This window comes from Sphingobacterium sp. HSC-15S19, assembly GCF_050433745.1.
Classification (GTDB): domain Bacteria; phylum Bacteroidota; class Bacteroidia; order Sphingobacteriales; family Sphingobacteriaceae; genus Sphingobacterium; species Sphingobacterium siyangense.
In genome coordinates this window covers 1-46,374 of record NZ_JBNPWQ010000041.1, presented here as the reverse complement: position 1 = coordinate 46,374, position 46,374 = coordinate 1, and the positions used below count along the sequence as shown (strand labels likewise).

General features: G+C 39.1%; 44 protein-coding genes. 12 read left to right on the top strand and 32 right to left on the bottom strand.

Annotated features, from left to right (window positions below; translation table 11 throughout):
* Positions 1 to 166: 166 nt before the first annotated feature.
* Positions 167 to 1,027, top strand: coding sequence for a hypothetical protein (locus L1283_RS24470; protein WP_429626535.1), 861 nt, complete (start codon positions 167 to 169; stop codon positions 1,025 to 1,027).
* A 21-nt stretch (positions 1,028 to 1,048) separates the two neighbouring features.
* Positions 1,049 to 2,080, top strand: a complete 1,032-nt coding sequence (locus L1283_RS24465) for a hypothetical protein (protein WP_312748074.1) — start codon at positions 1,049 to 1,051, stop codon at positions 2,078 to 2,080.
* 145 nt (positions 2,081 to 2,225) lie between these two features.
* Here the strand turns inward: L1283_RS24465 and L1283_RS24460 are convergent, their stop codons facing one another.
* Entirely contained in the window at positions 2,226 to 2,672 is a 447-nt protein-coding gene (locus tag L1283_RS24460; protein WP_429626534.1) for a nuclear transport factor 2 family protein, read from the bottom strand.
* 178 nt (positions 2,673 to 2,850) lie between these two features.
* Between L1283_RS24460 and L1283_RS24455 the strand changes: the two genes are divergently transcribed.
* Positions 2,851 to 3,843: an ADP-ribosylglycohydrolase family protein gene (locus L1283_RS24455; RefSeq protein ID WP_429626533.1), complete on the top strand. Its 993-nt coding sequence runs from the start codon at positions 2,851 to 2,853 to the stop codon at positions 3,841 to 3,843.
* Between the two features lie 394 nt (positions 3,844 to 4,237).
* Here the strand turns inward: L1283_RS24455 and L1283_RS24450 are convergent, their stop codons facing one another.
* Positions 4,238 to 4,684: a nuclear transport factor 2 family protein gene (locus tag L1283_RS24450; RefSeq protein WP_429626532.1), complete on the bottom strand. Its 447-nt coding sequence runs from the start codon at positions 4,682 to 4,684 to the stop codon at positions 4,238 to 4,240.
* Positions 4,685 to 4,871: 187 nt separating this feature from the next.
* On the opposite strand from L1283_RS24450, the gene L1283_RS24445 reads away from it, so the two are divergent.
* Positions 4,872 to 5,615: a CPBP family intramembrane glutamic endopeptidase gene (locus L1283_RS24445; protein ID WP_429626531.1), complete on the top strand. Its 744-nt coding sequence runs from the start codon at positions 4,872 to 4,874 to the stop codon at positions 5,613 to 5,615.
* A gap of 98 nt (positions 5,616 to 5,713) precedes the next feature.
* Here the strand turns inward: L1283_RS24445 and L1283_RS24440 are convergent, their stop codons facing one another.
* On the bottom strand, positions 5,714 to 6,160 hold the full coding sequence (locus L1283_RS24440) for a nuclear transport factor 2 family protein (RefSeq protein WP_429626530.1): 447 nt from the start codon (positions 6,158 to 6,160) through the stop codon (positions 5,714 to 5,716).
* Positions 6,161 to 6,395: 235 nt separating this feature from the next.
* Between L1283_RS24440 and L1283_RS24435 the strand changes: the two genes are divergently transcribed.
* The gene (locus L1283_RS24435) at positions 6,396 to 6,851 is read left to right on the top strand and encodes a macro domain-containing protein (protein WP_429626529.1); all 456 of its coding nucleotides are present in this window, start codon (positions 6,396 to 6,398) and stop codon (positions 6,849 to 6,851) included.
* 82 nt (positions 6,852 to 6,933) lie between these two features.
* Here the strand turns inward: L1283_RS24435 and L1283_RS24430 are convergent, their stop codons facing one another.
* Positions 6,934 to 7,095 (bottom strand): hypothetical protein, encoded by a 162-nt coding sequence (locus L1283_RS24430; RefSeq protein WP_429626528.1) that lies wholly within the window; start codon positions 7,093 to 7,095, stop codon positions 6,934 to 6,936.
* A gap of 369 nt (positions 7,096 to 7,464) precedes the next feature.
* Between L1283_RS24430 and L1283_RS24425 the strand changes: the two genes are divergently transcribed.
* Entirely contained in the window at positions 7,465 to 8,451 is a 987-nt protein-coding gene (locus tag L1283_RS24425) for a hypothetical protein (protein ID WP_429626527.1), read from the top strand.
* A 90-nt stretch (positions 8,452 to 8,541) separates the two neighbouring features.
* On the opposite strand, the gene L1283_RS24420 is transcribed toward L1283_RS24425, so the two are convergent.
* Positions 8,542 to 8,988 (bottom strand): nuclear transport factor 2 family protein, encoded by a 447-nt coding sequence (locus L1283_RS24420; protein WP_429626526.1) that lies wholly within the window; start codon positions 8,986 to 8,988, stop codon positions 8,542 to 8,544.
* Positions 8,989 to 9,327: 339 nt separating this feature from the next.
* Between L1283_RS24420 and L1283_RS24415 the strand changes: the two genes are divergently transcribed.
* Positions 9,328 to 10,794 carry a S41 family peptidase gene (locus tag L1283_RS24415; protein ID WP_429626525.1) on the top strand — a complete coding sequence of 489 codons (1,467 nt, stop codon included), beginning with the start codon at positions 9,328 to 9,330 and terminating at the stop codon, positions 10,792 to 10,794.
* Positions 10,795 to 11,345: 551 nt separating this feature from the next.
* Here L1283_RS24415 and L1283_RS24410 read toward each other — a convergent pair.
* From L1283_RS24410 to L1283_RS24350, 13 genes are all read right to left on the bottom strand, one after another.
* Positions 11,346 to 12,419 (bottom strand): SGNH/GDSL hydrolase family protein, encoded by a 1,074-nt coding sequence (locus L1283_RS24410; protein WP_429626524.1) that lies wholly within the window; start codon positions 12,417 to 12,419, stop codon positions 11,346 to 11,348.
* Positions 12,420 to 12,517: 98 nt separating this feature from the next.
* On the bottom strand, positions 12,518 to 13,390 hold the full coding sequence (locus L1283_RS24405; protein WP_429626523.1) for a phosphodiester glycosidase family protein: 873 nt from the start codon (positions 13,388 to 13,390) through the stop codon (positions 12,518 to 12,520).
* A 6-nt stretch (positions 13,391 to 13,396) separates the two neighbouring features.
* The gene (locus L1283_RS24400; RefSeq protein ID WP_429626522.1) at positions 13,397 to 14,545 is read right to left on the bottom strand and encodes a YdcF family protein; all 1,149 of its coding nucleotides are present in this window, start codon (positions 14,543 to 14,545) and stop codon (positions 13,397 to 13,399) included.
* Between the two features lies 1 nt (position 14,546).
* On the bottom strand, positions 14,547 to 16,244 hold the full coding sequence (locus L1283_RS24395; RefSeq protein WP_429626521.1) for a right-handed parallel beta-helix repeat-containing protein: 1,698 nt from the start codon (positions 16,242 to 16,244) through the stop codon (positions 14,547 to 14,549).
* A 25-nt stretch (positions 16,245 to 16,269) separates the two neighbouring features.
* On the bottom strand, positions 16,270 to 17,196 hold the full coding sequence (locus L1283_RS24390) for a sugar phosphate isomerase/epimerase family protein (RefSeq protein WP_429626520.1): 927 nt from the start codon (positions 17,194 to 17,196) through the stop codon (positions 16,270 to 16,272).
* A gap of 1 nt (position 17,197) precedes the next feature.
* Complete coding sequence (locus tag L1283_RS24385) at positions 17,198 to 18,979, bottom strand: RagB/SusD family nutrient uptake outer membrane protein (RefSeq protein WP_429626519.1); 1,782 nt, start codon at positions 18,977 to 18,979, stop codon at positions 17,198 to 17,200.
* A gap of 20 nt (positions 18,980 to 18,999) precedes the next feature.
* Complete coding sequence (locus L1283_RS24380) at positions 19,000 to 22,542, bottom strand: TonB-dependent receptor (protein WP_429626518.1); 3,543 nt, start codon at positions 22,540 to 22,542, stop codon at positions 19,000 to 19,002.
* Between the two features lie 190 nt (positions 22,543 to 22,732).
* On the bottom strand, positions 22,733 to 23,944 hold the full coding sequence (locus L1283_RS24375) for a FecR family protein (RefSeq protein WP_429626517.1): 1,212 nt from the start codon (positions 23,942 to 23,944) through the stop codon (positions 22,733 to 22,735).
* A gap of 154 nt (positions 23,945 to 24,098) precedes the next feature.
* A complete protein-coding gene (locus tag L1283_RS24370; protein WP_429626516.1) occupies positions 24,099 to 24,674 on the bottom strand; it encodes an RNA polymerase sigma factor in 576 nt (191 codons plus the stop codon).
* 1,126 nt (positions 24,675 to 25,800) lie between these two features.
* Positions 25,801 to 26,403, bottom strand: coding sequence for a DUF6088 family protein (locus tag L1283_RS24365; protein WP_286850523.1), 603 nt, complete (start codon positions 26,401 to 26,403; stop codon positions 25,801 to 25,803).
* A gap of 520 nt (positions 26,404 to 26,923) precedes the next feature.
* Positions 26,924 to 27,274, bottom strand: coding sequence for a DUF3024 domain-containing protein (locus L1283_RS24360; protein ID WP_429626515.1), 351 nt, complete (start codon positions 27,272 to 27,274; stop codon positions 26,924 to 26,926).
* 221 nt (positions 27,275 to 27,495) lie between these two features.
* Positions 27,496 to 27,942 carry a nuclear transport factor 2 family protein gene (locus L1283_RS24355; RefSeq protein ID WP_429626514.1) on the bottom strand — a complete coding sequence of 149 codons (447 nt, stop codon included), beginning with the start codon at positions 27,940 to 27,942 and terminating at the stop codon, positions 27,496 to 27,498.
* A gap of 1,312 nt (positions 27,943 to 29,254) precedes the next feature.
* Positions 29,255 to 29,680: a hypothetical protein gene (locus tag L1283_RS24350; RefSeq protein WP_312353074.1), complete on the bottom strand. Its 426-nt coding sequence runs from the start codon at positions 29,678 to 29,680 to the stop codon at positions 29,255 to 29,257.
* A gap of 711 nt (positions 29,681 to 30,391) precedes the next feature.
* Here L1283_RS24350 and L1283_RS24345 point away from each other — a divergent pair.
* Positions 30,392 to 31,624 (top strand): hypothetical protein, encoded by a 1,233-nt coding sequence (locus L1283_RS24345; RefSeq protein ID WP_291096153.1) that lies wholly within the window; start codon positions 30,392 to 30,394, stop codon positions 31,622 to 31,624.
* Between the two features lie 105 nt (positions 31,625 to 31,729).
* Here L1283_RS24345 and L1283_RS24340 read toward each other — a convergent pair whose 3' ends face one another.
* Positions 31,730 to 32,116: a hypothetical protein gene (locus L1283_RS24340; RefSeq protein ID WP_291096151.1), complete on the bottom strand. Its 387-nt coding sequence runs from the start codon at positions 32,114 to 32,116 to the stop codon at positions 31,730 to 31,732.
* 425 nt (positions 32,117 to 32,541) lie between these two features.
* On the opposite strand from L1283_RS24340, the gene L1283_RS24335 reads away from it, so the two are divergent.
* Positions 32,542 to 33,150 (top strand): hypothetical protein, encoded by a 609-nt coding sequence (locus L1283_RS24335; RefSeq protein WP_112373519.1) that lies wholly within the window; start codon positions 32,542 to 32,544, stop codon positions 33,148 to 33,150.
* A gap of 48 nt (positions 33,151 to 33,198) precedes the next feature.
* Here L1283_RS24335 and L1283_RS24330 read toward each other — a convergent pair whose 3' ends face one another.
* Entirely contained in the window at positions 33,199 to 33,951 is a 753-nt protein-coding gene (locus tag L1283_RS24330; RefSeq protein WP_291096149.1) for a carboxypeptidase-like regulatory domain-containing protein, read from the bottom strand.
* Between the two features lie 493 nt (positions 33,952 to 34,444).
* Between L1283_RS24330 and L1283_RS24325 the strand changes: the two genes are divergently transcribed.
* Together L1283_RS24325 and L1283_RS24320 are read left to right on the top strand one after the other, a co-directional pair.
* The gene (locus L1283_RS24325; protein WP_075991455.1) at positions 34,445 to 34,951 is read left to right on the top strand and encodes a YfbM family protein; all 507 of its coding nucleotides are present in this window, start codon (positions 34,445 to 34,447) and stop codon (positions 34,949 to 34,951) included.
* 242 nt (positions 34,952 to 35,193) lie between these two features.
* Positions 35,194 to 35,886: a hypothetical protein gene (locus L1283_RS24320; RefSeq protein WP_291096145.1), complete on the top strand. Its 693-nt coding sequence runs from the start codon at positions 35,194 to 35,196 to the stop codon at positions 35,884 to 35,886.
* 507 nt (positions 35,887 to 36,393) lie between these two features.
* On the opposite strand, the gene L1283_RS24315 is transcribed toward L1283_RS24320, so the two are convergent.
* From L1283_RS24315 to L1283_RS24265, 11 genes are all read right to left on the bottom strand, one after another.
* Complete coding sequence (locus tag L1283_RS24315) at positions 36,394 to 36,741, bottom strand: hypothetical protein (protein WP_112373525.1); 348 nt, start codon at positions 36,739 to 36,741, stop codon at positions 36,394 to 36,396.
* A 54-nt stretch (positions 36,742 to 36,795) separates the two neighbouring features.
* Positions 36,796 to 37,038, bottom strand: a complete 243-nt coding sequence (locus L1283_RS24310; RefSeq protein ID WP_112373526.1) for a colicin E3-like toxin immunity protein — start codon at positions 37,036 to 37,038, stop codon at positions 36,796 to 36,798.
* A gap of 23 nt (positions 37,039 to 37,061) precedes the next feature.
* A complete protein-coding gene (locus L1283_RS24305) occupies positions 37,062 to 37,580 on the bottom strand; it encodes a hypothetical protein (RefSeq protein WP_146752978.1) in 519 nt (172 codons plus the stop codon).
* A 376-nt stretch (positions 37,581 to 37,956) separates the two neighbouring features.
* Complete coding sequence (locus L1283_RS24300) at positions 37,957 to 38,178, bottom strand: DUF7336 domain-containing protein (RefSeq protein ID WP_112373528.1); 222 nt, start codon at positions 38,176 to 38,178, stop codon at positions 37,957 to 37,959.
* 109 nt (positions 38,179 to 38,287) lie between these two features.
* Positions 38,288 to 38,728, bottom strand: a complete 441-nt coding sequence (locus L1283_RS24295) for a tetratricopeptide repeat protein (protein ID WP_286849035.1) — start codon at positions 38,726 to 38,728, stop codon at positions 38,288 to 38,290.
* A 320-nt stretch (positions 38,729 to 39,048) separates the two neighbouring features.
* Positions 39,049 to 39,528 (bottom strand): hypothetical protein, encoded by a 480-nt coding sequence (locus L1283_RS24290; RefSeq protein ID WP_239468731.1) that lies wholly within the window; start codon positions 39,526 to 39,528, stop codon positions 39,049 to 39,051.
* 38 nt (positions 39,529 to 39,566) lie between these two features.
* Complete coding sequence (locus tag L1283_RS24285; RefSeq protein ID WP_070565284.1) at positions 39,567 to 39,977, bottom strand: Dabb family protein; 411 nt, start codon at positions 39,975 to 39,977, stop codon at positions 39,567 to 39,569.
* A gap of 11 nt (positions 39,978 to 39,988) precedes the next feature.
* Positions 39,989 to 41,314: a hypothetical protein gene (locus L1283_RS24280; protein ID WP_286849038.1), complete on the bottom strand. Its 1,326-nt coding sequence runs from the start codon at positions 41,312 to 41,314 to the stop codon at positions 39,989 to 39,991.
* Positions 41,315 to 41,401: 87 nt separating this feature from the next.
* Complete coding sequence (locus L1283_RS24275) at positions 41,402 to 42,781, bottom strand: sensor histidine kinase (protein ID WP_286849041.1); 1,380 nt, start codon at positions 42,779 to 42,781, stop codon at positions 41,402 to 41,404.
* Positions 42,778 to 43,467 (bottom strand): response regulator transcription factor, encoded by a 690-nt coding sequence (locus L1283_RS24270; protein ID WP_286849043.1) that lies wholly within the window; start codon positions 43,465 to 43,467, stop codon positions 42,778 to 42,780. Before L1283_RS24270 ends, L1283_RS24275 begins: the two co-directional genes overlap by 4 nt.
* 131 nt (positions 43,468 to 43,598) lie before the next feature.
* Positions 43,599 to 44,309 (bottom strand): hypothetical protein, encoded by a 711-nt coding sequence (locus L1283_RS24265; protein WP_286849045.1) that lies wholly within the window; start codon positions 44,307 to 44,309, stop codon positions 43,599 to 43,601.
* Between the two features lie 295 nt (positions 44,310 to 44,604).
* Here L1283_RS24265 and L1283_RS24260 point away from each other — a divergent pair, with 295 nt between their 5' ends.
* On the top strand, positions 44,605 to 45,531 hold the full coding sequence (locus L1283_RS24260; protein ID WP_286849046.1) for a hypothetical protein: 927 nt from the start codon (positions 44,605 to 44,607) through the stop codon (positions 45,529 to 45,531).
* A gap of 226 nt (positions 45,532 to 45,757) precedes the next feature.
* On the opposite strand, the gene L1283_RS24255 is transcribed toward L1283_RS24260, so the two are convergent.
* Entirely contained in the window at positions 45,758 to 46,219 is a 462-nt protein-coding gene (locus tag L1283_RS24255; protein ID WP_429626513.1) for an NADAR domain-containing protein, read from the bottom strand.
* Positions 46,220 to 46,374: the final 155 nt, after the last annotated feature.

The window sequence follows — 46,374 nt, the reverse complement described above, 5'->3', positions numbered from 1 at the left end:
TATCATGGCGGTGTGTTATAATTTTGCAATTTAAATATAGCAACTTTGCTATATCCAAACACCGCCACTTTTTAAACGTTTAGGACGCAAGTGATTCAGATTATTACTTTTATTGTCATTTATATTTGTAAATGTTAGTTTATTTAGCCGACCAAAATATTTTGTTATGCCAGATAAGCCGGAGAACTATTCAATTGATCAGTACAAATTATCAACAGAGAAACTATACGGTATAGAAAAGAATGTAGAGTTATTTACACTCACATTCCATAACGGACCAGATCCAATAAGTAAAGATAAAATTAATGCCAACACTCAGCTTAATCTAATACTTATTGCTGTCCTCCCCGATTTGTTAGGGAGCGCAGATTGGAAAGAAATTAATCTCGATACTATTAAAGACGACATTATTACAACTTCGGTATTAAATAGATTATTCCGAATAAATACGCTTTCAGGTTTAGATGACCCTTATGGTCCAAAAACTAAATATTTTGACGAATATCAAATTATCCGGAAAATTGGCAACAAATACTTTGCCTCTAAACATTGTTTAATTCAATTTTTTGCCGTCAGAAATAGGCCCTCCATTTTTCAGCATGTGTTTGGGACAATAAATATTGAGCAAGAGCCGCTCAAGATTACAGAAATGGAAACTATTTTTAAAAAGAGATACCCCGGCACTAACTTTCCACCATATACTATCGGCGACACACCTTATTCCTACAGTAGCGCTATTGATTATTTAAGAGATCGGAAAGAATACTTGTCAAAAACCATCAAGTTTCAAAATAGCGAAACTGGTTACCAGTTTTGGACCTATACAAACTGGCATGCGCATGATCATGAGCTAGAGGTAGATAGAGGTATTGACAGATTTGTATACGTTCCTGGAAAAGGGATCGTGGGCGGTTCATTTGATTTCTACTTTTATTTTTATCGAAAGAAATTACCCGTAAAGTATAGCGACTTTCTGAATAACGTAAAAGAGGAAAAAGTGATGATTGCGCCAGAATTTAAAGTTTAATGATCGCTCATCACATTAAAAATGCTATTCACCCAATCCGGTTCATTAAATGATTTTAGCGAAGCGGTGAAAACGAAGTTATTAAACATAGCGAAGGAAAAGATGGAACAACATGTAATTAAACGGTTCAGATTATGGCTTTTGATGCCACTATTAATTGTTTCGCTCAACTTATCTGCTAAAGTGAAATATATCTTATTACCTGATCATCCACAGGGCTGTATATTAGATAATTACAAATTATCTACAGATAACTTGTATGGTGTCAAGAAGAGCGTTGAGCTATTTTCACTGACGTTCATCGATGGTATAGCTATAGATCGAAATAAATTGGGCCATCACAAAGACCTTAATCTAATTCTTATTGCCGTTCTTCCAGATTTGGAAGGGAACCGGGATTGGACTGAAATTCATCTGGATAGTATCAAAAATGATACGATACCCCACCAATACCTTAAAAGGCTATTAAGAGCCAATACATATGCTGATTTTGATAAAACATACGGTGCAAAAACTAAATATTTCGACGAATATCAAATTATCCGGAAAATTGGCAACAAATACTATTCGTCCAAACATTGTTTAATACAATTTTTTGCGATAAGAAATAGGCCTGCCATTTTTCAGAATATGTTTGGAACAATAAATATTGAGCAAGAGCCTATTAAAATTACTGAAATGGAAGCTATTTTTAAAAAGAGATATCCGCATGAAGAATTTCCTGCTTACACTATCGGCAATACCCCTTACGACTATCCTACTTTCGATTATCTAAGAGACCGAAGAGAATATTTATCTAAGGTCGTCAAGTTTAAAAATGGTAAAATGGGTTATCAATTTTGGACTTATACAGACTGGCATACGCATGATCATGAGCTGGAGGTAGATAGAGGTATTGACAGATTTATATACGCACCAGGAAATGGGATCGTGGGCGGTTCATTTGACTTCTATTTTTATTTTTATCGTAAAAAATTACCTATAAAATACAGCGATTTCCTGAATAACGTAAAAGAGGAAAAAGTGATGATTGCGCCAGAATTTAAAGTTTGATGATCGGCAATCAACGAGTAACGCACATTGCATGACAAAACAAAAAAGCCAGATCTCACGACCTGGCTTCTAAACTAAATTTAAACATTTGATTCACTAGTGGTCTGTAGCCTGCCTGAGCTGACAAACCACTAATTATTGGATACTACTTATACGAATTGATCGATTTGGATACTTTCCAGTCATTGCCCACACGCTCCAAGGTAACTAAATCAGTCTTGGTGAAGTTTTCAAATTTCAACGTTATTTTAGCGACCATATAGTCTGCCGATTCCTCGATGATAGCTGTGCTTACTGTACAGTTTAGCTTTTCGCCTTTTTGTTTTTTAAAAGCTTTAACGACTTCGCTACGGCTGTTACTTTGTGCATTGGTAGCTTGGATCTTTTGATTAAAATCTTCGGCGAATAACTGCTCTACTCCTGCTGATTCTCCCTCAGTCGTTACCGCCACATAGTGCTCTAAAGCGAAATCTGCTGTGGAAAGGTTAACGTTTTCTTTTGTTGCTTTTGCTCCAGGTCCTTCAGCTGCCATAGCGAATGTAGATACTGCGATTAAGGCTGCTGCTGTGAATGTTTTTACTAGCGTTTTCATAATGTCTTTATTTTATAGTGTTAGTTTATCTGTTCTTATTTGTTGACTCAAAACTACGACACAATACGCCCCTAGCCTATTGGCTTTAGACCAACGATCGGGAAAACTCGGTGAATGGCGGGAATAGGGAGGTGAATATTTTTTATTATATTGATATGAATCAACGATCAAATTATTTATGAATATACAGTCTAATACAGCTGCTAATCAAGCGAAAAATAAAATGTATGGAGCATTGTTTGGCATCGCGGTTGGTGATGCATTTGGTGTACCATTTGAATTCAGGTCGAAAGAAGAAATGCTAAAAAATCCAGCTACCGAAATGATCGGATTTGGCAGCCATAATCAACCTATGGGTACCTGGTCAGATGATACATCTTTAACCTTGTGTCTTGCAGACTCGCTGTTAGGTGGATATGATTTGGTAGATATCTCCAAAAAATTTATAGCTTGGAAGGAAGGTAAGCTGTGGACAGCAAGAGGAGAAGTCTTTGATATCGGTATCACCACGGCTAAATCGATCGGTGAGCTTAAAGATATTATCGGATCCAGGCAAATCGGAGAGCTACATTTGCTAAAATATCGGGCGAGAGAACAAGACAACGGCAATGGTTCGTTAATGAGAATATTACCCCTTTTATTTGAGATCAAAGGACTTAGCCCGTCGGAACAATTCGAGAAAATTTGGGAAATTTCCGCCCTAACGCATAAGCACATACGCGCTGCAATGGCATGTTTTATCTATCTTAAATTAGCCGAACTCATTTTGCTAGGTTTGGCCAAGGAGCAGGCTTATGCTGAAATGCGGAATCAAGTTTCAAAGTTCTGGACGGACATCAATTTCCCTGAGTCGGAAATAATTCATTTTAATAGCACCATTTTGCATGACATCCGATCTAAGACACATAATCAATTAAGGTCCAGCGGTTATGTGATCGATAGTCTAGAATCAAGCCTATGGGTTTTTATGGAAAAAGACAACTATAAAGACACTGTATTATCTATTGTAAGCCTTGGTGAAGATACAGACACCGGGGCTGCGATTGCGGGCGGATTAGCTGGTTTGTACTATGGGCTGGAAAGTATACCTGAAGATTGGCTTTTGAGCATCGCCCGCTATGATGATATCAAATTGCTAATAGAAAAAATAGCGAAGAGATATTTGGATTAGAAATTCGATAATAATGTCTAACAAGTAAGAGCTTATTTCAAAAATGTCAATTTAAAAAATCGAAACATTTATTTTTAAAACTATTTTAAATCGACAGCTGTTCTTACCATACAAAGCGGCTACAAGCTGCCTTTCAAAAGAAAGGTTCAACATAAAAATTGGCGTCGTACAGTGAAAATCCAATTGTCTTTAAAAACGTTGGATGACGAAACAAAAAAGAGGAAACGATAGGAAACATAAAAATTGCTGTACAAATAAACGCTAAGAGAAAGGGTCTGATGAGAATCAGGCCCTTTTGACGTAAAAAAGCCACATCTCTCGACCTGGCCTTAATAAACATATGATTCACTAATGGTTTGTCTTTTGTTAACGGCATACCACTAGTTATTGGATACTACTTATACGAATTGATTGATTTGGAAACTTTCCAGTCATTGCCCACACGCTCCAAAGTAACTAAATCAGTCTTGGTGAAATTCTCAAATTTCAAGGTTACTTTAGCCACCATATAGTCTGCCGATTCCTCAATGATAGCTGTGCTTACTGTACAGTTTAGCTTTTCCCCTTTTTGTTTTTTCAGGGATTTAACCACTTCACTACGGCTGTTAGACTGCGCATTGGTAGCTTGGATCTTTTGATTAAAATCTTCGGCGAATAACTGCTCCACTCCTGCTGATTCTCCCTCTGTAGTTACCGCAACGTAGTGCTCTAAAGCGAAATCTGCGGTGGAAAGGTTAACGTTTGCTTTTGACGATTTTGCTCCAGCTCCTTCAGCTGCCATAGCGAATGTTGATACTGCGATTAGGGCTGCTGCTGCGAATGTTTTTACTAGTGTTCTCATAATGTCTTTATTTTATTGTGTTAGTTCTGTTGGTCTTATTTGTTGACTCAAAACTACAACACAATAGGCTCCTAGCCTATGGGCTTTAGACTAATGATCGGGAAAACTCGGTGAGTGGCGGGAATGGGGAGGTGAAAAGAGAAAGTTTTTTGCTATCTTATAGTAACCCATTAGAAATATATCTTTTATGCAATCTTATTTAAGATCTTTTTGGAAAAGTATCCTCGATTTCAATTGGAAGTTTGGGTTATTTCTAATTCTAATAATTTGTGTACCAAGATTTATTATGGTGCTCCATGCTAACCAATATGCCGATTATCGTTTTATCGGATTAATAATGCTGGTATCATTTATTGTTCCTTTCATATTCTTAAATAAAAAGGGAATTAAGGCTATTGGCTGGAACAAACCTAAAAGTTATAAGTGGTTATCCATAGCTTTTATTAGCGGTTGTTTGTATGCTTACCTGTTATTCCTCTTGGGTAAATCCCTTTATCAGGACAGCTATCAAAACTGGTATGTATATATCTCAAAGTCCTATAAGATTCCCACAGATTTAACGATAGAGGGAAAAAGGCAAATGTTCTTCATCATGGCTGGCACAGGAATGTTATTTAGCCCTTTTGGCGAAGAACTTTATTTTAGAGGGATAGTTCATGAAACCTTTGTTTCGAGATTCGGGAATCGTGGAGCATCAATACTAGATAGTTCGGCGTTTGCCTTAACCCATATCGCACACTTTGGATTAATATACCTGCTCGACGCCTGGCATCTTCTTTTTATACCTACTGTCATATGGTGTTTTTCGATGTATTTTGTAAGCAGACTGTTTTACTTCTTCAAAGTGAAATCCGGAGCCATTTGGGGCGCAATAATTTGCCATTCAGCTTTTAACCTTAGTATGATTTATTGTATATTTTACCAGTTATAATATAAAAAAGCCAGATCTCGCGACCTGGCCTTTAAACTAAACTTAAACATATGATTCACTAGTTGTCTGCTACCGAGCAGACAACTAATTATTAAATACTATTTATACGAATTGATCGATTTGGATACTTTCCAGTCATTCCCCACACGCTCCAAGGTAACGAGATCCGTCTTGGTGAAGTTTTCAAATTTCAACGTTACTTTAGCCACCATATAGTCTGCGGATTCTTCGATGATATCTGTGCTTACTGTACAGTTTAGCTTTTCGCCCTTTTGTTTTTTCAAGGATTTAACCACTTCGCTACGGCTGTTAGACTGCGCATTGGTAGCTTGGATCTTTTGATTAAAATCTTCGGCGAATAACTGCTCTACTCCTGCTGATTCGCCCTCTGTGGTTACCGCAACATAGTGCTCTAAAGCGAAGTCTGCTGTAGAAAGGTTAATGTTAGCGTTTGTTGCTTTTGCTCCAGGTCCTTCAGCTGCCATAGCGAAAGTTGATACTGCGATTAGGGCTGCTGCTGCGAATGTTTTTACTAATGCTTTCATAATGCCTTTATTTTATTGTGTTAGTTCTGTTGTTCTTATTTGTTGACTCAAAACTACAACACAATAAGCTCCTAGCCTATCAGCTTTAGACCAACAATCGGGAAAACTCGGTGAATGGAGGGAATAGGGAGGTGAAGCAAGTTGCATTTCAGGATAATTTTGTTCATCTTCATCCTCCCAACAATTCGGCCTCGAAGCTGAATGATTGGACTATTACGCATTTAAAAAAAAGAAAATGGTTACATATCTGGATTCTGGAAATATATTCAATTTACCTGATGTAAAAAATTATGCTCATGGTTGTAATTGTGCTGGAGCAATGGGGAAAGGAATCGCTTTACAATTCAAAGAAAAATATAATCAAATGTATTTGGAATATAAAAAGCGTTGTAAAGATGGTGATTTCTCTCTTGGGGATGTTTTTTCTTACGACTATGGTGAAGGCACTATTTTCAATCTTGGCACTCAAAAGACCTGGAAAACCAAAGCAGAGCTTAAAGCAATTGAAGATTCTCTTCTAAAAATGCTTGTATATGCCCGCCAAAATGGCATCGAAAAAATAGCCCTGCCCAAAATTGGGGCCGGGTTGGGTGGTTTAGTTTGGGACGATGTAAAAGCTACTATTAACAGGGTTGCCAAAGATTATGATGATATTGATCTTATCGTTGTAGAAAATTATAGAAATATTTAAAAAAACAATTGACAATTAGTAGCAAGTGGACAAAACTAAAAAAGCCACATCTCCCGACGGACCTTAATAAATAGATGATTCACTAGTGATTTGCCTTTTTATGACTTGCAAACCACCAGTTATTGGATATTACGTTATACGAATTGATCGATTTGGATACTTTCCAGTCATTACCCACACGCTCCAAAGTAACTAGATCTGTTTTGGTGAAGTTTTCAAACTTTAGAGTCACTTTAGCGATCATATAGTCAGCAGATTCTTCTAAGATGTCGGTGCTTACTGTGCAGTTTAGCTTTTCGCCTTTTTGTTTTTTCAGAGATTTGATGACCGCTTCACGGTTATGAGACTGCGCATTTGTTGCTTGGATCTTTTGATTGAAATCAGCTGCAAATAATTGCTCTACATCTACTGATTCGCCATCAGTAGTTATTGCAACGTTGTCTCGTTCTGGAAAAACTTTAAAGATTTAACCATTAGTCCTAAATACATGGAAATTTAGAGCGTGAATCGGAATATGAATTAAACAGTAATACCTGTATATTCATTAAAAGTAAATCTATTCGAGATCATAAATATGCTATTAAAGCGGAGTAGACTAAATCATAAATAAGCCATGTCAAAATTATTTCTTTGTGTCTTAACGAACTTCTTATTGTACAATTATGGTACAGCCCAGATTAATTGTACTTCACTATTTAAAAAAAAGTTTGAGAATAAAAGCTATTCTCCGGCCGAACTAGACAGCTTAATCAAAGATTTCTCCAAACTAAGAGCATGCGGACTCGACTCTGTCGCACTAGAAATTGCAACATCTTTGCCCGGAGTATTTAATACATTGATAGCTCCTTCAATGCAAGAGCCCAATAAGCAGATTACGTATCGCGAGGTATTCAATAAAATAAAAGAATTCAAAGCGTCGCCTGAATACCCAACCATATTGAAATTCCATATTGCCAACAAAACATTAAGGTCACGTACGGTTAATCTGAAAGAATGGTCAAAGGACAGTTTATTATTTCTTGATATTTTTGAAACGGACAGATCAGCAACCGACAAAGGTGAATTGGAGTCCTTTTATAATTTTATGAAGGAAAATAAAATCGGTGAGATAACTTATTACCAAGCTTGGGCCATTTTTAAAAATCAGCAAAAGCTAATGACTCCCCCAAAACCACAGAAAAAAATACTTTGGGATGATAACCAGGACAGCGCTCTTGCGGAGGTGATACAGGCAGCTAAAGAACAAAACAAAAGGGTCATTCTCTATTTTTCTGGTTGGACTGATATCACAAGCAGAAAGCTAGAGGCTGAACTAATGTATCTAAGTAACGATAACTTAATGAAATATATCCGCAGTAAATTTGTCTTTAAAGCCATCCTTATTGACGACCCAAGTAAACTGACAACAAAGGAATTGCAACAGAATCCAAATTTTGTAAAAAACGCTGATAATAGAGGTGCCAAAAATCGAAATATCCAAACTTATTATACCCATTCAAAAAAAATACCTTATTTCATTATGCTAGATGAAACAGGTAAAATTCTGAAATCATTAAGTGAGAATATAACTAAAAAGACGCTTGATAAATTTTTAGAGTAAAAAGCCACATCTCTCGACGTGGCCTTAATAAATATATGATTCACTAGTGGTTTGTCTTTTTATGATTGGTAAACCACCAGTGATACGGTACTATTTATACGAATTGATTGATTTGGATACTTTCCAGTTGTTGCCTTCGCGTACCAAAGTCACAAGGTCAGTCTTGGTGAAGTTTTCAAATTCCATGGTCACTTTTGCCACCATATAGTCTGTTGACTCCTCGATGATGTCAGTACTAACTGTACAGTTTAGCTTCTCACCTTTTTGTTTTTTCAGAGATTTAACCACTGCTTCACGGCTATGAGATTGTGCATTGGAAGATTGGATCTTTTGGTTGAAATCAGCAGCGAACAATTGCTCTACGCCTGCTGATTCGCCTTCGGTTGTGACGGCAACATAATGCTCAAGGGCGAAGTCTGCTGTAGAAAGATTAATGGTTGCTTTCTCAGATTTTGAACCTGATCCTTCAGCTGCCATAGCGAAAGTGGATACTGCGATTAAAGCTGCTGCTGCGAATGTTTTTACTAGAGTTTTCATAATGTCTTTTTTATATTGTTAGTTCTGTTGTTCTTATTTGTTGACTCAAAACTACAACACAATACGCCCCTAGCCTATGGGCTTTAGACCAACGGACAGGAAAACTCGGTGAATGGCGGGAATGGGGAGGTGAAAGCTATCTTCACTTTTAAATGAGGAAATAAAAAAATTACTGATCATTATCGAACGGTTATGTCCACTTCCGAACAGTTACCGAACTAATTTACCTTGCTTTAACACTCTATATCAACATGTTACTAAAATGGATCGACTATTGAGAATCGTTTTTTTGAAACAAAATAAAAATTTACATCCAATAAAATAACATTTATAGTCCTTATGAAAGTCATTAGAAACATCTTATTTTGGTTTATTCTGTCCAATTCCTTTTTGCTCTCTAATAACAAATTGTTAGCAGGATCTCAATGCGATTGTCATGCTGAATTTACATGGATCAAGAACACTTTCGAAAAAAACGACGCTGGATTTGAGTACATATTAAAAGAAAAAGGGCAACAAGCCTATGACCTTCATACAGCGGAAATAATGAATATGGCTAAAACTGCCACAAACAAAGCTGACTGTATAAAATTGATTTATAGATGGTTTAAATTCTTCAGGAAGGGACATCTTGGAATTGTTGATCTAAAAAAGGATAATGAACCTGTGCAACTCATTGAGCCAGATAAAAATAAAGTCAGAATGCATGAAAAAGTAACCTTAAAGGAAAAAGAGCTCAATCGTATGATTGACAATGAGAGCGCCCCCTCACCTATTGGCATATGGGAAAGCGCTCCCTACAAAGTTGCTATAGTTCCTACCGATAGTGGCTATGCTGGCCTTGTGCTGGATGCGCCAGGGACACCTTGGAATAAAGGTCAGGTAAAATTCAAACTATATAAAAACGGAGAAAACTATCAAGCAACAATCTGGATGAGAAACTTTAATGCAAGAGAGAATGTATCAGTAGAATTTATCGGAAACAATATTATCCATATCAATGGTATGGCTTTTTTTGTACGCAAATCCAAATCATTTGAGGACACACCTCTTGTAAAAAGTTATATAAACTATTTATATTCCAGTGGTCCTTACTTTGAACAAATTTCAGACAAGACAGCATATGTCCGTATACCGAGTTTTGCGATGTCTAATAAAAGATCTATCGATAGCGTTCTGCGTGTAAACCATGAAAAAATTATTCATACCCAAAATCTAATCATAGACCTAAGGAACAATGGAGGCGGATCCGATGATGCATATTCTGCACTGATCCCCTATCTATATACTAATCCTATTAGAACGGTAGGCTTGGAATTGCTTTCCACAGAGTTGAACAACGCTGCTTTGCTGGCGCTCTCCAAGGATACCCTATATGACGAAAAATCAAGGAAAGAATTTAAGGAGATTTATGACAAGCTGAACTTAAATCTCGGCAAATATGTTCGGGTTAAAGAAAATATGATCTCTATTGATAGTATGGATCGAATCCTTCCGTTTCCGCAAAAGGTAGCCGTATTGATAAACGAATATTGTGGAAGTACAACCGAGCAGTTTCTGCTCGAGACAAAACAGAGCGCAAAGGTTAAACTTTATGGAAAAAGTACCTATGGCTCTTTGGATATTTCAAATATGCACCACGCCATTTCTCCAAGTGGTGAATTTCAGTTGTGGTACTGCAGGTCGAAAAGCTACCGGATCCCTGAAATGGCAATTGACAATGTGGGCCTACAGCCAGATCATTACCTCGACCCTTCAATTCACCAAAAAGATTGGGTTGGATTTGTCCTGGAGAACTTAAAATGATGGTCTATGATAAGTGCCTTTATATCATCTATTGATGTAAAGGTTTGAATAGTAATTTGACTTTGTCTTAATGAAATACTGAAAATTCGTTACGCACTGCGTATCAGATTTAGGATTCTCTACGCAGTGCGTAGAGAATCCTAAATAAGTAGAACATTTAGTAAAAATTCACTCCAATAAAACTATTTCAAACCGACTACTGTTCTTACAATACAAAACGGCCACAAGCTGCCTTTCGAAAGAAAGGACCAACATAAAAATTGGCGTCGTACAGTGAAAATCCAATTGTCTTCAAAAACATTGGATGACGAAACAAAAAAGAGGAAACGATAGGAAACATAAAAATTACTGCACAAGAAAACGCTAAGAGAAAGGGTCTGATGAAAATCAGGCCCTTTTGACGTTAAAGAGCCACAGCGCTAGAGATGGCTTTTAATGGATTTAAAAATACAAGGCTGAGTCTGCGACCTGACAGGACCCTATGACATTGTGTTTCCGAAAGTCAGCGATTACTTCCGGAGTAGTGGTGGGAGCGGGTGAAGATTTACGGACTATTTTTCTAGGATAGCTTCTACTTTAGGCCCGATTATTTTAAGCATCCTTTCAAATCCTACATCCGTAGGGTGGGTGCCATCCACTGTTCCTTCGGAATCATCGCCTATCAAATGATCCGTGGGTATATAATACAAGTTTTTATAACCTGCCTGCAGCAATCGCTCATACTCTAGCTTAAAATTCTTATTCTGCTCGGTCAACCGCGCATGCCATTTTAAGTTATAATTGCCGACCTGACGTGTAATGCTTTCTATCAGCAATATGGGTAACTGGGGATGGGACCGACGGATCCGTTCCACAAAATTAAACGTTCGCTCCCTAACTTCGTCGGGACTACTATTAGGCACACAATCCATAATGAGCAGATCCATGGAGTCAATAGCACTCAGCATATCGGCCACAGCAGGCTCCATGCGGGCATTGCCACTCACGCCCATGTTAATCACGTTAGCATTCAACTCGCGCCCTAATTGCGCTGGATAGGCTAATCCCGGACGGCTTGCGGAAGCACCATGAACAATGCTGGAGCCATAGATCACGACCTTTTTAGCAAACGACTGTCTGGTACCAACAAAGCTGGCTTTGTCATCAATAATCAGGTCAAAATCCAATAGCTCTTTATATAGCGGAAAATAAATAAGAAATTCTTTTTCTGTTTTCGCCATATCTTCGACCAGCGTAGCCTTACTTTCCGCCAGGTTAAGATCTGGACGGGCTACCCCTGCAAATCGCCAGCCGCTGGCTTCTTTTACATATACATCGAAACCCCGCGACATTATCGGCGTGGAATTATTCCCTAACTCTGCATCAGCCGTCTTCCAGCGTAAAGATAATTTGCTGGTATTGCTCTTAAACGTAATAAACATTCCTGCAGCATGGGTATATAATTTCTTTACCGCAGCCGGAAGTTCGCTGTACTTCGCTGTATCTATCCGATGAAATTTTGGCGCATTTTCAAAAGCTCTTCCCTGCAGCGCAAATTTAGCAGAGGGAATAACCTGTTGGGCGTATGAAGATACCAAGCCGCAAACAAGGACGAGGAAGAATAGGATACCTGTCTTTTTTTTCATGATGTTTCAATTAATAACAATAGAAATCATTCTAATTTGATAGTGGCTATCTCATGTTATCGATAAGATAGCCGTCTACCTCTAAAATGATCGAACTTTTATTTCACTGTAAATACCGTGGCTACAGCGCGTTCACCTTCATGATCAAACTTTCCATTATCTGAAGGATAGTTGACCACACCTTCGCCCTTCACCCAGGCCGTGGAGGAACCGCCGCCATCGTAGTTTAATGCGGAAGTGCAGCCCAAGGCGGCCATTAACTCGCCCAACTGGGGTATCGTCAGTCCCTGTGATTGCGACGAACGTCCATCGATAACAGCTACAATCATCTTATTGTCCTTGGTAAGTCCAACTGCAGTACGAGGATGTCTACTGGTATTGAAATCTACGTTCAACTGCTCCAACACCTGACCATCCTGCATCAAAAGCGGACCACCAGCCAGTGCGGCTGTAGCACTCAGGGTCCCCCAGCCTCCTGCCGGCTTCGGCACAATCTGATAGTTCTGCCCGGTAAAGGTAAATGCCCCGTTTTCACGGTAGCTATTAAATCCATTCACAGTCTGATTAATCACCTGACCATCGTATTTGAAAAATACGGTTGATCCGCCTGTACTGGTATTAAAGTAGCTGCCATTGAATGCAACCAAAGCGCCCTTAGCCGTGGCAGCAGCACTTGTTTTTAGAAATCCGGTCTTCACATAGGGAATTTCCAGCTGCATGCCTTTCTTCAGATCGATCTCAAATACATTGACATATTGTTTGGAATCAAATATCCGCGGAAATTGGTAATACTTCCACACGACACCGTCGGCAACAGTTTTTGTATTCCAGGCAGTCGTATTGATAATCTCCGCCAGGTCTTCCTCCTGGGGAATACTATAATCATAGGGCAGCTGTGTTCCGCCCTCATTTTTCTTGCATGAAATAACAAGAAAAAGCAGCAATAAGCTGTATATAAAATTTCTTTTCATCTGTTCTTACTTTATTTCACCGATCCACTTTAATTTTAATGGAATCGCTTTTTCAATTGTTTTCTGGTCAATAGTGCATACGGCAGACTCCATATTGCGGTAAAAGATGACCTTATTTTCTCCCGGCAGCAATCTTGCCGCACTGACATTGCCCGCGCCCCAGCTATAGGGCCAGTTGACAAAATAGTGTTGCGGCACAGTTACCTGGACATTCTGAAAGGCTTTCCCTTTTCGCTCCGCCAATAGCACCTTGTCCTTTCCGATCAGTACCACTGATTTTCCCTGCATATACCCGGTATTGATTTGGCTCCAGTTCAATGTGTCTGGCAGCTTCAACCATTCCTGAATAGGCTGTTCTTCCAGTACCTTGTAATCTTTTTTTGAAACTTTACGACAATAGCCATCAAAGAGGACATACCATGCAGCCGGGTCATCGATATATACTGGCGGATTAAACTCTGAGCTGCCTTTCAGAAAAGGAAACAGCTTTTCCACAGGACTGACGCTATAGCTGCTGTTAGCCCCATCCGTTGTGTAGACGATATCCTGCGTGAGGTAACAAGTACTGTCTTTTTTTGTCCATACCGCTTCCGGTGTCAGCCAGGTTCCTTTTAACGTAAAAAGGTGATTGTCATCGTAAGCGTTAAATATTCCGGCATAATCAAGACGATCTTCTTTTTTGGGCTGTATAGCACCTTCAATAAAAAACTTCGCTGTCACGCCATCGTATTTTTCCAGGCGGGCAGCAACAGCGATCGCATGCCAGTGGTTCGAAACGACATAAACCGTATCTCCAGGCTGGATGATTCGCTCGCCAGCATTATTTTTGAGGCGCCTGCTAAAAATATAGTTCTGCACCGTCGTCTTGGAGTTTTCCTCCTTAAAGATCGATGCCGCGGGCACGCCCTTACTGGCCAATTGCAGCGCCATGGACGAAGCTTCGCAGATCTTGGAACCGTGCGCACCACAACCTCCAGACACCACGATAGCATCCATCGGCCGGATACGGTAGAGCTGCGCAGCAACATCTACCCGCTGGGCCAGTACCTTAGGATCGGCTGAACCTAATAACAATAGGATATTCTTGTGTTCAGCAGCCCAGCTGTTGCCCAATAAAAGTATGGTAAGGATAATTAGACAGCTTAATTGTTTCATCTTATTTCACTTTTGCGCCCATCCAGCTAGAAGAGCGCGGGTTATTATTGATATCTTGTTGCATGCGACTATCGTCCAATACCGGCGTGTATTTATTGGCAAGCTCAAACAGTCCGGATGAGCTTAAACCATAGCTCATGGACGGGTTTTCGGTACCTATGGGCAGGTAATCCGGATTCAGCATGGTCGCAGGTTCAAAGCTTAGCTTTGGAACAATGCTTCCATCAGCAGCATACACCGCTTTCGCTGCAACCGAGTGCTGTATCCGTGGGACGACAGCGATGTTATCTGAATAGGCATCAACATCGGTAGAACTGCCCGCCTGGGTATTGCCCGATACGATCGAATTGATCAAAGTCAGGTTGTTGACATTGCTGCGTCGATAAATTCCACCTCCGGGACCAACAACGGTATTCTTGGTAATGGTGGTACTGATGACGTCTGCCTGACTGTTATCATACAGCATCAGTCCGCCGCCGCCATTGGCTGATGTACTGGAATTTTCAGCCAGCACGCAATTAACAAATATCCCTTTTGATTTTTCACGCAGATAAACACCCGCTCCATAGGATGTATTTGAATTGCCGATCACCTCACAATTATAGAGTGTGATATCCGCGTTTGGATAGGCGTGTACGCCCCCTGCAGTGCCTTTGGCGCTATTGTGATTAAACTGGCTATCGTAGGCAATCAGTGAACCATCGGCGATCCATAGTCCGCCGCCATTATTTCCGCTGTTGCTATTATTGTTGATGCGACAGTTTTCCAATCTGAGCTGGGCACCTGAAAACGCATAGATGCCGGCAGCAAAACCTGCAGTTCCCTTATCTGCGCTCGCTTTATTGTCGACCACATCCACATTTTTGAGCAGGAGCCGAGCCATCCCAATCAACATACCGCCACCTTGGCCACGGCTGAATTTTACGTTATCGATCGTTGTACTGGCACTGCGGTCGGTGGCATTTCCCCCTTTGATGCTGATATTTTCCAGCATAACCTGATTTTCAGGATCCGGGGTTGCCGTCACTGTGACTGTGTGAAACACCGATTTTCCACTGGAAAGCTTCCCCTGAAAGATGGTTTTATACAAAGCCGGATTGGGCTGATCTCCAGGTTTGGCATTGGCCGCGTATCCGCCTATTAGGCTGACATTCTTTGCGATCTCTATGGTTTTATCGGATTCCTCATTCACATCACCATTGCGAATGGTTCTAGTTGGAATATAGGTTCCCTCGGCCAAGAATAGGGTACTGCCTGTCGTTGCTTTTTCGAGTGCCTGATCGAGATCTGTAGCACTACTCCACGAACTGCCATCTCCCTTACCTGCGGGAGTCACATAAAAAACGGGCACTTTTCCGGATTCCTGCAAAATCAAGATCTCCTGCGATACATTATCGTTCAGCCTGAGCAGCAAAGTCGCCGAACGTTCATCCTCCGAATTTTTCGAAACAGAAAACCGGATCTTATTTTTCCCTTTGGGATACACCGTACTATCCAGTTTGATCCAGTCTTTGTCGCTACTGACGGTAATCGTTGCATTCGCCAAGATGTCCAACTGATAGGTATCGGCCCTACTGCCGACCTCCATATAATCCCGATCGACCAGGAGCCGCTGCTCACTTTCGATTTTATCTTTTTTACAGCTCTGTATGCCTAAGGCAGACAAAAGAACCATAAAAATATATAACGATTTTTTCATTATAATCAATGTTTTTTGAACCTACTTATTGTTTTGTGTTGCTATAAATCTGCTGCAACTGACGGTAACATTCAATCAGCTGGGCTGTGGTTTCATAATGACACTCAAACATGAATACACCTTTATATTTAATTTTTTCCAGTGCGGCCAATATGGTATTCCAGTCATTCTGCCCTTTACCATTACAAGGCAGGTAGTGACTTTCCTTTGTTCCATCCCCATCCGCGACATGAAGCGTCTTGACGCGCGGTCCAAAAGCCAAAAGCAGCCGCTCGGGATGTGCAATATGGTTCATATCCACTGCAATGCCAACCTGATCAGGAAAGCGGGCAAAAAGTTCCTGACATTCTTCTACGGTCCGCAGTAGGGGTCGTTCCCGCTCCCCTACCGTCAGCGAAGGCCCGAGCATATTTTCGATGACGAGTTGAAGCCCTGCCCCCGATACCGCCGTGTACAACTCATTGACAGAACGTACCAGCTGCTCCTTGCGGGCGGCGCGTTTGTTGGGCTCAAGGTAATAAGAAGGGTGAAACAGAATCACCTGCGGATGAAGACGGTAAAGACCTTCCAGTAGCTGCAAATGCATTCGCATCACCTGCTGCCGCTGCTGTTCGTCCAGCGTAGAGATATCTATTTTGGCGGAAAAGGGCATATGGATAGACCATACCTTCACCGCAGCTTTTTTCAGTACAATGGCCAACGAATCGCATTTAAGCAACCATTCAGCCTGCGGGATTTTTAAACTGAGGTCTGCATTGACGAAGCTACCGAGCCCTGCAATCTCGATGTAATCCATACCAGCTGCTTTGTCCGCCTTGAGTTTTTCCAATGCTATCTTCCGGATATCGAGCGAATAGCCAACTGCATAATCAGGCCCACCCTGTTTTTGACAGTACGTATATCCTGGGATCAATAGACAACAGAGGATCGCTATAAAAATAAGTTGTTTCATGTTATCGGTATAATTTTTCCCATTCAGGATTTTGTTTCAAATTTGGGTTTAACTTGATATCTTCGATTGGGATCGGTGCATAGTAATCACGTTTTTCATCAAACTTACCCCGTTGATAAAATGGATCAAGTGACCCCTTATTGGCATTCTGTGTATTCGAAACTGGGTCCCAAAGTGTCCGCTGATTGATATTGATCAAGGTGGTCACCGTACCCGGTGCACCCGATGTATTGCCTGTATGGACATATACATCGGCCTTGCCATCCCCTGTAAAATCATAGGCTCCAACGCCAGGAAAATAAACGCCGACAATAGGCTGATTGAGTTTGGATCCAGCTTTCCAGCGCATTAAATCATCCCAGCGCTGCCCTTCGTTGAACAATTCAATCCGTCTTTCGCGCCGTATTTCCAATAGTACTCCCCTGAATGCTCCACCATCGACGTTCGGATACATGGCCAGCAGATAAGGGTCAGGGTTGGCATTCGCTTCCGCTAGAGATAGCATCGGCATCCCCGCGCGGCTACGCAGCTTATTGACGGTCAGGTCAAGGTCGCTTTGGCTGATCGTCCCCAGTTCGGCTTTTGCTTCGGCATTGATCAGCAGTGCTTCTGCATACCGGAATAAGATGACATCGAAATAGGAGGCCGATACGCCCCATTGCAATTTGTCAGGCAAGGCCTTGATCAGGCGATAGCCTGTCGTGGTGATCGTCAAGTTGACAGGCTCATTTGCTGTTTCTCCATTGGCACGGAAGTCTGGCCCCGCAGTTGTCTGTGTAAGCCTTGGATCTCTATTTTGCATTTCCTGATAGAATTCCATGGTCTTGTAACCTGTTCTATCGGTAAAGCGGCTCCCATCCTTCATCAGATAGCTATTGATCATATCTTTGGCGATCCCGTAGGCTCCCGAAGTTGCCGAGGTAAAGGAATAGCCAAGGCCATGCACACGCATGCCCAATTCAAAATCAATGGCAAGGATAGTCTCCACCTGATCCTGATTATTGCGGGCAAACAGATTCCGATAAGCTTGATCTGCTCCCCCCTGGCTGTACAAGGTATAGGCGCCAGAATTCATCAGTTCGGCCGATGCACTGACCGCCGCATTCAGGAACTTTTCATGTCCCGCGATCTGATGGTATTTTCTAAACGTTCCTTCAAAGAGCGCCACCCTTGCTTTCAGCAGCAGTGCCGTGTATTTAGTGATTAAGTTAAGCTGTTTTTCGGCTGGTATATTTTCAATAGCATAGTCCAGATCAGCCATAATGGAATCCATCACCAGCTGCCGTGAATCCCTGGCCTTGAAAAGATCGTCATCTTTGGCAGTCAGCACTTTTCCATACCAGGGCACGTCACCGAAAGTTTTCACCTTATCGTAATAAAAATTTGCTCTAAAAAAACGGGCTATGCCGCCGTATTTCTTTTGTGCCGCAGCGTCGGGCACTTTATGGTAGTTGGCCAGAAAATAATTGATCTTGCGCAACTGGCTCCAGGACCAACCGCCCGAACCACTTCCCACGGGGACAGTTCGATTGCCCTTGATCCGGTCGGCCACCGTAAGGGGGATCATATTGTCCGAACTCCCATCGTTTGTATACCAGGATTCATTGGGCAAAAAAGTGTAAAAATCATTGGTGGCAACCTCCAGATCCTTTGCTGTATTGAAAAAATAAGGTGCTTCTACCTGGTCCTCCGAAGGACGGTCCAAATAATCTTTCTGACAAGCTGCCAGCGATAGTAAGATCAACAGACCAAGTAGTTTATAGCTGTTTGTTGTAAGTTTCATTATCATTGCGTTGTCAAGTATTAAAGCGTAAGCATTAAACCAAAAGAATAGGTTTTACCCATGGGATAGTCCCGTAGCAGCCCCCGCTCCGAGGAATCCGCAGGATCATTGGCACTTGCGGGCGAATTATAATTGATCATTGCACCTGCCTGTTCGGGATCTATATACTTTGTCAGATTGCCAAAGTTCCAGGTCAACAGATTCTCGCCGCTGAAGTAAAAGCGTAGTTTTTCAACTTTATAGCGCCTTGTCCATTGCTGCGGCAAGGTATAGCCCAACGTAAAATTTTTCATCCGCAGAAACCCAACATTGGTCAGGTAATAATCGTTCAGTTCGTATAGCGACCTTCCGCTCTGCAGGGAAGAGTATCCCCGATAGATCTGTGGATACCTGTTCCCTTTCTTGTCCGGGGTCCATGCATTATCTACCAGGTCTTTGCGTACAAAGGAAAGATACGGGCGCTGATAGGATCCCCAGTATAAATCCCCCGTCGGATACCAGTCCTGTTTGGCAACACCAGCAAAAGCGGCCGAGAGATCAAAATTATTCCAGGAAGCGCTCATATTGATACCAAATGGAAATTTAGGCATGGCATTGCCAATGGGTTTAATATCACCGTGGTTGGCAAGCGTGTTGTCGCCTTTGTCGATACGGCCATCACCATTGAGATCTACGTATTTCACATCGCCGCCGCGCAACATATTCCACTCACTATTTTGTGATACGCTCAGAATATCGTTATAGACTTTCGAGAGGGACAATTGTGGATCCTGAAAACTATTCTGATAACTCAATGCTTCCGCATCGGACTGAAACTGCCCGTCGATATGGTATCCCCAGATCTGCCCCAGCACCTGTCCTTCGTAATAGGAGCTCAACAGGCCCTGCGGATTATTATATTTCGTGATAATCCCTTTAAAATTGGTGGTATTCACGGCGATGTTAAAGCGAAAGGGTGAGCCGGCAAGGTCAAATTTGTCCTGGTAGCTTACCCCCACTTCAAAACCTTTATTACGCAAAGCAGCGTAGTTTTCTCGGGGTTCATTAGCACCAAATACTGCTGGAAGCGGCTGCCCCGGAAGATACATGCCTTCGACATCCTTTTGATACCAGTCAAAATTGATATTTAGCTTGTTCTGGATCAGTCCAAGATCAACCCCGAAGTCAATGCTTTTGGTCCGTTCCCAGGTGACGACGTTCGGCAATGGTGCCGGCGTACTCGCGCCGATAAGACGGGAGCCCCCATTTAGCCAAGCCAACTGCTGCACGGTCATCAATTCCTTAAAGGTATTGACCCCTACGGTCTGGTTGCCGAGCTTGCCATATGACGCTCTGAGTTTTAAGCTGGGTATGCTGCCTTTGATCGATTCCCAAAACTGTTCACGATCCAGCTGCCAGCCTAATGAGACGGAAGGGAAAAATCCCCATCGGCTCCCGCTTGGGAAGCGTGAAGAACCATCATACCGTGAATTTATTTCCAGCAGGTATTTATTGTCGTAGGCATAATTAAAACGGCCAAATACACCCTGAATAGCCCAATTTTCAGCCGTTCCGGCCAAGCTATACATGGAGGTCCCCAGCGCCAGGTTGGATAGATCTTCGATAAGGAGATTGTCCATGGCCCCAGCGATACGGTCCCGGTCAAAGGATTCCTGATTGTAGCCCACCAATAATTTGAACTGATGCTTTTGCGCCACATTTTTTTCGTAGGTCGCAAACAGGTTCATCGCATTATACTTGTCTTTCCAGCGATATTCTGTCAGACGGTTGAGCCCTGCAGTTGTATAATTGAGTTTGTTGCCCGAATAGTAACTGAACGGGTTGAGGCGTGTGCTCCGTGAAAAGTTTTCGATGCGGTTGCTATAATCAAAATTTACCTGTAGGCCTTTCAGTGGCTTAAGCAGGACACGAAAAGTATTTGTAAATTCTTCACTATTGCGCACCTCCCAGCTTTTTCCCGACTCCAGTCCTGCATTAGCTCCCTGACCGCCAGTACCCACACCGATATCCGTTGGAATACCGTCAACAAAATTGGGGTAAAAAGGCATCAGATTATACCAGGTGGTTGTACTCCAAAGTCCCCCCAGACCATTGGTATACCCCCCATATTCTTTATCCTTTTCGTTGATAAACTGCGTATTGTTCGAAATTTCCAACCAACTGTTGGGCGTGAATACCAGATTGGATTTCATATTCTGGCGGTCCATATCCGCATCGTCATTGATATTGTTGATTGTTTCCCTTTTGAATACACGTCCGGAGAGATAGGCTTTCAACTTTTCACTACCACCTGAAATGGCGATATTATGGAAATTGGAGGGCTGATATTTTTTAAATAGGTAATCCCACCAGTTGGTCTTATAGAAAAATTTATAGGTTCCGTCTGCCTGCTTCTCATGAAAGGGCGCAATCTCACCTGCAGCCACCATTTTGATCGCTTCCCAGTCCATCGGATTGTAGCGTGTATAGGAACTGCCGTTATAGCCATACAGTGCGGCATCTACTGTTTTCCCGTAGACATAAGGATCAGAGATATAATCGGTACGGGAGGCCGGTGTAGTCCAGGCGAAATTATTGACATAATCCACCTTCACGGTTCCTGCCTTTCCTTTTTTCGTGGTCACCAAGATAACACCAAAAGCACCACGGGCTCCATAAATGGCCGCAGAAGCAGCATCTTTCAGGACGGAAACACTTTCAATATCGTTGGGATTAACCCGGGTAATATTCCCTTCGATCCCGTCGATCAATACCAGCGGGCCACCCTCATTGATGGAATTGAATCCCCGAACATTGACGTCTGGTGTTTTGGATGGATCGCCGTTGTTGAGCTGGATATTCAAGCCCGGCATAAGCCCCTGGAGGGTACCTGCTATATTGGCACTTGGACGCAACGCTATATCATCCGCATTGACTTGCGATACGGCACCCGTCAGATTCGCTTTTTTCTGCACGCCATAGCCCACGACAACCACTTCTTCCATTGCATTGATGGCCGGCTTCATGGTCACATGCAATGTTGACTGCTGTGCCAATGCTATTTCCAGCGGCTGATAGCCGACCATGGTGAATACAAGTATAGCATCACGGCTGCTGACCTGAATCTGAAAGCTGCCATCCTCGCGGCTGAGCGCTTTCTCCCTATTGCCTTTTTCACTGACAGTAACATTGTCCAACGGTCGCCCCTGATCGTCTTTGACAAATCCTTTGACCGGGTAAAGCCGGGGAGCCTCCGTAGCAGACGCTTGGCGAACAGCCTGATCCGTTCTTTTGTTCAAGACAATATTTTTATCCGCTTTGACATAAGATAACTGAAGCTGCGTCAACAGATCTTTCAGGGCTTCTTCAAAAGAGATATTGTGGTAGCTGACGCTGATACGGTCGTCTTTTGCGATCAGCGATTCGTTGTAAAAAATATTGTATCCACTTTGCTTCTGCAGTTCTTTCAAGACAGCACTCACCTTCACATTATTCCGCTTCAGATTGACAGTTTGGCCAAAAGAAAATGCATGCAGCTGCAAATTGGCTGCGAATAAGAGTGGAATTGCTAAAGACAATTTCATAGAAATTGGTATTTTCTGGGATCTTACCGGGCATAATTGCTTCGGTCCGATCAATTTTTTTTTATTAAATTGCATTCGGTTGAGATAAAATTTAACGGTTTTACTATTCATCCATGTCGAGAAAAAGACAAAACTTTCAGGGGCGTTGGCGCGCTCCTGATTGTTATACATGCTTATCATCTCATCAGTGTTAGTTTAGCACATATATCCTCCTTCCTTTACGTTCGAAATGTACGCCACCGGCGAAAGAAATTGTTTTCAATAGTTTATCGATATCTTCATAGCGAGAGATTGTCCCGGAGAAGTGCTGTCCCTTCAGCTGGTCTTCGTAACTGATCTCAACATCATACCAGCGTGCAACCTCGTCCATGACAGTTTGGATGGATGCATTATCAAAAGCGAAATTTCCATTTTTCCAGGCGAGACTATAGAACGGATCCACTTGTTCCTTTTTCACACTCCTTCGGTTTTTATCGAAAATGACCTGATCAGTGGGCGCTAGGACCTGTTCTTTCAAGGCAGCATCAGCAAAAGATAGCTTGACTTTACCTTCTACCAACGTAGTAACAATGTGATCATCAAAACTCTTGATGTTAAAATGTGTTCCTAAGACTTCGAGTGTTTGTGCACCACTTTGCACAATAAAAGGTACCCGTTTGCCTTTAACGTCCATTTTGGCGACTTCAAAATAGGCTTCACCTTCAAGCTGCACGGACCGCAACTTGGTATCAAATTTCACGGGATATTTAATCTTACTACCCGCATTGAGCTGCACAAGACTTCCGTCAGCCATCCTCAGCGTATATTCCCCGCCTCGGGGCGTAACAATGGTATTGTAAACGATGTTATTTGTTGGCGCCAGGTTGTCTTTGAGACTATAACTGATTTGACCGCTGTTATCTTTGGTAATCAAATATTCGCCTTGGTCAAGTACTGTATCAGCACTGAGCAAACTGAGGTCGATCTGTTTTCCATCTTCAAGAATGATCATGGCTTTATCAGAGCCCGGTACGATCGACACATTAGACAGCTGCTCCTTCGGTGGCGTATCCACGTTATAAAAGTTGTAGTAGCCCCATAGCACTGCACCGCAGAACGCCAGAAAGACTGCCGCGACCTGCCACCAACTCCTCCTGAAATTAAAATGTCCGTCTGTAGTCTTTTGGTGAGCAGATGCCGCTGTTGCAATTCGGGGATCAGCCAGTATATTTTCCAACATCCGATGTGGATCAGGGTATGCTGCAGGATGTGCGGGATACGAATTCTCCCGCCAGACTTTCTCCCAAGCCTGAAGAAATACGGGATCATCCATTAATTCCTGAAGAAGTTCCTGTTCTTCTTTACTGGCTTGATCAGCAAGATATTTACGTATTAATTGGCAGTATTGTTCAATTTGGTTCATTCCTTTGGATCGATTTCAACTACATAATCGCGCGAACTCGAAAAAAGTACCAATAGAAAAATATTTTTTTTACGGATTTTAGGTAACCTACTTTTTTTGCCCCCCTGAGATGGCTAATTACAACTACAGAAAAAGAGGTGGCAACCCGAGTTGCTTAGAAAAAAAAGATGGACAGGATTTTATCCAGCTTGAACCGGACAAACTTCGAGGCTAGACTAAGATGATTGCGTACCGTATTTTTGGAGAGGCCTTCCTCATCGGCAATTTCCTGATAAGATTGATCCTCAAACTTGTTCCGTCGGTAAATTGCCTGCTGCTGTGGCGGCAATTGTTCAATAATGGATTCCAGGATGACCTGCAGTTCTTTGCCTTCCAGTTCATCCTGCAGCGAAAAGGAATTTTCAAGCCAAGTGTGCTGAAGCGACTGCAGATAGTTGGACCGGACCAGCGATTTACGGAAATTGGATATGGCCATTCTTTTTGAAATAGCAAATAGAAAGGGGAAAATGGCTTCCGGACCGGAAAGCTGCATCCTCTTTAAATAAAATTCAATAAAAACTTCCTGTGTAACTTCCTCCGCATCACTATCACTTTTACAGAGCTGCCTCACTTTAAAATAGATAATTGGCTGGTAATAATTAAACACAATACCAAAAATAGACTGATCTCCAGCTTGTAATAAGAGAAAATCATCCATTGATATGGCAATATGGTTCAGTCCAGCTATCATGAATTCGGTATATTTAATTGATGCAAATTAACCTAACAGATGTTAATTTCATATAAAATTAACATTAATATCCATAATTTCATGCTCAGTCGCCGTATAAAAAAAGCAGCACTCTCCATGCTACAGATTTGGCTAATTTCCTAATTAAACAACTTTTGATGATACGTTTGTTTGAAAATTGCCGTTTATTGCAAGCGTCTATGTATTTCGATAGTGATTCTGAAAATGGCTCAATATCTTATTTCCTCAGGGTTTTAATGGCCTGCCTATAACTTGATTTGGCAGACCACTAGCTATAATGTTAGCTTTTGCTGATTTTGAAACTGGACCTTCAGCTGCCATAGCAAATGTAGATACGGCGATTAAAGCTACTGCTGCGAATGTTTTTAATACGACCCTGGCCTAAAAACTCCATGGATGGTAGAAATGAGGAGGTAAAAATATTTACCGATTACAAAGCATTATTTTATTTCTAAATTCAGATTTTGAGGATGAGTGGTCTTACTTTGATCATACAAATCCGTTATTTCGATTTTCATTTAAAGACTTACTATTTACCGCACTCACTTTTGGACAGCATTATAGCGTGAAACTAAATGAGCGGAATGAGCAATTTAAAGAATTTAAGCATTCAGGAGATCATGAGCTATGGCCATTTATAAGCAAAGAACAATACGAACAGCAATTGACTAAGCAACCATTTTTAAGGGGCATAAATTCAGTAAAATCCAATTAAGGGAGTAAATTATATCCGTACTCAAAAATATTAGATTCCTAATAAGTAACTTTACTTAATTACGCTTTTTAGGGGGTTCGTTATCTTTTGAAAATTGATTTATATTAAACTTATCTTCAATTCTTTTGACACTTTTTAGAAGATCTTCCCATGTTAGACTTTCTCTCACTATCATATTTTCACGCATGGTTTTATAATCCGCTGCCCACTCTTTTATTACCTCGTCAGTCGGAAGGATACTTAACCTCCCTTTTCGATGCAAAAACATCCTTCAGAACAATACACACCCACCAATCTTTTTCAATAACAAAAGCTGGCAATCCCATTATATTGCTCAATTGATCCAATACAAGCCTCTTTTGTTCTGTCTTAAGATTTAACCACATAATTTTAGGATTGGTAAAGCTTAGTTATTTCTTTCTGGATCCATACTGGAGCATATTTCAACTGAGAATCAAGAATTTGTTTTTCTATCTTTTTGACTGAATGTTTGATCATGCTTAAGAATTCTTCAGAAAGTCCCTCTTGACCTTGTTCTTTAAAAGCTGAAACAACCAACTGTAATAAATCATCTTTTATCGCAAAGCTTTTGGGTACAGTACGTTTAAATTTGATTGTACGCTTACCTATTTCAATATCCCGCTGTGAACCATCTGTTAGATAAACGGCTTTTAGCGGCACCTGCGTAGTCAGCCCTAATAAATACAACGCTAATACACCTGTCGGAGCAATACGAGCTTTGTCTCGCCTTGCAATTTCTTTAGCAATTTCTTCAACACTAGGATATATTGTACCCAATAAAGGCTCCTTTTTAGGTTTAATATAAATACCATGAGCCAATCTTTCAATAAGTCCATCATTCTCCAGGCGGAAAAGTGTCAACCTGATATTCTCTGGTGTCCCATAATTCTTAAAATCATCTGCGAAAAAAAATTCGCCGCGAGAAGACTTAAAAATCTTTGTTTCTATCTTATTTCTAGATGTTTCCGACATTAAAAATAATCTAATATGTAACAAATTTAGTAAATATTTGTTACAACAAAACAATCTATCGTATAGTATTTACCTTCGATTGCGCCAAATTAAGTGGTATGTAGGAGCAAGCACTTACAACTATTTCTTTCCCTAATCCTTTCCCTAATCCTTTCCCTAATCTTTTTCCTAACTTGAAGTTCCTGTCATTTACAGTCAGATCTTCGGGCATTGACCTCTCCTCTAAAAACTGGAGCATTTAAAAATAGAGAATTCAGTCTTGAATTAAATTTCACATCACGAGTCTCGTTTTAGCCAGAATTGAACAGTGCGGAGTGTACTTTTTAAACAACTTACCTAATTGTAACAATATCAGAAATACCGTTTCGTAAACTATCTTATTCAACCATAAAATAACAATGAATTCAACGCTAACAGTCAATGTAACGTCACTAACGTATGGGATGGTTCAAAAGAATGAAAACAATACTATCGTGGTGCCATAAAAAAGATAGGAGGAAATAATTTTTCATGAAGCTTATCATCCGAAAAAACATGCATATCCATCATGATTTATTTCATCCAACAATAATTGCAGATTAGTACTCTCGGGCTTCGGTTCATAAGCCTCCCATTTGCCCGATCTTCGCATCCAATAGAGTTTCCAAATTTTAGATGCTTTCACAAAGCGAAGCTTTGCAAACGGTAATTCTAAAATATTCGATGGGTCATTCCATTGTGGTCTAATTTCAAACAGTAAAGCCGTTTGTCCATCCCACGAATAACCAAAATCCAATTTTTTGCGCACTTCTACATCTTTCGGTCTTCTGGAATCTATAAAGCTTTTCAACTGAATTTCAATCATTAAAATAAGTTCTTTTTTATCCATCATCATTACAAATTTAAAATTATCGGCTTATTCTTCATCTCATACCAATCATCTAACATACTTTTTTGAACTAAAACCTTGATCGGCAATCAACGAGTAACGCACATTACATGACAAAACAAAAAAGCCAGATCTCAAGACCTGGCTTCTAAACTAAACTTAAACATATGATTCACTAGTGGTCTGTAGCCTGCCTGAGCTGACAAACCACTAGTTGTTGGATACTACTTATACGAATTGATCGATTTAGATACTTTCCAGTCATTGCCTACACGCTCCAAAGTAACTAAATCAGTCTTGGTGAAATTCTCAAATTTCAACGTCACTTTAGCCACCATATAGTCTGCCGATTCCTCGATGATAGCTGTGCTTACTGTACAGTTTAGCTTTTCGCCTTTTTGTTTTTTCAAGGATTTAACCACTTCGCTACGGCTGTTAGACTGCGCATTGGTAGCTTGGATCTTTTGATTGAAATCAGCTGAGAATAAATGCTCTACTCCTGCTGATTCTCCTTCAGTCGTTACCGCAACATAATGCTCTAAAGCGAAATCTGCGATGGAAAGGTTAACCTTTGCTTTTGTTGCTTTTGCTCCAGGTCCTTCAGCTGCCATAGCGAAAGTTGATACTGCGATTAAGGCTGCTGCGGCGAATGTTTTTACTAGCGTTTTCATAATGTCTTTTTTATATTGTTAGTTCTGTTGTTCTTACTGTTGTTCTTATTTGTTGACTCAAAACTACAACACAATAGGCCCTTAGCCTACGGGCTTTAGACTAATAGACGGGAAAACTCGGTGAATGGCGGGAATAGAGAGGTGAGCCTGCTTCGTATCAGATTCGCACCACGTTCGGATCAACTACAGATAATGTACAAACACCCAACAGACCTTGTACAGTCTCTGAACAGGGAAACACTGTTCAGAGACTAGTCAACAATCGAACCCTACATGTTCTGATCCGAAGGCTGTACGAAGCAGGTACGAACAAGACCCCTATAAAAGTTATTTAAACCCATCCTCGAACAATAGATTTTCATAATTGCTAAAATCAGAGTTTTATATTTTACAACATGGACAAACAGAACCCGCTAACCATAATAGTCCAGGCCGAACTATAGTGATCGATGGATGTTGAACGGATGAGCCCAGCATTCTCTTTACAAAATTGCAGGTCTAAATAAAATTACTAATTGTTGGGGAATCAATTTATAAGCTTTCTCCATAGCTGAATTATAGAATATAAGCCATTTTCAATCATCCTGACTTTCAATCATATCTCTAATGCTATTCGACCGGTCAATTATTTTTAGCCAATTTTCTTTTGCAAATTCCTCTTTCATGGTAAATATCCTGTTATAAAAAAAATCACTCCAATAAAACTATTTCAAATCGACAACTGTTCTTACTATACAAAACGGCTACAAGCTACCTTTCGAAAGAAAGGTTCAACATAAAAATTGGCGTCGTACAGTGAAAATCCAATAGTCTTTAAAAACATTGGATGACGAAACAAAAAAGAGGAAACGATAGGAAACATAAAAATTACTGTACAGATAAACGCTAAGAGAAAGGGTCTGATGAGAATCAGGCCCTTTTGACGTAAAAAAGCCAGATTCATAAAATCTCAATATTTTTCACAAAAAATAATTCGTCATTTTTTTAGCATCGATTTTATTATCATGCAAATATTGGAAAAAGCAAAAGGGAAAACCATTGCCCAAAAATCTCTATTATTATGATACTTCTGAACAAATACAAACAGATCCCCGCCATTTATCTGCCAAAGCAGGAGCATTAAAAAGATATAGGCAATCAGAAAAGATAGTATATAGCTAACATATTCTTTCAGCGAGCGTACCAGCCTTTTAAATAAAAAGACAAACGATATCATGATAAAAAACGTAGCTCCCTGAAGAATAAAATATTGAAAAAAAGATTAACTTGATATGCTTTAACTAGATTTTGATGGTAATATAATTTCTCCTATTTAATCCGATATCTTCCAATCAGCCTTTTCATAAAAAAAATTACAGGTATCATCCAATACAATATTGATCTTATTTCCAACTTTTTTTATTTCTAACTCATTTGAGACCGTCCCACCTGAATTGCTTAAAACTAATAGTGTTCTAAAAAACTTATATTCTATACGATATTCCCCATTTCCCCAGTAAGAACTTCTATATTTATTTTCATCAAGCAAAGTAAGCATATCATCGCTTTTCGGTAAATCCCCCATAGCAGTACATTCGTGATATTTAAAATAATATTTCCCTATAATCATAGAATGAGTAATTAACCGTGAATATACAATTGCCAAAACCAATAAAAATACAATAAATAAGAATGGCCAATTTTTAGTTTTTTTCACTCTTAAACCGACATTATACTGTTGATCATTATTGAGTTGCATAAATTAAAACATGTTAATATGATCAATTATTGCTCACAGTACCTATAGGTTTTTTGATCAGAAAGCCTATTTAGATATAATCTTCTTTCGCCATAATAGCTATCAATCCGGTTAATTACAGCGATTGGGGAGTCAATAACCAGCCTGCTATAAATGGTATCATTCCGTACGAAATTATACGTATCATTAAACACAAGGATATCCTGCAGGTCACTATTATCGCCACAATTTTTCCAAATGGAATTTGTTAAACTCTTGTTTTTGCAAGAAAAAAGCAAAAAGCTTGGCCCCAAAATAACAAGGAGAAATTTTAGTCTCATCGTAAAACTACTTTGCATAATATGTACGCTAGCAATAATACATAATTTTCTAAACTATTTCAGCCTCCAATTTTGCAGAGAAGTCTTCTACTTACCTCAGACTTGAAAACAACATAAAATAGAAAAAGCCACACCTCACGACATGGCTTCACAACTTATCTATTTGTAAGGGATGGCTCCTAATTTATACGAACTGATCGATTTGGAGACTTTCCAGTCATTACCTTCGCGCTCCAAGGTAACTATGCGCTACGCCTGCTGATTCTCCCTCGGTCTTTACCGCAACATGGTGTTCGAAGGCAAATTCAGCGGTGGAATCCAATTTCTAACAGATTAATTTTGAAAGCAGGATTCAAACTAATATATTAGTTATAAAACTAAAAAACTAGTTATGAAGATATTTTTCACGCTATTCCTACTTATAATTAGCGACTTAGTCTCAGGACAAATCACAACGCAAAAATTATTTGATCTCAATGACCAACTTTTTAAAAAGCATCCAGAAAACTACCAGATAGCTATCCAGGAATTCAACAAGCTAACAGTGGATAGCATGGATGCAAGAACGAAATCTCTTTTTTATCAACTCCAATCTACCTATCATTCTTTTATCGGCAACTATGATAGCTCCAGATTTTATTGGGATCAGCAATATGTCCACGCGCTCAAAAACGATGAAATAAAATATGATAGCAAATTTTATAAGCAGCACGACTTTGTCGATGCCAGAAAGTTCATCCTAAAAAAGGCCAAAAATGAAAAAGTAGTCATGATCAACGAAGCTCATAATATTCCCTATCATCGCACATTTGCAGCTCAATTATTAAATGGGTTTCGCAAATTAGGTTTTAAATATTTAGCTATTGAAGACCTTGCTGATCAAAACATTAACACGACACGAACCGTTACAGATACAACAGGCTATTATAGCCATGAGCCCCTTTTCGCAGAAATGATCAGGGAAGCATTGCGACAAAATTTTGTATTGATAAATTATGACGCCAACAATACAAATAGTAATCGCATGCGCGACTCATTACAAGCCGCCAACCTAGCAAAATTGCTAAAAACTGATCCTGATGCGAAACTGCTTGTGTATGCAGGATATGACCATATCCATGAAAATACACGAACCAACTGGAAAAAAATGGCTCAGTTCTTTAAAGAAATGACCAATATCGACCCCTTAACAATATCACAAACTCGACATATTGAACGATATTATTCCCAATTTGAAACGGACGAATTCCTTACCGTAAACAAGTTTGTTTCGTTTAGCTTTAGCAAACCTGTCGTCGCTTTAAAAAACGATACAGCCTGGCATGATGACTTTGTGGATATTTCACTTTTTTACCCCCGCTATCTAACTCCAAATAGTCGCCCTGAGTACTTATCAGATAATAATCTTACAAAGTCGGTACAGCTAGATACGCAAGGACAAAAAGGGCTTTTTGTTCAAGCTTATTATGCAGACGAAAAACAAGGACATCGAATACCAGCAGACCAGCTTTTCATCAAAAAAACAAGGGAATTTCTATATTTAAGGCCTGGCAACTATATTCTTGAATTTAAAAACACAAATGATCAGATTGTAAATACAAAAAGAGTAAGTGTTCGTAAATAACAATCAAAAAGCCAGATTTCACGATCTGGCTTCTAAACTAAACTTAAATAGATGATTCACTAGTAGTTAGTCTTTTGTTACTGGCAAACCACAAGTTGTAAAGTTCTATTTATACGAATTGATTGATTTGGACACTGTCCAGTCATTACCCACACGCTCCAAGGTAACTAAATCTGTTTTGGTGAAGTTCTCAAATTTCAAGGTCACTTTAGCGACCATATAGTCTGCCGATTCTTCTAAAATGTCTGTGCTTACTGTACAGTTCAGCTTCCCTCCTTTTTGCTTTTTCAATAGTTTAACTACGGCACTACGGTTGTTAGACTGTGCATTGGAGGCCTGGATCTTTTGATTGAAATCTTCTGCGAATAACTCCTCTACTCCTGCTGATTCGCCCTCCGTAGTTACCGCAACATAGTGATCGAGTGCCAAGTCTGCTGTGGAAAGGTTAACGTTTGTTTTTGTTGCTTTGGCTCCAGGTCCTTCAGCTGCCATAGAAAATGTGGATACTGCGATTAGGGCTGCTGCTGCGAATGTTTTTACTAGCGTTTTTTCTCGAAATTATTTGTTTTTTATTTGATGATAAAGCTATCATGAGTGCCTTTTGAATACACTCATGATGGTTCATAATGTCTTTATTTTGTATTGTTAGTTTTTCATCTAAATAATTTGTTCTTCAAGTGTGATGAAGCTATCATGAGCATTTCCGTCGATGCTCTTGATGGTTTTTGTTCTTATTTGTTGACTCAAAACTACGACACAATACGCCTCTAGCCTACTTGCTTTAGACCAACAATCCGGAAAACTCGGTAAATGGCGGAAATGGTGAGGTGAAGGTTAGCAGTAGATTTTTAATTAAAAATAATATTAAATTTAGATCTTTACTGATAAAGCATTCAATCTTAAATTCTTCTCAAAATATGGTTAATAAAAATGTTATTAGTAAACTATCAGATAGAGAACTCGAAAAATATATAGAACCAGATAGTCGATCTGTTTCAAATGCTGTAAAATATGCCTACGAGATTCTACAGGAACGTGGGCGAACTTTTACTCCTTCCGAAACAGCACGAATCGAAGCTTTAATTGCCAAAAAAAACGATAGTGAAAAAATAGTGGACAAAGGATGGGACAAAGGGCTCACAGAGGACGTAAACGCTATTGAACTATATACAAATACACTTATTTGGATGCTTTCCGTAATATTTGGTGTCTTTTTTGGTGGTGTACTTCAAGTGCTAAATTTCATAAAAATAAAAAATATAAAAGGAGCTGTTATTACTACTTTTTATAGTATTATTTATATAGGCATTCAACTAATTATTATAAATTATATTCGAAATAATTATCCTGAAATGAGCCAGAATATATTTTATGTTAACTTCATCCTCTCGGGCATAGGTGCAACTGGTCTATTTTTTATCAGACAACAAATGTTTCCTAATGATCTACAGTATAGAGCCAAATCTTCCATTGTACCATTAATTGCATCACTAGGAATTTCTATTGCGCTATTCTATTTATCTTAAAATAATAAGTGCCATATCTTCTAACAAATTGACTTAATGGGGCGAAGTTTAAGGCTCGATATATTCATGGTAGCATTTTTTGATGTACAGGATAATATCATAGTCGGACATGTATTTAGCGGCGTCAATATTCGGACGGTACAACTGCATGAAAGTTTGTAGAGAATCACCTTTAAGGCCCGTCAAATTTTGAACCTTACGCTTCGAAAAGGTATTATCAAGATACTGTTCTTCTTCTTCCTTTATCAATTTCTGTTGGAGCTTGGATTGAGGGGTCCTATTTTTCCCTAACATAGAAATAACAGAAAGCACATCAATACTAATCAGCGAGGCGGTACTATTGCTAGCTTGATTAGGGTGTCTCGGGACATTTGAAGAATAATTTTTGCTGATGAAAATGTCTTTAAATTTGGGTTTGCTATAATTGAAAGTCTTGGCAAATTCTTCCCGAAACTTTAAGGAATCAGCCTTATAATTTCCTAAAGAATTGATCTTGACTTCATCCAACAATATCGTTGTTTGCTTCATATATATGACCAAATTATCAAGATTGCTATTATCAACTATATATTTTTCCTCGCGATATCCTATTGAAGAAAAGGTAATTGTATCTCCAAGCTTAATGCCTGGCAATATAAATTTGCCATAGCTATCGGAATAGGTGCTGCGTGAAGCTACTTTGATCGAAACACCTATAAGAATATCACCCGAATACTTATCTTTAATCGTGCCTTTCAGATCTTGTGCAGAAGATAAGTTTGCGATAAAGAGCAATAGCAACAACAACTGCAGTCTACTCATTTTCAATTAGTTTTACAATAAAAATATTATAAAACCAAACATCTAGCAATGTTATTAACTCTTTTTAACGCGCGACGCTTAGAGGAAGGAGTAAACTATAGCGACACCACTCGGATTTGTACACTTAAAGACATCCCTATCCTGACGTATCATGGAACGGATAACGAAATCGCCATACACGAAACAGAACGTATAGCCGAATCTCTAAAGAAGTGCAATGTAAATATGATCTTTCACCGCATCGCAGGTGAAGGTCACGGCACCCAATACCTTTATGAAACTGAGCCCTGGATTTATGAGTGGTTGCTGATACAAAGGAAGACGTCGAATAATAACACGCCCATCAAGAAAATTTCAAATAATTGAATTTATCGTATTGTTTTAAATAGCGTAGTTCATTATTTTTATGGAGATACAAAATTTAACAAAGGCCATATAAATGAGATATCAAGACATGGGTATCAGAAAAACACTTTAACCTTTAAATTATACCATGGGAATGACACAAAGCTATCTACGTGTAGATAACGAAACACTTAATAACTTTATCGCAGATAGTAGACGTTTAGAAGATATTGCATTCAAACAAAATAATATTGATAGCGAAAACTTTCTGTATTTAGATAAAGCTTGGGAAGGCATTTTTTTCCTAATTACTGGACAAAGCTTGGCAGAAGCAGTTGAAGAAGAAGCACCGCTTTTAGGTATACTTATGGGGCCTACAGAAATTGACCCCGATCAAGATATGGGTTATGGCCCGGCAACATATAGTACAGCTGAACAAACCAAAGAAATATATAGCGCGATAAAAGATCTTACAAAGGAAGAGCTTTCAGCAAACTATAATCCGAATAAGATGATAGAAGAAGGTATCTACCCTGACATCTGGAAAGATGATGAAAATGCCTTGGAATATCTTCTCGATTACTTCGATGATCTCAAAATCTTCTATAAAAAAGCTGCGGAGAATGGAGATGCTATGGTGATGTATTTGAGTTAAAAATAATTAGGTTTTATTCAAAACTTAGAAATAACTTATATTGACAACAACTCATGTGAATTAATCAACATGAAACAATTAATATTTACTGTCCTTTTCGCATCATTATTTTCGTTAGGTTATGCCCAGACTACAGTGCAGCTCTCAAAGACATCAAAAGGAGCACCTATTATATTGATAGCGTACAGATAGGAAAGAGAACTGTTTGAGAAGTTTTTGAGGTGAGAAATATTCTTGAAAAAATGAAGTTAACAAAAGCAAAATTAATCACTAAAGTCAAGGCTCCTTTAGCGACATTGGGGTACCTCTATTTTAAAGACTCTATATCTAGCGCACAAGGATTTTTTTCAAAAAAGCTAGAAAACGGTTTTTATTTATCCTTAGGACTAACAATTGACAGGTATATGGAGAGTGAGTTTACTGGATGTTTTTATTATTCCAAAACAACCCGATGGGCTTCCGTTTGGGGTGATATTCCAACAGAAAGTTATGAACGTCCAGGCTTCTTAATGTCAACAGAAGAACGGAGGATTTATTTTGACACTGAAAATGAACAATTCTGTGATTATTGGTGGGATGGTTCTGATGATTCGTCGGTCGCTTCTTTTATTGAAGTCATCAAGCTCACCGAATCGAGATTGTATGAGGACCGATTGTTGACAAAAAGGATTGAAGATAGCCTCAGCGTGTCACAACTGAGAAATTACGCCGATGAAGTAAAGAAATTGGTCTCCGACATCGAAAAACTGAATTTCACTTATTCTTATTTACCAGACAAAGAAATAGATGGAATACCGATGCAGTGGTTTAAAGCTAGTGAATATATCTTAAAAGAACAGAATGGTATACTCAATAAGAATACGGTTAAAAATTTAGCGTCTGATGCTTTTATTCAACGTACAATCGACAATCTGTCAGCGATAGGAACCCGCTAGCCATTATAAGCGTTAACTTGCGGAATATGGGCGAACAAGAATGACATTAGAATAACCAAGATGTTCATACAGTTTAAATAAGTCAACCCAATTTATAAAAAAAAATCACTCCGATAAAACTATTTGGAAATGGCAGTTGTTCTTACAATACAAAACGGCTACAAGCTACCTTTCAAATGAAAGGTTCAACATAAAAATTGGCGTCGTACAGTGAAAATCCAATAGTCTTTAAAAACATTGGATGACGAAACAAAAAAGAGGAAACGATAGGAAACATAAAGATTACTGTACAAATAAACGCTAAGAGAAAGGGTCTGATTTAACATCAGGCCCTTTTGACGTAAAAAAGCCACATCTCCCGACGTGGCTCTACAACATATATATTTATTTGAAATCGCTCTTATTTATACGAATTGATTGATTTAGATACTTTCCAATCATTCCCCACACGCTCCAAGGTAACTAAATCTGTTTTGGTAAAATCTTCAAAACAAAAAAAGACCTTGATCATAGGTCCTTTAAGTCTTTTAAGAAGAAATTTTGAAAAACACAATCCCAATCGTTAGAACCATAAACGAATAGTTCCAAATTAACTAATTTAAAATTTTCAATATTTCCAATGAACCCAATCCCGATTTCCAATCCTTCTGTTATTATGATTTTATCAACTGAGAGAATATCTTCGGAAATTGGGAGAATATCATTTTCATCATAATATTTTAAGAATACGTATTGCCCCATACCGGTACATTCTCTTTCACCTACATATATTTTATCAATATGAGTATACAAAACCGGGTATTTCTCTGCTAAGGCAAAAAGCAGAGCCATTTCAAAAACTGTCAATTTGTTCATTACAATCCTTTTTTACTAAAAGCTGATATTTCTATGTGTAAAGTCTCCTAATTATCAAGCCTGAAAACAATCAATTTGATATATATATTTATCAAATTCGAATTCAATGTCTACATATTTTTTTAGAATTTCAGATTCCGCTATATTAATATCATAAGGATTGTACATTAAAGGATCTTCAATCGGAGGTCTAAAAGTCTCCTTCAAAAGATCTAAAGGTATAAAGTCTATATTAAATTCACCAATAAGCCTCTCATCTCTTCTATCAAACCAACTAATAATACGCCCTATTTTCATAAAAAATCAATTATTTCGCAATTTCAAAGTTCTTGTACATGAGTAAAATCTCGCTCTATAAGTCTAAATTTTGAATTATCTAGCTTGTATATGGAGTGTTTATAATCCGTTGGTGATGGAAAATCTATTAGCTCTTTATTTTTGTTTAACTTCCTCCGCTTTATAAATATCTTCGAAGCTAAAGCTACTTCCGGTTTTATATCTAATAATTTCTCAGCACTTTTATGTATTCCAATAATCCTACCTTTTATTTGAACTCCGAGGATCTCTTTTGAATTGCCCAACAGATAATCGTATAATAAATCCCTTCCCATGTAGAAGATATTTAAAGTAGAATCAGCTTTCTCAAAAGAGACAACCGCATCCAAATTGAAGATACTCGAATTTACTTCAGTTATTTCTTTAAAAAAAACTTTGTCAAGTTGATCATTGTTGTGCTCAATTACTGGAAAAATAACATTGGATTGAGATTTCACCATAAAGCATGAAAAGCAAAGCAAAACTAAGATGTGGATTTTAAGGGTATATTTTATCTTTATCATATTGCGCATAAACTTGGTTATAAACTCTGAATAATTTTAAAATGGTTCGTGGAAAATATCTGCTCATTGCTTTAGAATAAACTCCTCAATTTATTGCAAAAATGACAGAATTTGAAATACTATTTTGACTTTTCTGGATATTAATATTTCCTATATTTCAACAATAAGGGAAAGCTCAAGGAAACACATTTTTTTGCAATAAGAAATAGGCCTTCCATTTTTCGGAACCTGTTTGGGACAGTAAATATTGAACAAGATACTCTTAAAATTACTGAAATGGAAGCTATATTTAAATAGGAAATTACGGAAGGCAATGCAGCATAACATTAAAACTTATGCTGGGGACGGGTTTTTATTTATACAAAAGTTATTAAGTTCATTCGGTTATAAAGCCAGAAGTCCAGTTATCCTTATCTATTTTATATTCTGATATCTCAAAACCCGCTGTATGATCCCGGAAACCTTCTACTTTGGACATTCTTACTAACGCATTTTCAGCAAGTTCCTTGGTACTGTAAACTCCTATCAATTTTACGTCTTCTCCTCCATCTAATGATTCGTCAAAGTGGGTGTGCCATAGCAAAAATACATTCTCCATATCATTGATTATTTATTTTCATCATCATTTTTATTAACTCCAATGCTCATTTTGGCAACAATCCTCTAGATTACTTACAATATCAAAAAGAAAATCTTTACTATAGAAATTATAGCCTGTACTTCCCTTGTTTTATTTCCCTTTCAAATATTTTCAAATTTGCTTTTGCAATAATTGACCCGAGTTTAGCCCCTCTTTTATATAATGCGTAACTCATCTTTAAATCTTGCTGAATCCCTTCGCCTCTTTCATAAAAATCCGCTAGGTTATTATAAGCCTCTGCATAACCACCATTGGCCGCCTTTGTATACCAATAGATACATTTCTTTGGATTGTATAATGGATTATTAACACCTAAAAAATTAATTGAATCAAACTGTTGCGCATAATCATATTGACCTTCCGGATTACCGCTATAAGCACTTTTTTTTATGTGATCAAATGCCAGCCAATATAATTTGTACTTTTCTTCGGAAGAGAGAGAAGAAGGATATTCTTGTATCTTCCGACTAATTTCTTTCGCAATTTCAAAGTTCTTGTCCTTTCTCAAAATCTATGGTTTATTTCTTATTTCCCAATGGGCTCTCTCTGGATTACCAATAAGGGGATTCCTAATTTTAAGCCAACACAATTTATAAAAAAAATCACTTTGATAAAACTATTTCAAATTGGCTATCGTTCTTACAATACAAAACGGCTACAAGCTACCTTTCAAATGAAAGGTTCAACATAAAAATTGGCGTCGTACAGTGAAAATCCAATAGTCTTTAAAAACATTGGATGACGAAACAAAAAAGAGGAAACGATAGGAAAAAAGAAAAATTACTGGCAATGTTGTGCCACAGGTCAGACTGCGGCACAACATAAATGTTAGTTATTTTTTGTTACGAAAAGATCATCAGCCCCCTCATTGATAGGGATATACAATCTTTCCCAGCTTTTTGAATGAACCATTTCCCAGCTATGCCCAGTACCTTTCAAATCTTCAGCCAAAAGAATCGTTCCAGGTTCAATTAAAAAAGTTGAACCATCGCTGACTTTAAATTTGATTTTACCTTTCAGCGTAACCACGTATTGTCTTCTTGGAGCTGGATGAGCGTTTTTCTCCCATTCTTCTGTTTTATTGCTTGTCCAAAATGTACTCGTATTGGCGTGTTTCAATGTTGGAATAAAGCCTTTTTGAAACGAGCAGGTTCCATCCGGATTGTTGATCAATCGCACTGCAGGCATTTTACCTTCGGCTTCCACGTTGACCTCCTTAATTTTTCCATGACCTTCTTGCGCTTTCACAGCGGTTAAGCTTGATGCTGCCAATACGCAAGCAATAGTTAGTTTGGATATCATTTTCATTTTGTAATGTTTGAAATTATTATTTTGTTGTTTTAATTTTAGAATTCATAAACCGTATCGTGCACCATCATCCGTTCAAAATAAGGTTTGTATTTAGCGACAAGGGCGAGGTGCCCCGGCAGTTTACCATAAGCCTCTAGTTCCTCCAATGTCGCAAATTCCATGGACGCATTGTAGGTAAACGAGTTGTCCAATACCGCTCTTGGGGAAGAAGCAGCTGGCTTGCCATAACGTACATTTTTGACATAGGGAAGCTTTTTAAGACCTTCAAAAAACTGTTTAAACTCTTCTACCTGTTCAGCAGACAAATCAGGTTTTAGCCAAAAAAGCAAATAGTGGAAATACACTTTTTTTGTTTTCGCTTTTTTCTCTTTTGCCATCAGTGAGGTGGCCGCAAAGCTCATTACGCCAGCAGTACCTAGTGTAAGGATAAAATCTTTTCTTTTCATGTTATTGCTATTTAATTAAAATCAATTCTATATTTAAGCACAAATGCCCACTTGTGATCTGTTACCACAGCTTGATCCGCAGCATTTAAATTATAGATCGGACGATTTTGCGCATCAAAAGTCAGCCGGCTGCTATTACCGTGCATCAGTAGCGAGATACCTGCATCATAAATTAGACTTTTGTCTTTCAATGCCTTGTAGTCCCCTACTTGTACAGAAACCGCTGGCTGCAGCTGTAAATTATGTTTGGATGGATTGAAATAAGGGAGTGTACCGCCGACCTGTGCGTAAAATGTATTTCCCGTGCCAGCATTTGGCAAGCTATTTCCCGCACCATTCAGGCTTGCATTGGCCGCATCGATACCTGTCGCGGGGTTGTTTGTCCCTGCAAAGCGGAGATAGTTAGGACCATAATCGCTGTGCATGGCCATACCATAGGCACTAATCGAAGTTCCTTTCTCTTTGTCGATGGGCGCGTCATAGATGATATCCGCTGCAAAATTGCGCATATCGTCATTTTGGGTCATCTGCCGTTCATCCAGATGCCAAAGGGCATTGTGCATATACTCAAATCCAGCCCCTATGCTGAGCACATCTTTTTTACCGAGGTATGTACCCGAATTGAATGGCGTTTCGTTACTCTCTTTATCGTGAAATGCGTAGCGGAAGTAGCCTGACACATCTTTTTGTGCTTCATTTTTGCTGAAGGTGGCTTTATTTAATTTTGGATCAGCACTGGCGGCTGAATATGGATCAGCCAGTACCACCCGATAGTCAAATTTTCCAAACTGCCCTTTTGCATAGATGCTCATTTCACGTACGACCATATCAGTCGCCCCAGTATTGGATGTCGCATACAGAGGCAAGTCGTAAAGCAGCGTATTGAGCGGTCCTGTTGTAAAACGGGAAAGACCGCGCCAAGTCGAACGGCCGCCACCGATCGCAAGTTTGGGACTGAAACTATATTCTGCATAGGCATCCAAGAGATCCATATACGTATTAGTTTTGCTGTTGACGTTTACGTTGGTAGGCCCCATCTGTAATACAAACAGTAAATTTTCGGTAGGCTTGTAAGTCATCTTTGCCCTAATACGCCGCAAAGAAAGATCAGATACATTCGAAACGGACTCGTTGTTTACCAAACTCCCCGGATTGAGCTGGCTATATCTCGCCCACAGCTCAGCGTACCCGCTGAAGCTGATATAACGTGTATGCTCCTTATTTAAGAAATGAGTAAGTTTTGGATTTCCAAAATCATTGGTTTGCGCCTCGGCGAGCTCTGCGCTACCTAGTCCCAAACTGAGGAACAACGCCAAGGTAAGCTGTTTTTTATTCATGATTCAACCTAATTTTGTTTTTTTGATAAGTCAAAATTAGGCTGAATATGGAGGTGATATTATTAGAAAACCATTAGAATTTTTAGCTTATTCAAGCCCCTTTGGATAGACCAGTTTAAGTTTGACTGAAAACACAGTCCCTACATGGAGAGTTGAATTAACCGCTACGGTACCCTGATGCATCTCAATAATCCGCTGAACAATTGAGAGACCGATGCCATGTCCCTCTTTTGAAGGCGTACCCGCCACACGGTAAAACAAGTCAAAGATATGCGGGATATCCTTGCTGTCTATTCCGATACCATGATCTTTTACCTGCACCTGCGCTACGGTTTTATTTCTGGAGAGCAGTACCTGGGCATGCCGATCTGCACTATATTTACAGGCATTCTCGATCAGATTAGAAAAGGCTACTTTCAAGAGGTAGGCATTTGCAGATACCAAGATTTCCTCTTCGTCGATTGCAGCATTAGCATCAAAAGAGATGCTTACCCGATAGTCTTTATTTTTCTCTAAGACCACCAACTTTGCTTCAAGCAGTATTTCATCCAGTCTGATTTCTTCAAAATTTACCTGCGAACTATCGTAGTTTGCTCGGGCAAAATCCAGCAAGGCTGTCGAAAGTACCGTAGCCTCCTTCGCATCGAGCAATGCCCTATCAATAGAGTTAAAATACTCATCCACATTGGTATTCAGCTGCTGCGCCAATTCCAGTTCGGCGATCATAGCTGCCAAAGGTGTTCTAAACTCGTGTGAAATAATGGATACAAAATGGCGCTGGTTGTTGAAAGATTTTTCCAACCGATTGAACGTATTGTTGAATGTTTCGATAAGTTCTGAGAGCTCATCTTTTGCATTACTATAGGAGACACGTGTGCCCAAGTTATGTTCGGACACATCCTTTATCTGATGTATAATGTAATTGATTGGCTTAAGAATATAACGTGCAAATAGAAATGAAGAGAAAAAAATAAAAAATAGGGCAACGATATAAATCGTTATCAAAATATTCTTCAGCCGTTCCATATGTGCAAAACCCGTTAGATCGTACGCATGTCCGATCAAGAAAAAAGGCTTACCCTCAAATTGATAGTTTAAGCCCATATACAGTTCTTTGCCTTGCTCCCATGTAAAAAAATTAGACGTTTTGAAAGATTCCAATTTAACATCGGGATACGTCGGTTCGCCTATATCGGAAAAAACAACCCTATTCTGCTGATCGAAAACAGTAATCTGTGCTTCGTTGATCAGCTTTTTATTTTGTTCATGAATTCTTCTTATCTGATGTTCCTGCACCTGTGCATCAAAAATAAATTCTGCACGCCAGATGATCTTATAGCGCAGCCGATCCACAAATTCTTCCTGCCGATTTAATTCCGAGAAGAAATAAACCGCATAGGCGAATAGAAACAAGATGATAGCCGAAGAGAGCGTAAATACCCAGGAAGTTCTATTGACAATCTTCATTCTTTATTGGATAAAATAAATCCATGTCCGGATTTCGTATGAATCAATTTAGGTGAAAAATCCCGGTCTATTTTTTTACGCAAATAATTGATATATACATCAATATAGTTTGTTCCGGTATCAAAGTTTTTGCTCCATACATTACGTGCGATTTCATCCTTGCTGAGCATGGTCTCCCTATGCTTCAAAAAGAAGTGAAGGAGATCAAACTCTTTGGGAGTCAACTTAATAAGTTTTCCCTGACTATGAACCTGCTTACTCCGGAGATCAATACTGATACGATCATAAGTCAGCAGCCCCTGAATCTCTTCTTCACTGATTTCCCTGTGCCGCTTGAGCAAGACAGCGATACGTGCAAAAAGTTCGCGTATTTCAAAAGGTTTCACCATATAATCATCGGCTCCCGCATCAAAACCAGATATTTTTTCATCGATACTGCCCAATGCTGTGAGCATGATGATTGGGATCCTGGGGTAAGCCGCACGCATCTGTTTACTGAGCTCAATCCCATTCATTCTTGGTAACATGATGTCTATGAGAAGTAAATCATAGTCAACAGATTTGGCTTCTTTGATCACTGATTCCGCATCACCAAAAACATTGACCAGGTAGCCCTGACTTGCTAATCCTTTTTTCACACTCGAAGCAACGCGTTCATTGTCTTCTACGACCATTATTTTCACCATTCTAGCATGCTTGTATGTATCTACTAATACTGCAGGACAAAGTTAGTTATTTTTCAAAAAGGCTGGCGCAGCCTCCATGAACTTTAGACAACGGTCAGGAAAACTCAGTAAATTTACCGTTATCGCTATTGCTAAAATGGCATTGTTACCACCTTTGCATGATATGTACCTTTTTTAATCTCAAATAAAACTGCATACCCACCAGCTCCATCGCCATTAACAGCAGTAATGTATAAACTATCATTTGAGTCATCATAGTAGCATGTTGCAAACTCGTTGTTTACATTAAATAGGCTTTCAATTTCCTTTGCCGGGATCTGGATAAATCTTCCCTTTATAGTTGCTTCAATGGAGGTATAATGGCTTGTAGGGATTTCGCCATCTGTTCCCCAGACCTGCTGCTCTCTAAATTTGTCTACAACGGTATAGCCATCATATTGAGTCGATGAAAAATCACCTTTATTTTTTTCATAATCGAAACTATCTGAATTTATTTGCACGGTTATATCTTTTGCCATAAATTTTGCTGTGCCTTCATCAGAAAATACAGTAGGGATTTGCTTATAGGATTCGATATATTTAATTCTTGAATGGTGTACATAGCCAGTGATACTCTTGTTGCTTTTGTCTGTATAATCTACAATTACCCAATCGCCGAACTTTTCATCAGGAAATGCATAAACAATTTCATCAGCAGCAATTTTTGAAACAACCGCACTATTCACTGTAGCTTGTTTCCTCACATTTACATAGCCGTCTTTATCAATGATTTTTGCAAATTGGGCCGAGGCCAATTGGCATACTGTGAGAAAAAGTAGTACTAAAAGATATCTGTGATTCATTTGGTATAAAGTTATTACTAATAATATTTTGCCCTCAGCTTAATAAGGTCTTCGATCATTTTATCTTCTTTAATTGAGGTACTGTATACAAATTTAAACTGAATGCTGATAATTTCGTTACTTTTATTTCATTTGCTACTTTTTAATTACTCAGCTCATAGCAATAAATTTCCCTAAACTTATTACATTCAAAACCCAGCGCAGCATTACATATTATTTCACTGGCAGAAGAATTGATTTCAAAAAGTTTTGAAATAACCGTAAATTCATTTTAAAATAATAATGTTGAATTAGAATGATGAGATACTTTATATTGACAATCGCTTTTTGTGCATTCGTGTTTGTATGCTGCAGTAATGAAAAAAATGGTAAAAGTGACATTAAAAAAAATGACCAAACCGACACGGAGGGAAAACTTCCTATGAAATCTTATATGCTCAATCACGAAATAAGAAATATAGACTATGAAATATATTTAAATGATTTTCTTATTGCCCATTCACAGGAGAACAATGGTATCCCTGGCCCTTACAAGTTGAATCAGTACATTTTTTCCAGTGGAATACAGGAGGTGAAAATCAGGATCTCGTCAAATAAGAGCCAAAAATCGATAACTTCTGATATGCTCAATGAAATAAGTAGAAACACAGGGATCTACCTGCTTGAAAATAAAGATTATGATAATATCAAGGAGATCAAAAAACTTGAATTTCCAGCGCTTGAAAAACCGCTAGATGCTTATACGCATACCTGGGATTTTGAAGCAGAAGCGCCAACTTCGGTCACAAGTCTGAACAATTCCCAGGATCTTTCAGAAATGAATCAAAATAAGCTACAGGTGGAAGTATTAGCAAAATATGATCAACTACGTAAATTTTTGCTGTCAGGACATGCGGATGAGTTTCTGAGAGAAATCGCAAACGCGAAAAGTAATCTCTTTATATCCGAAGGTTTTTCGGAGGCCGAGCAGGAAGCATACAATGACAAACTTAAAAAGTACCTGTCTGCGCATAGCGATCTACTTCCCGACCTTAAGGAATCTGCAATAAAATTATTCGGGCACGGAAAAGCCGTTGCACTTGAGCAAAACCTCACACTGTCATCTGGAGAAAACAAAAAGAATGACGAGCAAAATTCTAATTATATAATTTTCCACAAACCTCATGGATCTGATTCATTTGAAGTGTTTCGCTACTTTATAGCTTATTCAGGTGGAAGGTAGGTGTGGCATGCTGAAGCGGTGACAAGCTACCTTTCGAAAGAAAGGTTTAACATAAAAATTAGCGTCGTACAGTGATCCAATAAACGTTAAAAACATGGCATAACGAAACAGCAAAGTCTACCCGAATTGTTCGATTTAATTTTATGTATAATGTAATTGGCTAAATTCGGCATGTCAAAATAGCTTGATCAATCTTTTCATGAAATGGGGACATTCCTATTTTGAGCTAATAAAAATCCATCCATGAATAAGGAGGAGGATAGGTCAGTTGATATATCGTTTGTTCCCTTTCAGACAGATTATCATAATAAGTACCGAATTCGCTCAAATATTCCTCACCCAATCCCATTCTCCAAAACATATCCCTACTGTCCTTATCGGAAAACTTCGACCAAGGCGGTGGCATAGCGTTTTGAAGTGCTTGAAATTGCCCAAATTGACCTAGAAAATCTCGTACTTCCATCAATGCAAAGCCTAATAAATTTTGACCGCGCCAACAATAGATGTTTTCAATATCGACGTCATCTTGTGCAAGTCCAATACCCCATATGGCATCAACGGGGCTTGCCTCAACAAGAACTCTATTTTCTGTTTTTAACAGATATTCCGCCAACTGCATATTCCGCACTATACTACACCACCATTCCGCTCCAAAGTACACCAGTGATTCCGCTGCAAAAGACACCACTTTGGTGTAAATTTTTAGCAGCCCAATTATAAGTTGACGGTCCTTTACACTGTTCTAGAAATGTCTTGTCCTGATATAGCTTTACACTAAATTGTAAAGTATATGACAAAAAAGACTAAAGTGGATAATTCCAAGCCGTTCCAAAGAGTTGGAAG

What these genes read in the sequence shown, in the direction of transcription:
- L1283_RS24460 (WP_429626534.1), bottom strand. Translation starts at nt 2,672, where the DNA reads ATGAAAACGCTAGTAAAAACATTCACAGCAGCAGCCTTAATCGCAGTA.
- L1283_RS24305 (WP_146752978.1), bottom strand. Translation starts at nt 37,580, where the DNA reads ATGATAAAGATAAAATATACCCTTAAAATCCACATCTTAGTTTTGCTT.
- L1283_RS24410 (WP_429626524.1), bottom strand. Translation starts at nt 12,419, where the DNA reads ATGAAAAAAAAGACAGGTATCCTATTCTTCCTCGTCCTTGTTTGCGGC.
- L1283_RS24415 (WP_429626525.1), top strand. Translation starts at nt 9,328, where the DNA reads ATGAAAGTCATTAGAAACATCTTATTTTGGTTTATTCTGTCCAATTCC.
- L1283_RS24395 (WP_429626521.1), bottom strand. Translation starts at nt 16,244, where the DNA reads ATGAAAAAATCGTTATATATTTTTATGGTTCTTTTGTCTGCCTTAGGC.
- L1283_RS24445 (WP_429626531.1), top strand. Translation starts at nt 4,872, where the DNA reads ATGCAATCTTATTTAAGATCTTTTTGGAAAAGTATCCTCGATTTCAAT.
- L1283_RS24265 (WP_286849045.1), bottom strand. Translation starts at nt 44,309, where the DNA reads ATGAATCACAGATATCTTTTAGTACTACTTTTTCTCACAGTATGCCAA.
- L1283_RS24290 (WP_239468731.1), bottom strand. Translation starts at nt 39,528, where the DNA reads ATGAAAATGATATCCAAACTAACTATTGCTTGCGTATTGGCAGCATCA.
- L1283_RS24450 (WP_429626532.1), bottom strand. Translation starts at nt 4,684, where the DNA reads ATGAGAACACTAGTAAAAACATTCGCAGCAGCAGCCCTAATCGCAGTA.
- L1283_RS24280 (WP_286849038.1), bottom strand. Translation starts at nt 41,314, where the DNA reads ATGAATAAAAAACAGCTTACCTTGGCGTTGTTCCTCAGTTTGGGACTA.
- L1283_RS24345 (WP_291096153.1), top strand. Translation starts at nt 30,392, where the DNA reads ATGAAGATATTTTTCACGCTATTCCTACTTATAATTAGCGACTTAGTC.
- L1283_RS24270 (WP_286849043.1), bottom strand. Translation starts at nt 43,467, where the DNA reads ATGGTGAAAATAATGGTCGTAGAAGACAATGAACGCGTTGCTTCGAGT.
- L1283_RS24335 (WP_112373519.1), top strand. Translation starts at nt 32,542, where the DNA reads ATGGTTAATAAAAATGTTATTAGTAAACTATCAGATAGAGAACTCGAA.
- L1283_RS24355 (WP_429626514.1), bottom strand. Translation starts at nt 27,942, where the DNA reads ATGAAAACGCTAGTAAAAACATTCGCCGCAGCAGCCTTAATCGCAGTA.
- L1283_RS24360 (WP_429626515.1), bottom strand. Translation starts at nt 27,274, where the DNA reads ATGATGGATAAAAAAGAACTTATTTTAATGATTGAAATTCAGTTGAAA.
- L1283_RS24390 (WP_429626520.1), bottom strand. Translation starts at nt 17,196, where the DNA reads ATGAAACAACTTATTTTTATAGCGATCCTCTGTTGTCTATTGATCCCA.
- L1283_RS24330 (WP_291096149.1), bottom strand. Translation starts at nt 33,951, where the DNA reads ATGAGTAGACTGCAGTTGTTGTTGCTATTGCTCTTTATCGCAAACTTA.
- L1283_RS24465 (WP_312748074.1), top strand. Translation starts at nt 1,049, where the DNA reads ATGCTATTCACCCAATCCGGTTCATTAAATGATTTTAGCGAAGCGGTG.
- L1283_RS24365 (WP_286850523.1), bottom strand. Translation starts at nt 26,403, where the DNA reads ATGTCGGAAACATCTAGAAATAAGATAGAAACAAAGATTTTTAAGTCT.
- L1283_RS24400 (WP_429626522.1), bottom strand. Translation starts at nt 14,545, where the DNA reads ATGAAACAATTAAGCTGTCTAATTATCCTTACCATACTTTTATTGGGC.
- L1283_RS24440 (WP_429626530.1), bottom strand. Translation starts at nt 6,160, where the DNA reads ATGAAAGCATTAGTAAAAACATTCGCAGCAGCAGCCCTAATCGCAGTA.
- L1283_RS24370 (WP_429626516.1), bottom strand. Translation starts at nt 24,674, where the DNA reads ATGATAGCTGGACTGAACCATATTGCCATATCAATGGATGATTTTCTC.
- L1283_RS24340 (WP_291096151.1), bottom strand. Translation starts at nt 32,116, where the DNA reads ATGGCAGCTGAAGGACCTGGAGCCAAAGCAACAAAAACAAACGTTAAC.
- L1283_RS24380 (WP_429626518.1), bottom strand. Translation starts at nt 22,542, where the DNA reads ATGAAATTGTCTTTAGCAATTCCACTCTTATTCGCAGCCAATTTGCAG.
- L1283_RS24260 (WP_286849046.1), top strand. Translation starts at nt 44,605, where the DNA reads ATGATGAGATACTTTATATTGACAATCGCTTTTTGTGCATTCGTGTTT.
- L1283_RS24350 (WP_312353074.1), bottom strand. Translation starts at nt 29,680, where the DNA reads ATGCAACTCAATAATGATCAACAGTATAATGTCGGTTTAAGAGTGAAA.
- L1283_RS24385 (WP_429626519.1), bottom strand. Translation starts at nt 18,979, where the DNA reads ATGAAACTTACAACAAACAGCTATAAACTACTTGGTCTGTTGATCTTA.
- L1283_RS24310 (WP_112373526.1), bottom strand. Translation starts at nt 37,038, where the DNA reads ATGAAAATAGGGCGTATTATTAGTTGGTTTGATAGAAGAGATGAGAGG.
- L1283_RS24285 (WP_070565284.1), bottom strand. Translation starts at nt 39,977, where the DNA reads ATGAAAAGAAAAGATTTTATCCTTACACTAGGTACTGCTGGCGTAATG.
- L1283_RS24420 (WP_429626526.1), bottom strand. Translation starts at nt 8,988, where the DNA reads ATGAAAACTCTAGTAAAAACATTCGCAGCAGCAGCTTTAATCGCAGTA.
- L1283_RS24300 (WP_112373528.1), bottom strand. Translation starts at nt 38,178, where the DNA reads ATGGAGAATGTATTTTTGCTATGGCACACCCACTTTGACGAATCATTA.
- L1283_RS24375 (WP_429626517.1), bottom strand. Translation starts at nt 23,944, where the DNA reads ATGAACCAAATTGAACAATACTGCCAATTAATACGTAAATATCTTGCT.
- L1283_RS24275 (WP_286849041.1), bottom strand. Translation starts at nt 42,781, where the DNA reads ATGAAGATTGTCAATAGAACTTCCTGGGTATTTACGCTCTCTTCGGCT.
- L1283_RS24435 (WP_429626529.1), top strand. Translation starts at nt 6,396, where the DNA reads ATGGTTACATATCTGGATTCTGGAAATATATTCAATTTACCTGATGTA.
- L1283_RS24405 (WP_429626523.1), bottom strand. Translation starts at nt 13,390, where the DNA reads ATGAAAAGAAATTTTATATACAGCTTATTGCTGCTTTTTCTTGTTATT.
- L1283_RS24425 (WP_429626527.1), top strand. Translation starts at nt 7,465, where the DNA reads ATGTCAAAATTATTTCTTTGTGTCTTAACGAACTTCTTATTGTACAAT.
- L1283_RS24470 (WP_429626535.1), top strand. Translation starts at nt 167, where the DNA reads ATGCCAGATAAGCCGGAGAACTATTCAATTGATCAGTACAAATTATCA.
- L1283_RS24455 (WP_429626533.1), top strand. Translation starts at nt 2,851, where the DNA reads ATGAATATACAGTCTAATACAGCTGCTAATCAAGCGAAAAATAAAATG.
- L1283_RS24325 (WP_075991455.1), top strand. Translation starts at nt 34,445, where the DNA reads ATGGGAATGACACAAAGCTATCTACGTGTAGATAACGAAACACTTAAT.
- L1283_RS24315 (WP_112373525.1), bottom strand. Translation starts at nt 36,741, where the DNA reads ATGAACAAATTGACAGTTTTTGAAATGGCTCTGCTTTTTGCCTTAGCA.
- L1283_RS24430 (WP_429626528.1), bottom strand. Translation starts at nt 7,095, where the DNA reads ATGATCGCTAAAGTGACTCTAAAGTTTGAAAACTTCACCAAAACAGAT.
- L1283_RS24320 (WP_291096145.1), top strand. Translation starts at nt 35,194, where the DNA reads ATGAAGTTAACAAAAGCAAAATTAATCACTAAAGTCAAGGCTCCTTTA.